We start from the raw sequence: 51,584 nt of genomic DNA, 5'->3' as shown, positions 1-51,584 counted from the left end.
TGGCTGTGACGACGGCCTTGACGGCATCGACGATCCGGTTCGGGTGATCCGAGGCCGCCAGCCGGCGCCGCCAGTAGGTCAACGTCGTGGAGTGAAACGCCGCGGCGGTAATCGGCAATCCGCACGCAGCTTTCCACCGCAGATCGAAGGTGACCGCATCGACGGTCTCGTTATCCGACAACCCATGAAGGGCCTGCAACGTGATCACCGACGCCATCACCTCAGCCGGCACACTGGGCCGCCCCCGCCGCGACGGGAACAGATCGGCGAACATCTCCTCAGGAAACAACTCGCTACGATGGGCCGCCAAGAACGCAAACACACTGTCGCCCTTCACAAGACGCCCAACAACCGACTCCGCATCCAACAACTCACGCTGATCATCCGCTCGACCCCGCACCCACCAATCATCGGCGAAAACCCCAAGACGACCACGCCCGCCACGCGGAATTAATTCAGCAGACTCCTAGGGGCCCAGCGGGGATTCGGTGCGTACCTTTTCGTCCCGGATCAGCCCGCGCAACAGCGCGGTGCTGAACTCGGCGGCGATTTCTTTGGCGGTGCGACGGCCGCTCGGGCGCAACCAGCGGTAGCTGCCCAGCGTCATGCCGATGTAGCCCAGCGCCACCACGTGCGAGTCGCACTGGTAGAACTCACCGCTGGCGATTCCGCGGTCAATCAGCCCGTGCACGTGCTGGTAGACCTGGGCTTCCTTCTCGCGGACCTCGGCGACCTGCTCGCTGGTGAACCATTCGGTGATGTAGGGCTGCTCCTGGAAGTACACCGCGGCCCGCTCCGGGTCGCTCGCGATGCCGGTAAGCAGCCGGATCGTGTACTGGTAGAGCGCCTCGCGGGCGGTCCAGGAGGGGTCGTCGTGGACCGCGGCCAGCGTGCCCTCGGCGGCCTGCCGGTAGATGTCGAACAGGATCAACGACTTGCTGGCGTAGTAGTGGTAGACCGTCGCCTTGTTCAGGCCGATGACGTCGGCGACGTCGTCCATCCGGGTGCCGTGGTAGCCACGGGCGGCGAACAGCTTGGTGGCCACGGCCAGCAGCTCCTCGCGGCGCGTCAACCCGTTGCGGGTAATGCCGTCGGATGACATGGTGTACTCACTATCGTCGCTGCCAGCGGGGCCGGAGGGGCTGCGCGCCGGCCCCGGTGTAGGCAAAATACCAATCAACTGGTTGGACAGTTTAAGGGCTCGGTCGATTTCGGGTCCCTGTCGCACCGGCGCGGATGCGACTAGACTTCGATAACTGACCCTGATGACTGACCGGTCGGAAGTGTAGAGGTGGGGCGATGGATCCGAGTCCGGATTATGACGGCAGCGACGAGATCGAATTCTTCATGCGCTACCTGACCTGGGGTCTGCGCGGCGTCCAGGACGGCAACGGCTACCCGCCGCCCGCCTACCCCCCGGTCTAGAGCGGCCCGCGAACCGACTTTTTCGCGTCCCGCGCAAATCGCGCCCACCCCGGTCGCGCGACCAGTTCCCGCCGTTGGTCTTTCACTTATTTCCTTGTGCTGCAACGATATCAGCGTGGAATCCGGCGGGCAGCCGAAGCTGGTTTGCGGCCGACCGTCCCGCTGGGCAACGCGGTTGCAATGCGCTGCCGGTTCGCCGACCCTAGCGTCGATTCATGGACCCCAGTCCGGATTACGACGCCAGCGACGAGATCGAGTTCTTCATGCGCTACCTCAGCTGGGGCCTGCGTGGGGTGGAAAACGGTCAGGGCTACCCCCCGCCGGCCTACCCGCCCACCTGAAGTGCCGCAGCCGATATGCAAAGTGCCCGCCTTCGAGCGACAAGTCCGACCCGGCCAGCGCCGGGTTGTCGCTCGGAAACCCGGAAACCCGGAAAACTCGGAAAACAAAGCGGATGTGGCAGCACCAATCAGCGACAGTCACCCGCGGTAGGCCACGTCGAGACGCTTCACCCCGTTGATCCAGCCGGAGCGTAGCCGCTGCGGCTCGGCGAGCTTGGCGATGTCGGGCAGTTGTTCGGCGATCTCGTCGAAGATCAACTTGATCTCCAGGCGGGCCAAATTGGCGCCGATGCAGTAGTGCGCCCCGTGGCCGCCGAAGCTCAGGTGCGGGTTGGGGTTGCGGCTGATGTCAAACCGAAACGGATTGTCGAAGACCTCCTCGTCGAAATTCGCCGAGCTGTAGAACAGGCCGACGCGCTGACCTTCCCGCACGGTGACACCACCCAGCTCGACGTCGGCCAGCGCGGTGCGCTGGAAGCAGTGCACGGGACTCGCCCAGCGGATAATCTCGTCGACCGCGGTGTCCGGTCGGTCCCGTTTGTACAGTTCCCACTGATCCGGGTTGTCGAGGAACGCGTTCATGCCGTGTGTCACGGCGTTGCGGGTCGTCTCGTTGCCGGCTACGGCCAGCAGGATGACGAAAAAGGCGAATTCCACGTCGTCCAGCGCATCGCCGTCGATGTCGGCCTCGATCAGCCGGGTGACGATGTCGTCGGCCGGGCACCGGCGCCGCTGATCGGCCATGTTGTACGCGTAGGCCATCAGCTCGGCGTTCGCCGCGGTGGGATCGCTGTCGAAGTCGGGATCGTCGGTGTTCATGATCGCGTTCGTCCACTCGAACAACATCGCGCGGTCGGCCTCCGGCACTCCGATCAGGTCGGCGATCGCCAGCAGCGGCAGTTTCATCGCGATGTCATCGACGAAGTTGCCGTCCTGCTTGTCCGCCGCGTCGCGCACGATGTCATGCGCCGCCGCGCCCAGCCTGTCTTCGAGCTGGGCGATCGCGCGCGGGGTGAACAGCCGCGACACCAACTTGCGCAGCCGGGTGTGCGCGGGCGCGTCGTGGTTGATCAGCAATGCCTTGGTCAGCTCCAGCTGCTCGGCGGTGACTCCGTCGGGCATGCGCATGACCGCGCCTTTGCGGTTGGTCGACCACAGATGGCTGTCGCGTGAAACGGCCTTGACGTCCTCATGGCGGCTGATCACCCAATAGCCACCGTCGTCGAAGATCGAATCGGGCTGCGCGTTCCACCAGACCGGCGCGGTGCGGCGCAGCTCGGCGAACTGGGTCACCGGCAGGCCGGCCAGCAGTACGTCGGGGTCGGTGAAATCGAAGTTCTCGCCGAACGGACACGTCGTTGTGCTCACCACACAGATCATACATATAACCGCAAGACGTATGACCGGCTGGACCGGAGACGTCGACTATCGTCGCGGTGTGCGGACCCGTGGATGGGGCGGCAGCGTTCCCGCCAGCGACGAGGAGGCGGTGGCCCGGATTCTGGCCGCCACCCGCCAGGCCATCGACGAGCGTGGCGACCAGATCACGCTGGCCGACGTCGCGCGCACGCTGAACGTGACGCGGCAGACGATCTACCACTACTTCGCCTCGACCGACGAGCTGCTGCAGGCGACCGCGCTGGCGGCGACGGCGGGTTTCATGGACCAGCTGGCGACCGCATTGCATGGCATGACCGACCCGGCGGCAGCCCTGATCGAGGGCATCTGCCTGACCTTGGAACGCTTGCCGAAAGATCCGCACATCGGCCTGCTGCTGCGGGTGTCGCGCACGGGCGCGTTCGCCGAACAGGTCACCGTCACCAACGAGACCGCGCGCGTGCTGGGGCGGTCGATCCTGGACCGCCTCGACGTCGACTGGTCGGCCTACCCGCCCGCCGCGATCGACGACATCCTGCAGATCGTGCTGCGCACCCTGCAGTCGTTCATCCTGTCGCCGCCGACCGGCGACGGGACCGAGTTGCGCCGACTACTTGCGGTCTGGATCGGCCCCGTCGTCGCGGCGCTACCGCGCGCCTAGACGCCAACCGGTGCGCCGAACGTGCTCTCATGGCGCCTTTGCCCCAAATCTCCGCCACCAGAGCACGTTCGGCGAGCGAGCGACCGGCGACCAAAGGACCCGCTAGAGCGCCTTGAGCTCCTCGGCGACCTCGGTCACCGACTTCTTCGCGTCGCCGAACAGCATGCTGGTGCCCTCGCCGTAGAACAGAGGGTTGTCGATGCCGGCGAAGCCGGAGTTCATCGACCGCTTGAGCACGATCACCGACTTGGCCTTGTCCACATTGAGAATCGGCATCCCGTAGATCGGGCTGGAGGCGTCGTTGCGGGCGGCCGGGTTGGTGACGTCGTTGGCGCCGATGACGATGGCGACATCGGTACGGGCGAACTCGTCGTTGATGTCATCCATGTCCTTCATGGCGTCGTAGTCCACCTCGGCCTCGGCCAGCAGCACGTTCATGTGCCCGGGCATCCGGCCGGCCACCGGATGAATCGCGTACTTCACCGTCACACCCTTGTCCTCGAGCAGCGACGCCATGTCCTTGACCGCGTGCTGGGCCTGCGCGACGGCCAGGCCGTAGCCCGGCACCACGATCACCTGGTTGGCGTAGGCCATCTGGATCGCCGCGTCGGCGGCCGAGGTGGCCTTGACGGTCTTGTCGCCGCTGTCGGCACCGCTGGGCGCCACGCCGCCACCGCCGAACCCGCCCGCGACGATCGCCGGGATGGACCGGTTCATCGCCTTGGCCATCAGGTTGGTCAGGATCGACCCGGACGCGCCGACGATCATGCCGGCCACGATCATCGCGGTGTTATTCAGCGCCAGTCCCGCCGCGGCGGCCGACAACCCGGTCATCGCGTTGAGCAGCGAGATGACCACCGGCATGTCGGCCCCGCCGATGGGCAGCACGACCATCAGGCCCAACACGCCGGCCGCGGCAAGCAGGCCGATCATCCACCACAGCGAGGCCCCGCCGGTACCCGGATGGGCGTGCACGCCGACGACCACCGCGGACACCACCGCCCCCACCAGCAACAGCAGGTTGATCGGCTGCTGGGCCCGGCCGAATCCGATCGGCCGTCCGGAGATGATCTCCTGCAGTTTGCCGAACGCAATGATCGATCCCCAGAACGAGATCGAACCGATGATCGCGGCGAACAACGAAGCCACCACGATGTGCACGGTCGGGGATTCGCCATGCTGGAAGGCCGAAAAGCCCTTGGTCTCCAGGAATTCCGCCAGCGCGATCAGCGCGACCGTGCCGCCACCCACGCCGTTGAAGAAGGCCACCAGCTGCGGCATGGCGGTCATCTTGGTCAGCCGGGCGGGCGGAACACCCAGGGCGACGCCGACCACCAGGCCGGCGACGATCAGCACCCACGACTCGTTGTGCCGGATCTTGATCAGCGTCGCCGTCACCGCCAGTGCCATACCCACCGCGGCGATCAGGTTTCCCCGCACCGCGGTCTTGGGGCCGGTCAGCCCCATCAGGCCGTAGATGAACAGCGCGAAAGAGATGATGTAGAGGCCGATCACCAAGTAGTTCATTTGGCGGCTGGCTCCTCTGTCTTGGCTTGCGGGGCAGCCTTCTTGCCTTTGAACATGCCCAGCATCCGGTCGGTGACGATGAAGCCGCCGATCACGTTGAGGGTGCCGAACACCACCGCGACGAACAGGATGATCTGCACCGCCAGCGACGGGTGCTCGACCTCACCGAACACCACCAGGGCGCCCAGCACCACGATGCCGTGGATCGCGTTGGTGCCCGACATCAGCGGCGTGTGCAGCGTGTTGGGCACCTTCGAGATCACGGCGAAGCCCACGAAACCGGACAGCACCAGAATCGCGAGGTTCGCAAAAAGTTCGTCGTACATGTCTACGTTCCTTCTCGAGTGACGCACGACTCCGCGATGACTTCGTCGTCGAAGTCCGGGGCCAGCTTGCCGTCCGTAATCAACAGGTCCAGCAGCGCGGTGATGTTCTTGCTGTAAAGCTCGCTGGCATGCTCGGGCATCGTCGCCGGCAGGTTCAGCGGCGAGGCGATCGTGACGTCGTGTTTGACGACCGTGCGCCCCGGCTCGGTGAGCTCGCAGTTGCCGCCGGTCTCCCCCGCGAGGTCGACCACCACGCTGCCGGGCTTCATCGCCTCCACCGCCGCGGCGGTCACCAGACGCGGCGCCGGCCGGCCGGGTACCAGCGCGGTGGTGATCACGACGTCGAAACCACCGATGGCCTTCTCCAGTGCCCGCTGCTGCTGCGCGCGTTCTTCCTCGGTGAGTTCGCGGGCATAACCGCCCTCACCCGACGCCGTGACGCCCAGGTCCAGCCATTGCGCCCCGACCGAACGCACCTGGTCGGCCACCTCGGGCCGCACGTCGTACCCGGTGGTGCGCGCACCGAGGCGTTTCGCCGTCGCCAGTGCCTGCAGCCCGGCCACACCCACGCCGAGAACCAGCACCGTGGCCGGCTTCACCGTGCCGGCCGCCGTCGTCAGCATCGGAAAGAACCGGGTCGACTCCGAGGCCGCCACCAGCACGGCCTTGTAGCCGGCCACATTGCCCTGCGAGGACAACGCGTCCATCGCCTGCGCTCGCGAGATGCGCGGGATGGCCTCCAACGCGAACGCCTGCACCCCGGCCGCCCGCAACGCGCCGATCGCGTTGTCGGCATTGCGTGGCGCCAGAAAACCGATCAGCGTCTGACCGCTGCGCAGCTTGCCGACCTCGTCGGCAGTGGGCGGCGCAACCTTGACGACGACGTCGGCGGACCAGGCGTCCCCGATGGTGGCGCCGGCCTCGGTGTAGAGGTGGTCGGGCAGCAGCGCCCGCTCGCCGGCCCCCGACTCGACCACCACGGCCACCCCGCTGTTGACCAGCGACGCCACCGCCTTCGGTACCAGCGCGACCCGCCGCTCATCGGTGCCGGACTCGGCGACCACGCCGATCTTGACGAGCTCTGTCTGCGCATCTGTCATGACGCGTACATCTACTTTCCTTGCTCAGCTGCCGTGGCCGAACCACGTTGAGTTGAACACCCTATCGGCCGTCACCAAAGCGGGATCTCTTGCCCGTGTTCGGATACCGGGCGGGGCCCGAAGTAGCGCCGCTGCGATTCGTCGATCGGCACGTCGTTGATGCTGGCCTCGCGGCGGGCCATCAGGCCGTTCGGGGCGAACTCCCACAGTTCGTTTCCGTAGCTGCGATACCACTGGCCGGCCGCGTCGTGGCATTCGTACTGGAAGCGCACGGCGATCCGGTTGTCGTGAAAGTCCCACAGGGATTTGCGCAGTGCGTAGTCGAGCTCGCGCTGCCACTTGCGGGTCAGAAACGCCACGATCTCGGCGCGGCCGACCACGTGTTCGTGGCGGTTGCGCCACTGCGAGTCCGGCGTATACGCCAGGCTCACCTTCTCGGGATCGCAGGTGTTCCAGGCGTCTTCGGCGGCCTGGACCTTCTGCAGCGCGGTTTCGTAGGTGAACGGCGGAAAGGGGGGACGGGCTTCGGCGTCGGTCATGGGTTCATCCTGCTCGATCACCGGCCCGGCGCACACGCCGGGCGGCGGGTGTTCACCCGCGGTTCAGCGGCGGCAGCGACGGCCTGACACCGGGCGTTGCGGCGGGTGTCCTATCGTGACGGGATGGACTTCGCGATGTCGGCCAAGGCCACCGACTACCACAAGCGGTTGTCCGACTTCATGACCGAGTTTGTCTTTCCGGCTGAGGCCGTCTACGACAACTACCGCCACGAGGCCGGCCCCGACGACCACACCGTTCCTCCTGTCGTCGAGGAACTCAAGATCAAGGCCAAAGAGCGTGGCCTGTGGAACCTGTTCCTGCCGGCCGAGTCCGGCCTGACCAACCTGGAATACGCCCCGTTGGCGGAGCTGACCGGCTGGAGCCTGGAGCTCGCGCCCGAAGCGGTCAACTGCGCGGCACCGGACACCGGCAACATGGAGACGCTGCACCTGTTCGCCACCGAGGAGCAGCGCAAGCAGTGGCTGGAACCGTTGCTGGCCGGCGAGATTCGCAGCGCGTTCTCGATGACCGAGCCGGCGGTGGCCAGCAGCGATGCCCGCAACATCCAAACGTCCATCGTGCGTGACGGCGCCGACTACGTGATCAACGGACGCAAGTGGTGGACCTCCGGAGCGTCGGACCCGCGCTGCAAGATCCTGATCGTGATGGGCCGCACCAATCCCGAGGCGGCCAGCCATCAACAGCAGTCGATGGTGCTGGTGCCCATCGACACCCCGGGCGTCACGGTGCTGCGCTCCACCACGGTGTTCGGCTACCAGGACCAGCCCGGGCACTGCGAGATCAGCTACGACAACGTTCGGGTACCGGTCACCAACCTGCTCGGCGAGGAGGGCGGCGGCTTCGCGATCGCCCAGGCCCGGCTCGGCCCCGGCCGTATCCACCACTGCATGCGCGCGCTCGGCGCGGCCGAACGCGCGCTCGCGCTGATGGTGCACCGGGCGAACAACCGGATCGCCTTCGGCCGCCCGCTGGCCGACCAGGGTCTGGTGCAACAGGCAGTTGCGAAGTCCCGCAACGAAATCGATCAGGCCAGGCTGCTGTGCGAAAAAGCGGCGTGGACCATCGATCAGCACGGCAACAGGGCGGCGCACCTGTTGGTCTCGCAGATCAAGGCGGTGGCACCGCAGGTCGCCTGCGACGTGATCGACCGCGCGATCCAGGTGCACGGCGCCGCCGGCGTCAGCGACGATACGGTGCTGGCCCGCATGTACAGCTGGCACCGCGCCATGCGGATCTTCGACGGCCCGGACGAGGTGCACATGCGCACCATCGCGCGCACCGAGATCGGCCGCGAACCCTCGGCCCTGGCCGCGGCGGTCACCGCAGAATGACCGAGGCGTTGCGAGAACTATCCGGCGCGTGGAACTTTCGCGACGTCGCCGACGGCACGCCGGCGATTCGTCCCGGTCGGCTGTTCCGGTCCGGTGAGCTGAGCCGGCTCGACGACAACGGGCGCGCGACGTTGCGCGAGTTGGGCATCACCGATGTCGCCGACCTGCGGGCCAGTCGCGAGGTGGCCCGCCGCGGTCCGGGACTGGTTCCCGACGGCGTCGAGATCCACCTGCTGCCCTTCCCCGACCTGGGCGACGAGGTGTCCGGTGATGACCCCGACGATTCGGCGCCGCACGAGACCGCCTTCCGCCGGCTGTTCGAAGGCGAGCCCGGCGAATCCGACGACGCGATCAACGCGACAGCCGTCCGGTACATGATCGACGAGTACGCAGAATTCCCCGTGCGCAACGGGGCCCGGCAAGCGGTGCATCGGGTCATCACCCTGCTGGCCGCCGGACGCCCGGTGCTCACGCACTGCTTTGCGGGCAAGGATCGCACCGGCTTCGTCATCGCCACCGTGTTGGAGACGATCGGCGTCGACCGTGACACCATCATCGCCGACTATCTGCGCAGCAACGCCGCGGTACCGCAACTGCGCGAGCACATCTACGACATGATCCAGCACCGGTCCGATGTCGAGCTCACCCCCGAAGTCCAGACGTTCACCGCGGCGCGGTTGTCCGACGGCGTGCTGGGGGTGCGCCCGGAGTACCTGGACGCCGCGCGCCGCACCATCGACGAGCAGTTCGGGTCGCTGCCGGCCTACCTGCGCAGCGCCGGGATCGCGCAGGCGGATGTGGACCGCCTGCGCGACGAGCTGCTCGGCTGAAAAGCGCCGGGGATCACCCCAGCTTGAAATCGGCCTTCTTCGCCGCGGACAGATCGGTGATGTCGTCCCAGTGCGCGGCGATGTCGTCCACGCTGGGCGGGGTGTCGAAGGTGACGCCGTCGGTCTGGAACAGCGCGAACCCGCTGCACCTTGCCGCCGCCGACCACGAAAACCGAAGCGCTGTTGGGGTTTTCCTCGGTGCACAGGTAGGTGACCACCGGCGCGACGTATTCGGGGGTGAGCTTTTCCAGCACTTCCTTGGGCAGGATGTCCTCGGTCATCCGGGTCGCGGCGATCGGGGCCACCGCGTTGGCGTGGATGTTGTACTTGGCGCCCTCGAGCGCGAGGCTGTTGATCAGCCCGACCAGCCCGAGCTTGGCCGCGCCGTAGTTGGTCTGCCCGAAGTTGCCGAACAATCCGCTCGTCGAGGTGGCGACCACCACCCGGCCGTAGCTTTGCTCCCGGAAGTGCGGCCACGCGGCCCGGATCACGTTGTACCCGCCATAAAGGTGCACCTTGAGGACGGCGTCCCAGTTCTCGTACGACATCTTGTGGAAGGTCCCGTCGCGCAGGATCCCCGCGTTGCTCACCACGCCGTGGATGGCACCGAACTCATCGAGCGCGGTCTTGATGATGTTCTCGGCACCCTCGGGCTCGGCGACGCTGTCATAGTTGGCGGCCGCGCGGCCGCCGGCGTCCTTGATCTCCTGGACCACCTGGTCAGCCATGTTGTGACCGGCGCCGGTGCCGTCGCGGGCTCCACCGAGGTCGTTGACGATGACGCTGGCACCCTCCTTGGCGAGGCTGAGCGCGTATTGGCGCCCCAGTCCCCCGCCGGCTCCAGTGACGACGATGACGCGATCCTGCACTCCGGGCATCGGGTTCCTCTCTGCATTGAGAATCGAAAAGTTCGCCGCGTCAGTGTGTCAGAACATCCGGCGGGCCATCTTGAAGGCCCGAGCCGTGTACGGCGGGTAGATGAAGCTGGACAGGTCGGGCCGGGTCGGCTTGGTCAGCACGGACTTGCGGTGGCTGAACTCCTCGAACCCGAACTTGCCGTGATAAGCACCCATCCCCGAGGCGCCCACCCCACCGAACGGCAGCTTGGCCGTGGACACCTGGAACGCGAGGTGGTTGACCAGCATGCCGCCGGCGGGTACCTCCCTGATCACCCGTTCGCGGGTCTCCCGTGTCTTGGTGAACAGGTACGCCGACAGCGGTTTGGGCCGCGAGTTGACGAATTGGATTGCCGCATCGAGGTTTTCGACGGTGATGATGGGCAGCACCGGGCCGAAGATCTCGTTGCGCATCAGCGGGCCGTTCGGGTCGGGGTCGAGCACGACGGCGGGCTGGATGCGCAGGCTGGACGGATCGCATTTGCCGCCGACGACGACCGTGCCGTCGGTGTCGGCGAGGTAGCCGCTGATCCGCTCGAACTGGCGCTGGTTGACGATGCGCAGTCCCTCCGGCCGGTCGGAGGTGAACTTCGTGACGGCCGCGCCGATCTTGCTCACCAACTCGTCGCGGATGCTGGCGTCGGCCAGCACGTAGTCGGGGGCCACACAGGTCTGGCCGGCGTTCAGCAGCTTCATCCAGGCGATCCGCTTGGCCGCGACTTCCACGTCGGCGTCGGCCGCGACGATCACCGGGCTCTTGCCGCCGAGTTCCAGCGTGCACGGGGTCAGGTGCGGTGCGGCGCCTTCGTAGACCTTGCGGCCGATCTCGGTGCCGCCGGTGAACAGCAGCCGGTCGAAGCCCTGCGCGATCAGCTCCTGGCTCACCGACCCGTCACCCTCCACCACCGCGATCGCGTCGCTGTCGAGGTAACGCGGCACCAGGTCGGCCATCACGTGCGCGGACGCCTCGGCGATCTCCGACGGCTTGAGCACCACGGCGTTTCCCGCCGCGATTGCGCCGACTGCGGGACCCAACGTCAGGTAGAAGGGGTAGTTCCAGGCGCCGATGATCAGCACGGTGCCGTAGGGCTCGTACTCGATCCAGCCGCGGCCGGGCAGCTGCGGCACCTCGAGCAGCTGATACCTACGCTTGGTCCATTTGCGGAGCTTCTTGGCCGCGTACTTCGCTTCGCCCGCGGTGGTCGCGATATCGGCGATGAACGCCTCGAACGGGCCGCGGTCGAGATCCTTGGCCAGGGCCGCGACGATCGCGTCCTCGTTCTCTTCCATCAGCTTGACCAGCTGCAGCAGCTGGCGCCGCCGCCACTCGATGTCGCGGGTGCGCCCGGTGGCGAAGGTCTGGCGCAGCCGGGCCACCGTGGCGGGGATGCCCGCGGACCGCGCCCCGGCCGTCGTCGCGGCCCCGTTGGTGGACTCGGATGTCTTCGGTGCAACCGATTCGGTAGTCATCGCTGTCTTCCCCTCTCGCACCTTCATGGTGTGTCCACGACGTTGTGTGGACAGTCACAGGCGATAACCGCGATCCTAACCATCCAGTCGGTTGGGCAGTACAGCAAGATCCGCCAGGCGAAGCCGGTCGCGGTAAAGACGCAGCGTCGGGCGGCAACGGCAGCGGGGAGGCTGGCCGGTCAGCCCTTGATCGCCGTCACAAAGCTGTTGGCGAACGGCCGATCCTCGGTATGCGCCTCCCGGCCCAGCCGGGTCGCCTCGTCGCGGGCATTGACCGTGCGGACGGCCCAGCCGTGCGCGGCGAACCAGTCCGCGCAGTCGGGCCGGCCGTCGTCGTCGAACCAGAGGTCGAACGGGTTGAACGAGGTGTCCAGGCCGCGCGCCTCGCGCTTGGCCCGCAGCTCCTGCCAGCGCTGCTCGGCCTCGCGCCGCTTGTCGCCGTCGACGCCGAAGTTCTCCACCGCCACCCGGCTGCCGGGGCCGCTCAACGCGTCGATCGAGGCGAACATGGCCTCCTGGGCCGTCGCCGGCAGAAACGGCAACAACCCCTCGGCCAGCCATGCCGTTGCTTGATTTGTGTCAAAACCGTTGTCCCGCAACGCTTGTGGCCAATCGTCGCGCAGGTCGACGGGCACCGGGCGCCGGTCGGCGCGTGGCGTGGCGCCGTGACCGGCCAGGGTCTCGCTCTTGTAAGCGAGCACCTTGGGCAGATCGATCTCGTAGACGGTCACGCCGGCCGGCCAGTCCAGCCGATAGGCCCGCGAATCCAACCCCGCCGCCAGCAGCACGACCTGCCGGATCCCGCAGGCCGCGGCCTCGGTGAAGTATGCGTCGAAAAAATGGGTGCGCACCGCCTGGTAGTCGACCATGTGGTTGGCGTCCGGGGACCCGTTCGCGGACCCGTCCGCGGATCCGTCTGCGGCGTTGTCGAGGTCGTCGTCCGGATCGCCGGCCCACCACGCCGAGACCTGCGCGCGCACGCCCTCGAGTTCGGGCGTGGACACCAGCAGCTCGGCGAATTCGTCACGGATCAGCGGGTGGTCGCTGGCGGTTTCGACCGCACGGGCCAGCGCGACCATCACTGCGGTCGCCCCGACGCTGGTGGCGATGTCCCAGGAGTCGTTCGCGGTGCGCGGCATTTACACCCGCTCCCCGACCACGAAGTCGGAGAAGGCATCCTTGTCGTCGTCCAGCTCGACGCTGTCCACCCGGCGGCCCAGGCGCTCCATCTCGTCGACCGAGTTCTGCGACGTGGCGCGCCAACCGTGCTCATTGAGCCAATCGGCGACTTCCGCCCGGTGCTCGTCGCGGTACATCAGCTCGCCGACGTCGACATGGTCCTGTTCGAAACCGATCTCCTGCGCCACCTTCTTGAACCGTTCCCGCATCAGCTCGCGCCGCTCTTCGGAGTGCGTGGGTGCGGTCTCCGCCGAGACGCGGCTGCCGCCGGGACTGAGCTCGGTGATCTGGGTGAACAGCTTGTCCTGCGCCTCCGCGGGCAGGTACATCAGCAGTCCCTCGGCCAGCCACGCGGTGCGCTGGGTGGGGTCGAAACCGGCGGCACGCAGCGCGGCCGGCCAGTCGTCACGCAGGTCGATCGCGACCTCGCGCCGATCGGCGGACGGCGTGGCACCGGCGGCGGCCAGCGTCGAGGATTTGTACTCCAGCACCTGGGGCTGGTCGATTTCGTACACCGTGGTGCCGGCCGGCCAGTCCAGCCGGTAGGCCCGCGAGTCCAGGCCCGAGGCGAGGATCACCACCTGCCGGATGCCGGTGGCGACGGCGTCGGCGAAATACGCGTCGAAGAAGTGGGTCCGCACCGCCTGGTAGCCGCGGATGTGCTGGATGCGGGCGGCGGACTCCTTGTCGAGGGCCTCGATCCGGGCCACCACCTCGGGGTCGAGCATGGCCTCCCACAACACCTCGGCGCCGGCGTTGTTGACCAGTAGCCGGGCGTAGGGGTCGCGGATCAGCGGGTCGGGCTGCTCGGTTTCCACGGCGCGGGCGGCGGCGACCATGACCGCGGTGCTGCCGACGCTCGTCTTGATGTCCCAGGTGTCGTCGTGGGTGCGCAGTGAACTCATCGCGTGCTCCGGTTGTTTGGGGTGGGTTCGGTCAATCGCCGAGACCGGCGCGCAGCAGCGTGCTGCGCACGGCGTCGTCGGTCAGGTCGTCGGGAACGGGGCGGCCGAGCCGGGCCATCTCCTCGCGGTTGTCGACGAGCGTCACCCGCCACCCGTGGCCGGCCAGCCACTCGGCCGCATCGGATCGGTCGGGTTCGTGGAAGGTCAGTGCCTGGACGTTGACGTCGAGGCCGAGCCGCTCCCGCATCCGCTGCCAGCGGCTGGTGTTGCTGCCGGAGTTCATCCCGAACACCTCGATGGCGACCCGGCTGCCCGGCGCGCTGAGCGCGGTGAACTTTTCGAATAGCCGGTCCTGCGCGTCGCTGGGCAGGTACGGCAGCAGGCCCTCGGCCAGCCACGCCGTCGGTTGGGTGCGATCGAAGCCGGCCGCCGCCAGCGCGGCCGGCCAGTCGTCGCGCAGGTCCACCGCGACCGTGCGGCGGGCGGCGGACGGCACCGCGCCGGCCGACTCGAGAATGCGGGTCTTGTATTCCAGCACCTTGGGCTGGTCCACCTCGTAGACCGTGGTCCCGGCCGGCCAGTCCAGCCGATAAGCCCGGGAGTCCAGCCCGGCGGCCAGGATCACCACCTGCCGCAATCCGGCGTCGACGGCGTCGCCGAAATACCGGTCGAAGAAGTGCGTCCGGACGGCCTGGTAGTCAATGCCGAGACGATGCGCTCGCTGTCCCTGCTCGTCGCCATCCAGCCAGCTCAGGTCCGGATCGGCCAGTCGCGCCCAGGCCGAGCCGGCCGAGGACACCAGCGTGAACGCGAACTCGTCGCGGATCAGCGGGTTCGGACCGCCGGTCTCAGCGGCACGCGCAGCGGCAACGCCCAGGGCGGTGGCACCGACCAGCTCGGTGATGTCCCACGAGTCTCCCGCTGTGCGTAATGAGCTTGGCGGCGGCTGCACCGAGGAATCGTCGAGATCAGTCATTTCGGGCCATGCTACCCGAATAAGTTAGTTAGCCTATACGCTTTGTGGGCGATCTCACTGCCCGCCGCGTCGGGTCAGCCGCCGGTGCTCCGCCCGGCGAACAGCGCACCTTGCAGCAGCTGGCCCAGCATGCCGGTGATGGCCTGCATCTCCTGATAGCTCTGCACGTAGCCCGCGTAGAAACCGGCCCCGCAGATCACCACCAACAGCGTCTCGACCAGCGCATTCGCGTCGATCGCGATGGCGAACTCACCCTGCTCGATGGCGTCGTTGACCACCCGGGTCAAAAATTCGCGGCAAATCCGGATCGCGTCGTTCTCGGCCTCGCTCAGTTCCGGGTGACGCTGTGACTCGAGAACCGAGCTGACCAGAAACGCCGAGGCCGCGGGGAGTTCGGAGTTCACCGCCACCGCCCCCGAGATGAAGCCGGTGAGCCGCGCCAGCAACGTCGTCTCCCGGTCGGCCTGGGCGATGCCGGCGGCGAACAATTGATCGGCGGTCTGACTGAGCACTTCCCGATACAGCACTCGTTTGCTGGGGAAGTAATGGTTGATGGCCGGCCGAGTGAGATCGGCGCGCACCGCGATGGCCTGGAAGGTCGCTCCCTCGTAGCCGCGTTCGCTGAACACCAGGCGGCCGGCGTGCAAGATCCTCTTGCGCGTCTCGTCAGCCTTCGCGGCGGGCGGACGGCCCGGCCGGCGCCTCGCCGTTGCTGGCACCGTTAGAGTGTGCCACCCGCACGATGCGGCATTAAAGCGTTTGGTGGAATGTGGCCAAACTTTCCCGCTTGGTAATCCTCGACTGCTTGGACCAATTCCGCGCGCGAGTTCATCACGAACGGCCCGTAGTGGAAAACGGGTTCGCGAATCGGTCGCCCACCCAGCAGCAGCACTTCCATGCCCGGCGACGACGGGTGAGTCTGGTCGGCTGACACCGTGATTCGGTCACCCGGTCCCAGCACTGCCAACTGGCCGTGGTGAATTGGGTGACCCACCGGGCCCACCGCCCCACTCCCGGACAGCACGTAGACCAAAGCATTGAAGTCGCGCCGCCACGGTATGTTCAGCTGGGCGCCACGGTGAATCGTGCTGTGCGCCAAGGTTATTGGCGTATGCGTGGCGCCCGGACCACGGTGTCCGTCGATCTCTCCGGCGATGATGCGCAGCAACGCCCCGCCGTCCTGGGAGGCCAACAGCGCGGCGTCCTCGCCCTCGATGGCCTGGTAGCGGGGCGCGGCAAACTTGTCTTTTTTGGGCAAATTCACCCAGAGCTGGATGCCGTGGAAGACGCCGCCACTTTCGACCAATTCGGCCGGCGGGGTCTCGATGTGCAAAATGCCCGAGCCTGCCGTCATCCACTGCGTCGCGCCGTCGGTGATCAGCCCGCCGCCGCCGTGCGAATCCTGGTGCGCAAACTTGCCGTCGATCATGTACGTGACGGTCTCGAAGCCACGGTGCGGATGCCAATCGGTCCCCCGCGGCTCGCCCGGCTCGTAGTCGACCTCGCCCATCTGGTCCATGTGCACGAACGGGTCCAGCGCCGCGGCGTCGACCCCGGCGAACGCCCGGACGACCGGGAATCCCTCGCCCTCGTAGCCACGCGGGCCGGTGGTGATCGAGCGGACCGGGCGCTCGGTTTCTTGCGGGCCGGCTGCACGTACCCGGGCCAACGTCAACGTGTCTGCGGTGATGGCAGGCATATCGACCCTCCTTCGTTGAGATGTACCCGATGTAACCGGACCGCAGTCCGTTTATTCCGGTCCGGCTTAGGATTGGCCGGTGGAGCCGACGGGGGAGCAGCGCCAGCCCGAAACACCGGGACGCTCGCGCCCGGCGGGGGCAGCGGGCCCACGAGTGGGGGCGGCGCTCCGAAACGCGGGCTACCTGCGCAAATGGTTGCTGCTGGGCGTCATGATCGGCGTGATCGCGGGCCTCGGCGCCGTCGCGTTCTATTTCGTCCTGAAGTACACCGGAGACTTCCTGCTCGGCTATCTGGCGGCCTACCGTGTCCCCACCCCCGCCGGCGAGGGCGGCGGTCCCGGATCCGCCGGTTTCGCCCGTCCGTGGGCGATTCCGCTGGTGACGACGGCCGGGGCGCTGGTCTCGGCGCTACTGGTGGCCAAGCTGGCGCCGGAGGCCACCGGGCACGGCACCGACGAGGCCATCGAGGCGGTGCACACCGATCCACGCGCCATCCGGTTCCGCGCCGTCGCAGTGAAGATGGTGGCCAGCGCGTTGACCATCGGCTCCGGCGGCTCGGGGGGTCGCGAGGGCCCGACGGCGCAGATTTCGGCCGGCTTCTGTTCGTTGCTGACGCGACGGCTGGGTCTGTCGGACGAGGACGGCCGGATCGCGGTCGCGCTCGGCATCGGCGCGGGGATCGGCGCGATTTTCGCCGCGCCGCTGGGCGGCGCCGTGTTGGCTGCGTCGATCATCTATCGAGACGACCTCGACTACCGCTGCCTGCTGCCCGGGTTCATCACCTCCGGCACGGCGTATGCGGTGCTCGGGGCGTTCCTGGGCTTCGACCCGCTGTTCGGTTACATCGACGCGGAGTACCGGTTCGAAAACCCATGGCCGCTGCTGTGGTTCGTGGTGCTCGGTCTGGTCGCCGCGGCGGTGGGCTACCTCTATGCCCGCACCTTTCAGGCCGCGGTCCGGCTGACCCGGCGCTTGCCCGGCGGCCCGGTGCTCAAGCCCGCGGCGGGCGGGCTGCTGGTCGGGCTGCTGGGTCTGCTGATCCCCGAGATCCTCGGCAGCGGCTACGGCTGGGCGCAACTGGCCGCCGACCGCACCGCGCTGCTGCACATCCCGCTTTGGATCGTCGTGGTGCTGCCGTTCGCCAAGATCGTCGCCACGTCGCTGTCGATCGGCACCGGTGGCTCCGGCGGTCTGTTCGGTCCCGGCATCGTGATCGGCGCATTCGTCGGCGCGGCCATCTGGCGCCTCGCCGAGGCGACCGCCCTGCCCGGCGTGCCCGACGGGCCGGGCATCTTCGTCGTGGTCGGGATGATGGCCTGCTTCGGCTGCGTGGCCCGCACCCCGCTGGCCATCATGATCATGGTGGCCGAAATGACCGGCTCGTTCTCGGTGGTACCCGGTGCGATCATCGCGGTCGGGATCGCGGCGATGCTGCTGTCGCGCACCGACGTCACGATCTACCGGGCGCAGCGGCTCAACCGTGAAACCGCCGAAGCCGAACGCGCACAGTCGGCTTCGGCGGAGTGACCGCTACCCCTTGCGGCGCGCGGTGTCGGCGGCGTCCTTTTCGGTCTTCTTGCCCTTATGCTGCAGCTGTCCGCCGGAGCTTTCCAGGTGCGCGCGGACGAACCACTGAAACTTTTCCAGCGGGCCGGCCTGCCCGATCAACAGGTCCTGGGTGACCGGGTCGAGTTCGTCGGTCTCGTCGATGGCTTGCCGGATGTCCTCGATCACCCCGGTGTACACCAGGTCCAGCGCGGCCAGATGGGCCTGGACGGTGTCGCGCCCGACGGAGTAGTCATCCCACGTGCGGTCCCGGATGATCGCCCCCGGCGTCCCCTCGGGCGAAGCGCCAAGGGCCGCAATGCGTTCGGCCACGTCGTCAGCGAAGCCGCGCACCGCCTCGACCTGCGGGTCGATCATCTCGTGCACGCCGATGAAGTTGGGGCCCACCACATTCCAGTGGATGTGCTTCAGCGTCAGGTGGAGGTCGTTGTAGGTGCTCAACTGCTTTTGCAGCAACTCGGTGAGTCGCGCGGCCTGCTTGTCACTCAAGCCCGGAATGGTGAACTGCGTCATCGATCGCTCCTGCGTTTCGTCTGCGTGTGAGTGGCCAGTGGTTTTCGACGAGTACCCGATGGCCGGATTGGAAAACACGTACTGTTCACAGCGCGTGGATTTGCTGTACCGGCAGCCGCGTACCCCGGCGCGGCTCGTAGGCCAGGCCGCTGGCTTCGAGCAAACGCACCACCCGATGGCGGTGCGGGCGCATCGGTTCGAGCAACTCGAGCATCAGCTCGTCGTCGCCCTGGCGGCCCGCCAAGGTCCAGCCGATCATCTTGGGGATGTGGTAGTCGCCGACGGACAGCGCGTCGGCGTCACCGAAGGCCCGCTGCGCTGTCTCGGCGGCCGTCCACGCGCCCACCCCGGGCAGCGACGTCAGCGCCGCGCGGGCCTGCTCCGCGGGCCGCGACACCAGCCGCTGCAGCGCCACCGCGCGGCGTGCACAGGCCACCACGGTCTGGGCGCGCCGCGGATCGACGTTGGCGCGATGAAATTCCCACGACGGTATGTGCCGCCACACGTCGGCCGGTGGCGGCACCCGCATGCCGACCGGGGCCGGTCCGGGTGCCGGGCTGCCGTATTTGGACACCAGCACCCGCCACGATTTGAACGCGTCGGCGCCGGGCACCCGCTGCTCGATGATCGCCGGAATGAGCGCCTCGAGCACCTGGCCGGTGCGGCCCAGCCGCAGATGGGGGACTCGCCGGTGTGCGGCCGCCACCGTCGGGTGGGTCGGGGTGAAGTCCGAGGCGTCGTCGTAGGCGCCCAGCAGCGCGGGCAGCCCCGCCACGAATTCCTCGGCCCCGTCACCCCACGCCTGGCAATGCACCGCGCCGGGAGCCGTGCGGTGCAGGTGTGCCGTGACGGGACCGCTGGGCAGCAGGCTCGTCCGCCAGATGGTGCCGTCACCCGGGAGGCGAAAACACGGGTCCCCGAAGCCGCGGCGCAGCGGCGCCAGGGTGTGCCCGAAGCTCACCGCCCCGGGGAAGGTCACCGTGCGTGCCCTGTTCACCACCAAACTCCGGATTCCTGCCTCGATTGACCCTGATTGACCGTCACTGCCTGCCACGACAGTATTGCGATGTGATGACGCCGTTCGACGCTCCCAATGCCGAGCTGGTCTGGATGTTCATCCAGAGCCTGACCGGAGGCGACGATCTCGACGAGGGCTTCGCACTACTCAGCGACGACTTCACGTGCTGGAGCCTGTTCACCCGCAGCACTCACGACAAACGGGCGCTGCGGCGTGCCGCCGAGCGCCGGGGGCAGGGGTTCTACCTCACGATCGACCTGTTGCGCTGCATCAACGAGGGCGACACGGTCGTCATCGAAGCCCACGCCGCGGGCACCACCACCGACGGCACGCGCTACGACACGCCGTTCGTGTGCATCTTCGAAACCCGCGACGGCGTCATCGTGTCGATGCGCGAGTACGGCGATACTCGCGCCCAGGCCAAGCTGTTCGCCGAGTGACCGCGCCGGCGCACTCGGCCGTGTTCACGCGCCGACGCTGATGTCGGCCTTGTTGGGGTAGAAGGCGACGTGCCCGGCGATCTCGGCGACCGCGGGGTACGGCTGCTCGTAGGTCCAGATCGCATCCTCGACGGTGTCACCGGCCGAGGTGGTCACGGCGTAGTAGCTGGCGTCACCCTTGAACGGGCAGTAGCTGACCGTCTCGGTGCGGGTGAGCCGGTCCTGTGCCACGTCGGCCAGGGGGATGTAGTACACCACCGGGATGGTGGCTTCCCGCAATTCCAGCGCCGCCGTGGTGTCCGCGACCAGATCGCCGTTGACACGGACCTGCACCCGCTTTTGGGCAGGGGTGATGGTGATCGGGTGCCCGGCATTGGGTTCCAGGACTTCCTTGTGGCTCATGCTGAGACCTCCTTCGTCCCTTACGGGCTCAGATGTTCGGTTGCAACGTCGCCACGCTCTCAAGGCTTCCCGACTCGGGGCGGTCCGAACGCGTAGCGGTGGTATTGGGCCATGTTCCGCAACGCCGGCGCCACCGCCATCGCCCGGCCCAGCCACCGCACCACCGGCGCGACCTTTCGAAGGTATCGCTGTCGAAGACCGATTCCCAGACCAACAACCGCAGACCGGGCACGGCGTCCACGATGTCGCCGGGCCCGTCGACGCCCCAGCGCAACGTCGAGCCGAAGCGCCGCACGCCGCTGTTGATCAGCTAGCGGTACACCCGGGCGTCCAGTCCGCATCCCACGTGCAGAACGACGGCCTCGTCGTGCCCGGCCAGAAACTGGCCGGCCCAGTGGTCGAAGTGCGCGGAGCGAACCGCGACCGACGGGGCCCGTCGCGCATCGATAGTGGTTGCGGCCCAATCGCATTCGATACGTTCGACGGCAGCCTTGGCGTACAGCGTCGCCAGCATCGTCTGCGGGGGCCCGGCGAGGTCGACGCGGATCCGGTCCATGGGGCCGAGCCTAGGCGGCTCAGGCCGCGGTTCGCGGGGTGCGCATGGCGGCCCAGAATCGGGCGGCTTCACGGATCGACTCCTCGACCGGCCGCGGTTGCCAGCCCAGCTCGCGGCGCGCCTTGCTGCAGTCGACTGGCGCCTCGGCGCGCATCATCCGCACCGACGCCAGGCTGAGTTGGGCGTCGGTGCCGGTGAGTTTCGCCTTGAGCGTGCCGGCCGCGGCCAGCGCGTAGAGCATCGGGACCGAGATCGCCCGCTGCGGCGGCGGGACCCCGGCCTCGTCGGCCGCGATCCGGATCGAATCGTTGAGCGCCATCATCTTTTCCGAGATCAGGTATCGCTCCCCGATGCGGCCGCGTTCGGCGGCCAGGATCATCGCCCGGGCTGCGTCGTCGACTCCGACGACTTCGAGCTGGATACCGTTCATCAGAAACGGCAGTTTGCCGAACACCGCGCCGGCGATGAAGGCGCCATGCGGCGTGCCGCCCCAGTCGCCGTCGCCGTAGGTGGTGGACACGCACATCGCGACGGCGGGCAGGCCCGCGTCCGCGACGTAGCGCATCACCAGGTTTTCGGCCTGCACGCGCGATTTCACGTAGGGCGTCAACCCGCGCGAGCCGATCACGTCGTCTTCGGTTGCGACGTGCCCGTGCCGTCGGCCCACCGTCGCGTAGGTGCTGGTGAAGACGAACTTGCGCAGGTCCGGCTGGTTGACGGCGACGTCGAGGACATTGCGCAGTCCCTCGACGTTGGTGCGAAACAGCGGCGCGGGATCGCGCAGCCAGGCGCGGGTGTCGACGACGCAGTAGTACACCTCGTCCACCCCGTCCATCGCGGCGCGCACCGCGGCGGTGTCGAAGACATCGCCTTCAAAGCGGGTCACGTCGAGGTCGTCGATGGAGCGCGTGTTGGCGCCCTTGCGGACCATCGCCCGTACCGTCGCACCGTCCGCGACGAGCTGGCGGGTGACGTGTGAGCCCAGAAAGCCGTTGGCGCCCAGAACAAGCTTTGGACCAGCCGCGTGGTTCGCGCTCACGCAGCGCCCCCGTACTGCTGCAGGAAGCGCGCGGCGTCCTCGTCGAGGGTGCCCAGTTCCTGCGCCTTGCGGCACCACTTCAACGAGGCCTGCACGAAGCGCAGCGGGTTGTAGATGTCTTCTTGCCGACGCCACAACCCGTCGCCGGCGTAGGTGATGATCGAGATGTTGGTCGCCGCGATGACGCTGCCGTCGCCGGGATCGCGCATCGGATTGTCGAGTTCCATGATGACGCGCCCGGTGGGTTCGTCGATGACCGACCACAACGAGGGGAACGCGACCATGTGGCTGCCCGGATAGGTGCTCATCGTGCGCCGGATCCAGTCGCGGACCTCGTCGCGGCCGTGCATGGTGCCCGCGGCGTGTTCGATGTACAAGACGTCGGGGGTGTAGTGCTCGACCCAGGCGTCCCAGTCTTTGGATTCGGCGGCCCGGGCGACGGTCTGTTCGAATTTCTCGAAGGCGTCAGCGAGTTCGCTGCGCGAGAACGGGCCGGCGCTCATCGCGCGGCCTGCGATTTCACTGTTGCGGCGCCGTTGCAGCTCATCGGCGGAGTGTAACCTGGCGTTCGTCGACCCCGGCTCAGGCCCGAGCCCTGCCCGGATACGGAGGACGAGAAGTGGTGGAGACCCAACAGGCAATTCTTGCCGGCGGCTGTTTCTGGGGCATGCAGGACCTGATTCGTAAACAGCCCGGGGTGGTTTCGACCCGCGTCGGTTACACCGGCGGCGACGTGCCCAACGCGACCTACCGCAACCACGGCACGCACGCCGAAGCCATCGAGATCAGTTACGACCCGTCGGTCACCGATTACCGCACCCTGCTCGAGTTCTTCTTCCAGATCCACGACCCGACAACGAAAAACCGGCAGGGCAACGATCGCGGCACCAGCTACCGCTCGGCGATCTTCTACGTCGACGACGAGCAAAAGCGCATCGCGCTGGACACCATCGCCGACGTCGACGCGTCCGGCCTCTGGCCCGGCAGGGTCGTCACCGAGGTCAGCCCCGCGAGCGACTTCTGGGAAGCCGAGCCGGAGCACCAGGACTATCTGCAGCGCTACCCCAACGGATACACCTGCCACTTCGTCCGACCGGGCTGGAAGCTGCCGCGCCGCGCGTCGGCCAGCCAGTAACCGGATTTAACGGCGCCGCACCGTAACCCGACCGCCGCCCTTCGGGACGAATGCGACCCCGCGGCAGTGCCACGGCTCGTCGGGCGCGTCAGTGACTTCAATGGTGAAGTGCCGCAACACCGTTCGCAGGACGATGTCCATCTCCACGTTCGCGAATACGGCGCCCACGCAGCGCCGGGTGCCGCCTCCGAACGGAACCCAGGACAAAGCGGCCGGTTTCGTGTCGATGAACCGCCAGGGATCGAAGCGTTCCGGATCGGGAAACAGGTCGGGGTTGTTGTGCAGTTGCGCGATGCCGACGATGATCGAGTAGCCGCGCGGGATCACCCAATCGCCAAGTCGGTAGGTCTCGGGGTAGACGTGCCGGCCGGCGAAGTCGATGACGGTTCGGGCTCGTTGCACCTCGAGGATGGTCGCCTGGCGTAGTTCGTTGTCGTCGCCGTCGGCCTCCTCGACCAGCGCCGCCAGCAGCTCCGGATGCCGGCTGATCCGCTCGAATGCCCACGCGAGCGTCGACGCGGTGGTTTCGTGGCCCGCGGCCAGCAGGGCCAGCAGCTCGTCGCCGATGTCCTTGTGCGACATCGCCGCACCGTCGTCGTAGCTGCTGCGCAACAGCAGCGCCAGCACGTCGTTGCGGTCGGCGAAATGGGGATCGGCCCGCTCGGCCGCGATCAATTTTTCGATGACGCCGTCGTATTGGTCGCGCCACTGATCCAGCCGGTGCCACGGGCTGAACCGTCCGTAGTCTCGTTTCGGCCTGGGCAGCGATGCCAGTCGCGAGCCCAGAGTCACCCAGGGCGGGATCAGCCGGCGCAACTCGTCGAGTTCGGCGCCGTCGGCCCCGAACACGGCCCGCAAAATCGCGTTCAGCGTGATCCGCATCATCGGGGCGAGGGTGGCCAACGACTGCCCCTCGGTCCAGTCTGCGGTTTCGCGCAGTGTCTCCTCTTCGAAGATGGTCTCGTAGTTCTTGATGCTCTTGCCGTGGAACGGCGGAGCCAGCAGCCGGCGCCGGCGCCGGTGCTCGTCGCCTTCCAGCGCGAACACCGAGCCGTAGCCGAAGAATCTGCTGAGGTTGGGCTGGATGTTGCCGAGCTCGTCCGGGCTGGTGGTGAAGATCTGCTTGGCCAGCTGCGGATCGCTGACCGCGATGACGCGCCCGAACATCGGCAGCCGCAGCGCGAACACGTTGCCGTAGCGGCGCGACAACCGTCGAATCATCGAGCGGCGTCCCAGCGCAAAGCCGAGGCCCTGCGCCAGTCGGGGCAGCGGGACGGTTGGCGGCAACGTGATCGCGGGGGCCGGTGCAGTGGTGGTGACTAGTTCGCTCATGGCGTCATCGCTCCCAACGTCTGCCCCGAAATCAGGGTGGTACTGCGGTGTACCAAGGTGCTGCACCGTACGGTACTCTGTAGTACCGAACCTGACAAGGGCCTGACACGTCCCGGCAGGGCCGCACCTGCGTGGAAAGGGCAGCCAACATGACGTCCGCCCGCACGGCCATAGCGGATGTCCGGGACGTCCGGGATCCCTTCCGGATGCGGCTGCTGGACGGCCTCGCCACGGCGATCAACGAACGCGGCTACCGCGCCAGCACGGTCGCCGACATCGTGCGTCATGCCCGCACCTCCAAGCGCACGTTCTACGACCACTTCGCCAGCAAAGAGGCCTGCTTCCTCGAGCTGCTGGCCAACGACCTCGAGACGCTCGGGGCACGCATCGCCGCCACCGTCGATCCGGAGGCCGACTGGCAGCACCAAATCCGTCAGGCCGTGCAGGCCTATGTCGCTCACATCGAGGGCCGCCCGGCCATCACCTTGAGCTGGATCCGGGAACTACCCGGACTGGGGGCCGCGGCCCGGCCGGTGCAGCGCAGCGGCATGCAGTCGCTGTCCGACCTGCTGATCGCGTTGAGCTCCGGTGCCGGATTCCAGCGCGCCAACCTTCCGCCGTTGACAGCACCGCTCGCCGTGATCATGATCGGCGGGCTGCGCGAGCTGACCGCGATCACCGTCGAAGACGGCCGGCCGGTCCGCGAGGTCATCGAGCCGGCCGTGGATGCCTGCATCGCGCTGCTGGGGCCGCGGCGGTAGCGGCGGATCGCCCGGGCGGCGTCTAGGCTCATCGCAAAAGCCTTACCCGGAAGGACTGCGATGCGGCTATCCACCCGAAACCAGCTCAAAGGGACCATCACCGAGGTCGACCTCGGCACCGTGATGGCGATCGTCAAGATTCGGCTCGACGGCGGAGATCAGGTCGTCACGTCCTCGATCACCAAGGACGCGGCCCAGGACCTCGGCCTGGCGGTCGGTCAGCCCGCGACGGTGTTCATCAAGTCCACGGAAGTCACCATCGGGGTCGAGTAGCGCCGCGGCATGACGTCGACCATGCGCGCCGAGCGCTTCTATGCAGAAACCAAAACCGTTGCCCTGGAAGACATTCCGATTCCCGAACCGGGTTCGGGTGAAGTCCTGGTCAAGGTGGCGTTCTGCGGCATCTGCCACTCGGACCTCAGCCTGATCAACGGGACCTTCCCCGCCCAGGTGCCGGTGGTGACACAGGGCCATGAAGCCTCCGGCACGATAGCGAAACTGGGCCCGGACGTCACCGGCTGGGCCGAGGGCGACCGGGTGGTGGTCGCCGCCGGCCGGCCCTGCCAGGCGTGCGCGAACTGCCGCCGCGGCGACACCGCCAACTGCCTGCGGATCCAGTTGATGGCGTTCGCCTACGACGGCGCCTGGGCCGAATACACCGTGACCCAGGCAGCCGGACTGACCCGCGTCCCGGACAACGTCTCGCTGGAGCAGGGCGCCATCCTGGCCGACGCCGTGTCCACGCCGTACGGGGCGGTGGTGCGCACGGGCAAGGTGGCGGTCGGGGAATCCGTCGGTGTCTGGGGTGTCGGCGGCGTCGGCACCCACATCGTGCAGCTCGCGCGGCTGATCGGCGCGGCACCGGTGATTGCCCTCGACATCAACCCCGCGGTGCGCGAGCGTGCCGTCGAACTGGGCGCGGACTACGCCTTCGACTCCCGCGACGACGACCTACGCGACAGGATCGCCGAGGCCAACGGCGGACGCAAGCTGGACGTGGCCTTCGACGCCGTCGGGTTGAAGGTGACCTTCGAGCAGGCGCTGGACTGCTTGCGGCCCGGCGGCCGGCTGGTGAGCGTGGGAATGAGCGCGGAATCCCCGACCATCGGGCCCACGGCCATGTTCGGGCTGGCGCACAAGCAAGTGCTTGGCCACCTTGGCTATCAGAACCTCGACATCGAGACCCTGGCCAAATTGGTTTCCCTTGGCCGCCTTAACCTTTCGCGCTCGATCAGCAAGGTTGTGGCCCTCGAGGACGTCGCGGCCGGGATCGAGATGCTCGAGCATGCTCAGGGCAACCCGATCCGCATCCTGGTCAAGCCCTGAGAAACGTCCGCAGCCGATCCAGCACCAGCTCGGGCCGCTGCGCGACGATCCAGTGCCCCACCCCGTCGACGAGTTCGACCTTGAAATCGCTGATGCGGTCGGCATATCCGTCCAGCAGCCGCGGCGTGATCACCGGATCGTCGGTACCGCTGAGCCAGCGCACCGGCACCTCGACGCGGTAGTCATTGTATTCTCCGCGCAGCCAGCTGCGCATCTCCGTGGTCTGAAAGCTGCGATACCACCGCGAGCCGGCTTCGGCGTGCCCCGGCTCGCGCATGCACTCGCTGTACAGCCGGATGCTGTCCTCGGGCAACGCGAAATCGCCGCCGACCCATGACCCCAGCATCCGCAGGAACCGCGAGTCCGGATGGCTGATCATGCGGGGCCCGATAACCGGTAGCAGCATCGGGACCTGATACCAGAACCGCCATAGGTCGCGCACCGCGGCCAGATCCAACTTCGCCCACGGCGCCACGGTGTTGAGTCCGAAAAAGCCGGACACCTTCTCGGGATGGCGCAGCATCATGATGAACGCCGCGGGCCCGCCCCAGTCATGCGCGACCAGTTTCACCGTGCCGACTCCCAAGTGGTCCAGCACACCGGCGAGATCTTCGGCCAGCTCCGATTTGAGATACCGCGACCGGGGCGCCGAGCTCCACCCGGCACCCCGCAGGTCCGGACACAGCACGCGGTAGCCGTCGGCGGCCAGCGGGCCGATCAGCTCGTGCCACTCCCACCAGTTCTCCGGGAAACCGTGCACCAACATGACGGCCGGCCCGTCGGCCGGACCGGCGTCGGCGACGTGGATGGTGACGCCGTCGCCAAGTGCTACGTAACGGTGCTCGACGGCGACCGACCCGGGCAGCGCGGGCATAGTGACCATGCCTCGAGAAGGTAGCCCTCACCCGCCCGCGCAACAAGGCGGTGCTGCTGTTAGCTGTCAGTCGTTGGCTTGGCGCTTTTCCTTTTCGGCGTCCGCCAGCTCCTCGAGTCGATTCGCCTGCGACCGCTTCTCCGCGGCTTCGCTGCGCTTCTCCCGAGCCTCGCCGAGTTGTGCGTCGGCCACCTTCGACACGGCCTTTTCGGTGGCCCGCGTCCTGGTCTCCACTTGGCGCCGCGCCGACTCGGCCGCCTTCTTGCGGTCGGCCGCGACCTGATCGGCCTGACGTTTGGCGGCGGCACTTTGCTTTTGGGCGCCGTCGACGGCCGCACGCTTGCGATCCTGCTCCGTCGCGCGTGCCTGCTGGATCTCTTGCTCGGCCGCCGCTTCGGCTTCCTGGCGCTCCTCCACCGCGTTGTCGTGAGCCGCCTTCAGCTTCGCGTCGGCCTTTTCGATCCGGCTGGCGGCCTTCGCGTCCAGCACGGCGGCCTTGCCCAGCGTCTCGGAACGCCGGGCCAGCGCCGCGCCGCGCTCGGCGAGATCGGCATCGCGCAGCGCGTTGCCGACGGCCGCATCCAGCGTGCCCAGGGACCGCTCGTAGGCCAGCCGCGCCGGGGCTTCCGTGCTGATCCGCGTGAAAACGCGGTCCTCGATCAACTGCAGCGGGAACCGGGCTACCTGATAGTGGAAGCGCAGAACTGCGAACGGGACGTCGGTCAATTTCATCGAGTGCTCCTCTGTCTGGCTTCGGTTTCAGCTGTCGGATTCGGCTTGGCGGCGTAGGCGTTCGGCGGCGAGCTTCTCGTTCGCGGCCACCTGTACGTCACTGTGGTGCTCCGCGGCGGCGTCGGTGACTTCGGCTGCCGCAGCATGCTTTTCGGCGCGCTTCTCGGCCTCGGCCTGCTGTATTTCGCGCTCGGCGTCGACCTTGGCCTGCGCCTGTTGCGCGGCCGCACTTTGCTGGGCGGCCTGGTCGGCGGCCCGCTTCTGCGCCGCCCGTTGCGCCTCGATCGAACCCTCGACCGCCGACGCCTGCGCATTGGCGGCCAGGCGTTGTTGAGCGCCTTCGACTTTCGCTTCGGCTTCTTGTGCCCGGGCCTGCTCGGCCTGCTGCTCGGCGACGGCATCGATGGCGTTGGCTTCGCGGCGTTCCTGTGCGTGGGTTTGCTCGAGTTGACCTTCCGCGGTCAGCGAGTCGTTACCGGTCACGGCGCCGACGACCTCTTTCACCTTGCCCTTCACCGAGTCGAGCAGCCCCTTGCGCGCCTGGCCGGACTTACCTTGGTCAGCCATGAAATCTCCTTAGCCCGGACATCCCGGGTTTGTGGGTACACATCCAGCTTTTCCACAGCGCCAGTGGGTCAACCTGTCGGCGACCTCGACCACCCGAGTGGGCGGTGTCTGAGCCGTGGCGAGTGTAGGGTTCCCACTTACCGTCGGACGAATCGAACGATTTGCGCTAGTCCAGAAATCGCTGGACGTACGGCGCGAACCGCTCCCGGATCGCCGCCTCGTCCAGCCCGAACATCGCGAAGGACGTCTTTACGCTGCCCAGCCGGCCACGCCGGTGACCGGCCAGGTACTCGGCGACGGCCTTGCCCGTCTCATCGGTGAACGGTTCGCCCGCCAGGGCAAAAACCCGCTGGGCAACCCCGATTTCGTCGGATATGAACTCGTCGAAACGGATGTCGATGGAGCGATCCGGCCCGATGGTGTCGCGGTCGCGGACCAGCGCGGTCAGCATCTGGTCGAGCCGGTCGATCCAGGACGCGGCGATCTGCCGCACCGGCACCGGGGTGCGGTGCATACGGGCGGAGTAGGTGATCATCGAGATCATCGACAATGCCACCGGGACCGGATCACGATGGGTGAACACCACGATGCTGTCGCCGAACACCCGGTCCAGCACCCGCACCTGTTCGAGATGCTGCGGCGACTTGAGTAGCCAGCGCCGTCCGCCGCGCAGGTACTGCATCGCCCTGAGTTGCGTGGTGAGGTATTGGTAGTGCGGCGTCTGGTCGTGGGTCTGGTAATAGTCACGCCAGCGGGGCACCTCGGCCAGGGTTTCCAGCAGCATGGTCGACACGTCGTTGGCCAGCAGCTGAATCTCCTCGTGCACGTGATCGGTGGTCATCTCGTGCATCAGCGCGAAATGCGGCATCACCGTGTTGATCACCCCGACCGCCACGTCCATCCGGGTGCGGCGCGGATCCGGTTCGCTACCAACCTCGTTCGGCATGGGAAACGGTTCGACACTTTCCCAGTACGGCATGGTGCGAAACGTCGGCGGCGCCGCCAGCAAGTTGTGCAGATGCGTCGTGCCGGTGCGAGGAAGGCCGGCGATCACCACGGGCGCACGCAGTTCGATGTGGTTGATCTCGGGGTGCCGCTTGAGCAGGTCGGCCAACAGCAACCGGTTCTTGAGCACTTGTAACAGCTGCCCGTAGAAGTTCACCCGGCCCGCGTCGTGCAGGCCGTCGATCTCGCGCAGCGCGGCCAGGAAGACCTCGAGACGTTCGCGGTAGTCCTCAGGACCGAAGTCGTGCAATCCGGTCTCGGCGCTGGCCTGGGCGTGCAGCGCATCGGCGGTTAGTGGGCACTGGGCGGCCATCGTGGCCATCATGTCGAGAATCTGCTGGCCCGCCGCGCTGAATCGCGGCCGGGTGAGGTCGTCGAGACGAACTGGGCGAGCGGCATCGGTCACGGGCACTTATGTTACCCTGAGTTTCGTAATGGTTGTGGATTTTGGCCGGCCCCGTGACCCGCGCATCGATGCCGCGGTGCTGCGCGCCACCGTCGAGCTGCTCGCCGAAACCGGGTACGCCGGGCTGCTGGTGTCCGCGATCGCCGCGCGGGCCGGCACCAGCAAACCCGCCATCTACCGGCGCTGGCCCAGCAAGGCCCACCTGGTGCACGAGGCGGTGTTCCCGATCGGCACCGCGACAGAGGTCCCCAACACCGGCTCACTGGCCACCGATATGCGCGAAATGGTCTGTCGCACAAAGCAATTCCTGACGACACCCGCTGCGCGTGCGGCGCTGCCCGGACTGATCGGCGAGATGGCCGCCGATCCCACCCTGCACACGGCGCTGCTGGAGCGGTTCACCGGCATCCTGGCCGGCGGGCTCGCCGCGTGGCTGCACGCCGCCGCGGCTCGCGGTGAGGTCCGGCCGGACCTGACGGCCGGCGAATTAGCGGAGGCACTCGCCGGCATCACCCTGGTCAGCCTGCTCACCCGGCCCGATGCAGTCGACGCCGGGGACGCCTGGATCGACCGCACCACCACGTTGCTCCTGAAAGGAATCAGCACATGACGCACGAATCGACGGCCGCCTGGCAGGAACTGCTCGCCACTCTGGGGGGTCTCGATCGCTCCTTCCTCGACGGTGACCGGGCAGTCACCGACGACCGCCACGTCGCCGACGGTTATCGCATGCTGGCCACCACGCTGGGCGTGGCGTTCGACACCTACTTGTTCCCCGAACCCGGCCGGCCGCAGTTCGTCGCCGTGAATACGCCGTTCCGGCGCGACCGGCGGTGGGGCGGCGACAACACCGACGCGTATTACTTCATCTGCCCGGTCGACCCGGGACGCCGCTACCGCATCAGCGGCAACAAGGGCGACAGCGTGTACTTCTCGGTGACCGCCTACAACGAACCGTCACCCGGAGCCTGGTCGGACCGCATCGTCGCCATCATCCGCGACACCGATCTCGACGTCGACGCCGACGGCAACTTCTCCTTCGAATTTCCCGCCACACCCGATGCCGCGGTACTGATGACCCGCGACTATCAGGCGCACCCACAGGCCGGCCGCCCGGTCGACTGGCGCATCGAGGCGCTCGACGAGCCGGACCCGATCCGGCACGGCGACACCGAGACCGCGGTGCGGCTGCGCGCCGCGGCGGCCTGGATGCGGACGATGTTCGCGATCGTGCCGCTGGCGGTCGGCACGCGGGTGCCCGACGAACACGGTCTGGGCCACGAAACCGCCCACGCCGCAAACGAATTCGCTGACCCCTATCAGGTGCCCGACGCGAACTTCGGCTGGTCGGCACGCGACGCCTGCTATGCCTACGGCAGCTTCGTGCTCGACGACGACGAAGCGCTGGTGATCACGCATCGCCCGCCGCCGTGCCGGTTCTGGAACCTGGTGATCTGGAATCAGTTCATGGCCAGCTACGGCGATCCGGAGAGCCCCGCCACCCGCTCGTCGCTGAACAACCACAGCGCGGTGGCCAACACCGACGGGTCGGTCACCGTGGTGCTGTCTCGCGAGATCACCGCTCACCCGAATTCGTTGACGACACTGGGCTATCCGCGGGGCAACCTGGCGTTCCGCTGGTTCTTGTCCGACGACGTGCCGGACCGCCCCGAGGCGAAGCTGGTCAAGGTCGCCGACGCGCCGAGTTCCCCGAGCTAGGTCTGGCGGACCAACTCGATGGCCCGGCCCAGCGTCTCCAGTTTGGCTGCCAGCGTGTCGCCCGCTGGATAGAGCCGCACGGTGGTGATTCCGGCGTCGCGCCACACCGCGAGGCGGGCGCGGACCATTTCCTCGGTCCCGATCAAGGTGGTGCCCAGCACCATGTCGTCGGTCACCAGTTGCGCGGCGCCATCGCGGTCGCCGCTGCGCCACCGCTCGCGCACCGCGGCCGCAACGTCGGCCCAGCCCTGTCGGCTATAGGCCTGGTTGTAGAAGTTCGTGCGCGACGAGCCCATGCCGCCCAGACTGAACGCGAGTTCCTTCTTGCGGGCCGCGACCATGGCGCGCAAGGCGTCCTCGTCGGCGGCGAACGCGACCTCGGCACCCTGGCAGACGTCGAGGTCCGCGCGGGTGCGGCCGGCCGACGCGAGTCCCGCATCGAGGTGCGCGAAGTACGCCGCGCCGGCGCCCTCCGGAACGAAGCTGGTACCCAGCCATCCGTCGGCGATCTTGCCGGTCAGCCGCAGCATCGCCGGGGACAGCGTCGCCAGATAGATCGGTATGTCGTGCTGGGCGGCGTTGGACACTCGCATCGGCACCGCCTCGCCGGGGCGGGGAATCTGAAACTCTCTGCCCGAATACGAGACTTTGCCGCCGGCGAACACCTGCCGCACGATGTCGACGGTTTCGGCGGTGCGAGCCAGCGGTCGGCGAAACGACACGCCATGCAGGCCCTCGATCACCTGCGGTCCCGAGGCACCCAGGCCCAACAAGAAACGCCCGTGCGACAGGTTGGACAGCGTCATCGCGGTCTGTGCCACCAGCACCGGTGACCGGGTGCCAACCTGCAGGATGCCGGAGCCGAGCAGCATCTTCGTGGTGCGCGCGGCGAGGTAGCCCAACGCCGATGGCGCGTCGGCACCCCACGCCTCGGCGACCCAACACACGTCGAGTCCGAGTTTTTCAGCCTCGACCGCCAGCGTCACGGTTTCGGCGACTTTCTCGCTGTCACCGGACAACTCGATCGTCGTCGCGGTACGCATCAGCGCACCCCTTGCTCGGCCAGCCTCTTGATCGCCGCCAGCGTCTTGCCGACCGCGGCTTCGAACTCCCGCATCCGGACGAAGACGATCTTTTCCTCTTTGTCCGGCATCGAGTCGATCGCCACGGACAGCCCCGAGCGGCCCGGACCCATCTGCATCCAATAGCTCAGGTTGGTGCCGCCGTCGCGGGGCGTCAGCCGGAACCGCCAGATCGACGACGGATGCTTGACATCCCCTACGGCCCAGGCGAATTCCTTCTGGTGTTCGCAGGCCACGATCTGCGAGGTGGTGCTCCATTCGCCGAATGCGTCGTGTTGGCTGTGACCGACGAAGCGCGCCCCCAGCCTCGGGCGGTCGGCTCCGTCGGCCCATTCCACGGCTTGCAGCTCGCTACTAAAGGTCGGCATCAGTTTGATGTCGCAGATCAGATTCCAGACCCGGGCCGGATCGGCGTCAATCCACGTCGAGGCTTCTACCGTCGGCTTGTCCGCATAACGTGCACCGGTCCATTCCACGGTCTCCATTGTTGCCTACCCGGCAGGAGACTCAGGCCGCGACGGGCTGCCGATCCGCCGACTCGCCGGTCTTGAGCTTCGGCAGCAGCGACACCAACGCACCGCGGTCGGGCAGGGTCAGCCTCACGATCTTGCGCACCACGGTAGCGAACTGCCGCGGCAGCGGGCCGCTGTTGTACGGAATGCCGTAGCGCTCGCAGATCTCCTGCACTTCCGGGGCGATCTCCGCATAACGGCGCGCCGGCATGTCCGGGAAGAGGTGGTGCTCGATCTGGTGGGACAGATTGCCGGACAGCAGGTGAAAGATCTTGCCGCCGGTCAGATTTGCCGAACCCAGCACCTGCCGGAAGTACCACTGCCCGCGCGACTCGTCCTTGGTCTCCTCGACCGTGAATTCCTGGGTGCCGTCGGGAAAGTGGCCGCAGAAGATGATCATGTACGACCACACGTTGCGCATCAGGTTGGCGGTGAGGTTGCCGGTGAACACGAACGGCGCGAACGGCCCGGCCAGCAGCGGGAACGCAACATAGTCCTTGAGCGTCTGGCGCCGAGTCTTCTTCCAGATCGCGCGCAGCACGTCGCGCTTGTCGCGCAGCCTGATCTCGCGGGAGCGGATCTTTTCGCTCTCCAGTTCGTGCAGCGCGACCCCGTATTGGAACAGCACCATCAACAGGAAGGCGTATAGCGGGTTGCCCAGGTAGTAGGGGTGCCATTTCTGATCGGGGCTCATTCGCAGGATGCCATAACCGATGTCGCGGTCCATGCCCACGATGTTGGTGTGGGTGTGGTGCATGTAGTTGTGCGAGTGCCGCCACTGGTCGGCCGGGCAGGCCGTGTCCCATTCGAATTCGCGGCCGCAGATAGTGGGGTCGCGCATCCAGTCGTACTGTCCGTGCATGATGTTGTGGCCGATTTCCATGTTGTCCAGGATTTTCGACACGCCCAACATCGCGGTGCCCAGCAGCCAGGCGGGCGGCAGGAATAACAGTGCGCGTCCCCCGACCTCCAGTGCCCGCTGCGTCTTGATGACCCGGCGGATGTAGTCGGCATCGACCTCGCCGAGGTCGGACATCACCCGGTCTCGGATGGCGTCGAGTTCAGCGCCCAACGCCTCGGCCTGCTCGAGGGTCAAGGTGATCATGTTGTCTTGCATGGCAATTCCTCCCATGTGGGTTGAGTCTCAGAGGGAAAGGTCGACGTCGCCGACGGGCACCGATACGCAGATCTGGATGTCCTCGTCGGGCGCGGTCGAGACGGCGCCGCTGGTCAGGCTGCGCACCGTGCCGCCGACCTTCCGGCGTGTGCAGGTGTGGCAGATGCCCATCCGGCATCCGTTCTCCGGGGTCAGGCCCGCCGATTCGGCCTGCTCCAACAGCGATCGTCCGTCATCGACGACGTCAATACCGCTGCCCGCGAAGGTGATTCGGCCTCCGGACGAATTTGCGGGCGCGGTGAGGGCCGGTGGCACGAAGCTTTCGGCGTACACATTCTGGCAGTGTTCGCGCACGGCCTCGATCAAAGTGTTTGGGCCGCAGACGAATACGGCGTCAGGGCTGGGCATCGCGGCGTCCAGGTGCGTGGGCCCGAAGCGGCCGTCGAGGTCGCCGCGTCCCGAGCGGGTGTAGCCGTGCAGCACCCGCACGCCGGGCATCGCGTGCAGCTCGTCGCGGTAGCAGGCCTCCGCGGGTGTGCGCGCATAGTGGATGAACGCGATCTCGCCCCCCTGGCTTTGCAAGTGGCGTTCGGCGACCAGGGTGCGCAACATCGCCATGACCGGCGTGATGCCGCTACCACCGGAAACCAGCAGTATTCGGCGCGGTCTTTCGGGCGAGCCGGGCGCCGGCAGCACGAAGTCGCCGCCGACCCCGGCCAGACCGACCACCATGCCGCGACGGGCTTGCTCGTAGAGGTAATTGGAGACCAGTCCCTCCGCTGCGCCGGTCCCGTGACGGGCGACGGTCAGCTCGAGCTCGGCGCTGCCCTCGACGTTGGCCGGGGAGTAGCACCGCGTGTGCCAGCGACCGTCTATTTCGACGGCGACGTTGACAAACTGGCCCGCCTTGACCGAATGCTTGGTGGTAAAGCTGTCGTTGGGAGCGATGGTGAGCGTGACGCTGCGCGGCGTGCTGCGGCGCACGTCGACGACCTTGCCGCGGGCTTCGCCCTGTGTCCAGATTGGGTCCACCAGCTCGGTGTAGCGGTCCACGCCATGTGGGCCGGTGAGCAGGTCGACCAGGTCGGAACCGAGAATGCGGTCCCGAAAAGTCTTGGCGAAGCTCCGACGTGGCGTCTGACTTCTTTGAGTGAACATATGTACACCGTCCGTCCGGACAGCGCAGCTAGTCAAGTGTTTCCGCAGCTCTGTGGTAGGCTTCACATAGTGAACGGTCGTACTCCTAGCTCACGGTCACACCGGTCTGGTCGGGAACGCACCCGGGAAACCCCGTCACGCGAAGAGCGCAAGGAAGCCACCCGGCGCGCCATCATCGCCGCGGCGCTCAAGCTGCTGCAGGACCGCAGCTTTTCGGCGCTGAGCCTGCGCGAGGTCACCCGCGAGGTCGGCATCGTGCCCGCAGCGTTCTACCGGCACTTCGAGTCGATGGAGGCCCTGGGCCTGGTCCTGATCGACGAGTCGTTTCGCAGCCTGCGCGACACTCTTCGCGATGCGCGCGCCGGCAAACTGGACCCCAACCGGGTCATCGAATCGTCCGTCGAAATCCTGATCGCCAGCGTCGCCGACCGGCGGGAACACTGGCGGCTGATCGGGCGGGAACGCAACAGCGGGCTGAGCGTGCTGCGCTACGCGATCCGCACCGAGATCCGGCTGATCACCTCCGAGCTGGCCACCGACCTGGCCCGGTTCCCGCGGCTGCACGAGTGGAGCACCGAGGACCTCAACGTGCTGGCAACGCTGTTCGTCAACGCGATGATCGTCATCGCCGAAGCCATCGAGGACACTCAGACGGCCGAAGGAATCGAGGACATCCGCCGGCTGGCCGTCAAACAGCTGCGCATGATCGCCGGCGGCATCGCGGGGTGGCAGAGCACCCCCTGACCGCTAGCGCGGGTCCCGCCACATCGCCCACAGCGGCGGCCCACCACCCGGCAGCGGGATCTCCTCCATCACGCTGAACCCGAAACGCTGGTAGTACGGCACGTTTTCGGGCTTGGTCGACTCGAGATAGGCCGGGCAGTACTCGGCGTCGCAGCGGTCCAGTCGTGACCGCATCAGCGCCTGCCCGTAGCCCTGACCGCGAACCGACGGATCGCTGCCGATCGCGGCCAGATACCAGTGCGGCTCTTCGGGATGTTTACGCTTCATCGTTTCCTGGATGGCTCGGGCCGTCCCCGAGCGCAGCCCGAACACCCGCAGAAAGGCCGGCATCATCGCGAACTCCGCCGAGCGCGATTCCCGCCACTGATTCGGGGGGTCCCACAGGGCGGCCGCGCCGATACCACCGCCGCCAGGACCGGCGCCGGTGCCCGGGTCGGCTCCGGGATGGGCCACCTCGACGCCGCCGTGCGGCAGGTGATGGTGGCGGGTCATCGCCGCGAACATCCGGGTCAGGTGTGCCGCCCGCAACCTGGTGTCGGGAAAGATCCACATCATCACCGGGTCGTCGAAGAAGGCTCGGGACATGGTGACCGACAGCGCGTGCAGGTCGGCCTTGCGCGCCGGACGTGCCTGGGCAGCCATGACGTCAGGCTAGTGCCTGTCCCCTCGAATGCATACGGAAACGCGTCGCGCGTGCCGACGGGTACCTTGGTTGCGTGGCGCGTCTCTCACGTCGGACATTCGGTCAGCTGGCGGCCGGCGCGGGCTTGCTGGGCGCCGGAGGCGCGGCCGGGTGTGACCGGGTGAACGAGCGTCGCGGAGCACCGGCCAGTCCGCCGCCGATCACGAAGGGCGTGGGAATTGTGTTGTCCCACGAGCAATTTCGAACCGATCAGTTGGTGGAGCAAGCCCAGGCCGCCGAACGGGCCCGGTTCCAATACGTTTGGGCTTCCGACCACCTGCAGCCATGGCAGGACAACGAAGGCCACTCCATGTTCCCGTGGCTGACCCTGGCGCTGGTGGGCAGCAGCACCAGCCACATCTCCTTCGGCACCGGCGTGACCTGTCCGACCTACCGCAATCACCCGACGACGGTGGCCCAAGCGTTTGCGTCACTGGCGATCCTGAGCCCGGGGCGGGTGTTTTTGGGGCTGGGCACTGGCGAACGGCTCAACGAGCAGGCCGCCACCAACATGTACGGCAAGTACGCCGAACGCCACGACCGGCTGGTCGAGGCGATCTCACTGATTCGTCAGCTGTGGAGTGGAGAGCGAATTTCGTTCGCGGGCCGCTATTTTCAGACCAACGCGCTGAAAATCTATGACCTGCCGTCGACGCTGCCGCCGATCTTCGTGGCAGCCGCCGGCCCCAAAAGTGCACGGCTGGCAGGACAGTACGGCGACGGTTGGATCACGCAGGCCCGCGCCCTGACCAACCTCAAGCTGCTGGGCGCGCTCAACGACGGCGCCCGCGCCGCCGGACGCGATCCCGCAACCCTGGGCAAGCGCGCCGAACTGTTCGCGTTCGTGGGCGAGCCCGACGAAGCCGCTCGCGCGGCGAAATTGTGGCGCTTCACCGCCGGTGCGGTCGACCAGCCCAATCCGGTCGAGATTCAGCGGGCGGCCGAAGCCAACCCCATCGACAAGGTGCTCGCCAATTGGACCGTCGGCACCGACCCGGCCACCCACATCACCGCCGTGCAGTGGGTGCTCGACGGCGGCGCGGTGCCCTTCCTGCACTTCCCGCAGGGTGACCCCATTGCCGCCATCAACTTCTACCGCGACTACGTGCTGCCCAAGCTGCACTAACGCGTTGCCGTCGGACCGCGTTGCGCGGTCCGTGTTTACGATGAGGGAACTCAACGATGCCGGTGCGACGATGCGCCGGGGATTGGTCGGCCACGGTGTGGGATTTCGAAACGGACCCGAAGTATCAGGCGAAGCTGGACTGGGTCGAAAAGTTCATGGTCGACGAGCTGGAACCGCTCGATCTCGTCCCGCTCGATCCGTACGACAAGCAGAACGCCGAGATGATGAGCATCCTGCGGCCGTTGCAGCAGCAGGTGAAGGACCAGGGGTTGTGGGCCGCGCATTTGCGACCCGAGCTGGGCGGGCAGGGCTTCGGGCAGGTCAAGCTCGCGCTGCTCAACGAGATCCTCGGGCGTTCCCGCTGGGCACCGTCGGTGTTCGGCTGCCAGGCCCCCGACTCCGGCAACGCCGAGATTTTGGCGATGTTCGGCACCGAGGAGCAGAAAGCCCGCTACCTGCAGCCGCTGCTCGACGGTGAGATCACCTCGTGCTACTCGATGACCGAGCCGCAGGGCGGTTCGGATCCGGGGGCCTTCATCACGGCCGCGACGCGCGACGGCTCAGCATCCGGGGACTGGGTCATCAACGGGGAGAAGTGGTTCTCCACCAACGCCAAGCACGCGTCGTTCTTCATCGTCATGGCCGTCACCAATCCCGAGGCCCGCACCCACGAAAAGATGTCGTTGTTCATCGTCCCCGCCGAGACGCCCGGCATCGAGATCATTCGCAATGTCGGCGTCGGCGCGGAATCATCCAAGCGCGCCAGCCACGGCTACGTGCGCTACACCGACGTCCGGGTGCCCGCCGATCATGTGCTCGGCGGTGAGGGCCAGGCATTCCTGATCGCGCAGACCCGCCTCGGCGGCGGCCGCATCCATCACGCCATGCGCACAATCGCGTTGGCGCGCAGCGCTTTCGACATGATGTGCGAACGGGCGGTATCACGTAAGACCCGGCATGGCCGGCTGTCGGACTTCCAGATGACCCAGGAGAAGATTGCCGACAGCTGGATCCAGATCGAGCAGTTCCGGCTGCTGGTGCTGCGCACCGCATGGTTGATCGACAAGCATCACGACTACCAGAAGGTGCGCCGGGACATCGCCGCGGTGAAAGTCGCGATGCCCCAGGTGCTACACGATGTCGCGCAACGAGCCCTGCATCTGCACGGAGCGCTCGGGGTCTCCGACGAAATGCCGTTCGTGAAAATGTTGGTGGCCGCCGAATCGCTGGGCATCGCCGACGGCGCCACCGAGCTGCACAAGATGACGGTGGCCCGCCGCACGCTGCGCGAATATCAGCCCGTGACAACCCCTTTCCCGTCGGCGCACCTGCCGACGCGGCGCGCGGAGGCGCAAGCCCGGCTGGCCGAACGACTCGAGCACGCCATCGCCGAGTTCTGACGCGTTCGCGCGAGTTCTGACGCGTTCGCCCGCGACACTTAAACCTCAGCGACGACACGCCGCGGACACTCGCAATGCTTTAAGTCTCGCGGCCGGTCTCGCGGCCGGGCAGTCAGGAAACGTAGCGGACGATGCTTTCGGCCACACAGGCCGGCTTCGGCGATCCCTCGACCTCGACAGTGGTGGACACCGTCGCTTGCACGGTGCCGTTGCCCAGGTCTTCGACGCCGACCAGCGAGCTCTGCGCGCGCACCCGGGAACCGACCGGCACCGGAGCCGGAAACCGAACCTTGTTGAGACCGTAGTTGATTGCCAACTTGATGCCCTCGACGGTGTACATCTCGTGCTGCAGACGGGGCAGCAGCGCCAAGGTCATGAAGCCGTGGGCAATGGTCTTGCCGAACGGGCCGGCGGCCGCGCGCTCCGGGTCGACGTGGATCCACTGATGATCCCCGGTCGCGTCGGCGAACAGGTTGACGTCTTCCTGCGTGATCGTCACCCAGTCGCTCGTGCCGATGGTTTCGCCCGCGGCGGCGGCAAGGTCGGCGACTGACTCGAAGGTGCGCATGCTTTCTCCTCTGTTCGCGGGTAAGCATAGAACTCGTGAGGCTGCTGTTGATTGCCGATACCCACGTTCCCAAGCGGGCCCGCGATTTGCCCGCCCGGGTGTGGGAGGAAGTCGCCGAGGCCGACGTCGTCATCCATGCCGGCGACTGGATATCCCTGGACCTGCTCGACAAGCTGGAATCCCGGGCCGCCCGGCTGGTCGGCTGCTGGGGCAACAACGACGGCCCGGAGCTGCGCGCCCGGTTACCCGAACGCGCGGACGTCACGCTCGCGGGGGTGCGGTTCACCGTCGTCCACGAAACCGGCGCCGCGGGCGGCCGCGAAGCCCGGATGTCGCGGCTCTACCCGGACAGCGACGTGTTGGTCTTCGGCCATAGCCACATCCCGTGGGACACCACCACCCAGACGGGGCTGCGGCTGCTCAATCCCGGTTCGCCGACGGACCGGCGGCGCCAGCCGTTCTGCACCTACCTGACGGCCGGTGTCGAAGACGGCGCCGTGACCGACGTCATGCTGCATCGCCTCGGGACGTAGCCCAGCTAAAGGCGCTACACAGCCCGCACACATATATAGCTCGTAAACAGAGGTATATATGCACGCCCTGACGTCCCGCACCGACCTGGTCGCCGACGTGTTCGCTGTCGTCGGCCGATTCCGCCGCCAGCTGCGCGGATCGGCGGACATCGCCAGGGCGGGCCTCGATTCGGCGCGGTTCAGTCAAGCTCAATCGGAGCTGCTCTGGCTGGTGGGGCGGCGACCGGGCATCTCGGTGCGCGCGGCGGCCAGCGAACTCGGGCTCGCTCCCAACACCGCGTCGACCATGGTCTCCAAGCTGGTGGCCGGCGGATCGCTGATCCGGACCGTCGACGCGACGGACCGTCGCGCCCGCCAACTACGACTCGCGAGGCCCGCTCAGCGGGTCGTCGACGCATCCCGCGCCGCCCGGCGCGCGCTGCTGTCGGAGGTGCTCGACGAGCTCGACGACGACCAGATCGAGGCTCTGACAAAAGGGTTGACGGTCCTTGACACGGTGGCCCGCCGACTACAGGAGAGACGATGACGAAATTACCGATGGCAGTCGACGCCCGGCACCTGAGCTTTCGCTACGGCCAGTTCACTGCGGTGGATGACGTGACGCTGCAGGTCCGCCCGGGTGAGACGCTGGGCCTGCTCGGCCCGAACGGTGCCGGCAAGACCACCCTGGTGCGGATGCTCACCACGCTGACGCCGGTCCAGCAGGGCGAGTTGCGCATCTTCGACCTGGACTCACGACGTCAGACCATCGACATCCGAAGCAATATCGGCTATGTGCCGCAGCAACTTTCGGTTGAGCCCGCGCTGACCGGCCAGCAGAACGTGACATGGTTCGCCCGGCTGTACGGGGTTGCGCGCGCCGAGCGCGCCGACCGCGTCGAACAGGCGCTGGCAGCCATGGAGCTCCTCGACGTGGCCGACCGGACGGCGGGGACCTACTCCGGCGGCATGGTGCGCCGCCTGGAAGTGGCTCAGGCGCTGGTCAATCGGCCGTCGCTGCTGGTGCTCGACGAGCCGACCGTCGGCCTGGATCCGATCGCCCGCGACGGGGTCTGGAATCAGGTGCGCAGCATGCAGGCGCAGTTCGCCATGACCGTGCTGTTGACCACGCACTACATGGAGGAAGCCGACGCCTTGTGCGATCGGGTCGCGCTGATGCATCGCGGCGTGTTGCGCGCCGTGGGCACCCCAGCCGAGCTGAAGGCTCAGGTATCCAGGGGGGCACCGGCCGCCACGCTCGAGGACGTCTTCCGTCATTACGCATCCTCGGATCTCCGAGGCGATTCACCGGCCCCCCCGGAGCAGGCCGAATTTCGCCGAATCCGTTCCAGCAGAAAGGTTGCCAGTCATGCCGGTTGAGCAGAGCCATGCGATCCCGGCCGCGACCCTGGTGCGCGCGCCGCGCGGACGGCAACGGGTCAACGCCATGTTCGGCCGCGTCGGCGCATTCGCAATCGTCGAGCTGCAGAAGCTGCGGCACGACCGCGCCGAGCTGATCACCCGCATGGTGCAACCCGCGCTGTGGCTGCTGATCTTCGGCACCACCTTCAGCAAACTGCACGTCATCGACACCGGATCCGTGTCGTACTTGGCGTTTTTGGCGCCGGGCATTATCGCCCAGTCGGCCTTGTTCATCTCGATCTTCTATGGCATCCAGATCATTTGGGATCGAGACGCCGGGGTGCTGGCCAAGCTGATGGTGACGCCGGCCCCGGCCTCGGCGCTGATCACCGGCAAGGCGTTCGCCGCGGGTGTGCGTTCGGTCGCCCAGGTCGTCGGGGTGCTAGCGCTGGCCTATCTGATGCGTGTCGGCCTGACCGTCAACCCGCTGCGCATCCTGGCGGCCATGGTGATCGTGATGCTCGGCGCGGGGTTCTTCGCGTGTCTGTCGATGACGCTGGCTGGGCTGGTGCGCAATCGCGACCGGCTGATGGGTATCGGTCAGGCCATCACGATGCCATTGTTCTTCGCGTCGAACGCGCTGTATCCGGTCGATGTGATGCCCGCCTGGCTGCGTGCGCTGAACACCGTCAACCCGCTGAGCTACGAGGTCAATGCGCTGCGCGCGGTGCTGATCGGCACCCCGATGAATCCCCTCGACGTCGTCGTGTTGGCGGCCGCGGCGGTGATCGGAATCACCACGGCATCAACGCTTTTGCGTCGCCTGGTCGCCTGAACGGGACGTCCGGCAATAGCCGATATCCCCTCCCGACGCAAGACCTCCGCACGGTTTCGAGCGCCGATCGTGACCCGACCGTGACGATTTCCGCCCGACTCTCAATCGTTAGCCAACCGCGACCTACCGCCCCGGCCGCGACGACCGTGCCCGGCCCACCCGCCGTGTTTGACTCCGGGAGAACAGATTCCACCGCATCTCGCGGCAGATGAAAGTTGGGATGGGTAAGAGCTATGACATTCGTTGAGAAGTTGCGTGGCGCTGCGTCAACCATGCCGCGCCGGCTGGCTATCGCGGTTGTAGGCGCTGCCCTGTTGTCCGGTCTGGTCGCCGTTGTGGGCGGCTCGGCGACTGCGGGGGCGTTCTCCAAGCCGGGTCTTCCAGTGGAGACCCTGCAGATTCCATCACCGTCGATGGGTCGCAACATCAAGGTGCAATTCCAGGGTGGCGGGCCGCACGCGGTCTACCTACTCGACGGTCTGCGGGCACAGGACGACTTCAACGGCTGGGACATCAACACCCCGGCCTTCGAGGAGTTCTACCAGTCCGGCCTGTCGGTGGTGATGCCCGTCGGCGGCCAGTCCAGCTTCTACACCAACTGGTATCAGCCGTCGGCGAGCAACGGCCAGACCTACACCTACAAGTGGGAGACGTTCCTGACTCAGGAGATGCCGCTGTGGTTGCAGGCCAACAAGCAGGTCTCGCCGCTGGGCAACGCCGCGGTCGGCCTGTCGATGTCGGGCGGCTCGGCGCTGATTTTGGCCGCCTATTACCCGCAGCAGTTCCCCTACGCGGCCTCACTGTCCGGTTTCCTCAACCCGTCCGAGGGCTGGTGGCCGACGCTGATCGGCCTGGCGATGAGCGACTCGGGTGGCTACAGCGCCAACAGCATGTGGGGCCCGTCGACCGACCCGGCCTGGAAACGTAACGACCCGATGCTGCAGATTCCGCGGCTGGTCGCCAACAACACCCGCGTCTGGGTCTACTGCGGTAACGGCACCCCGAGCGACCTCGGCGGCGACAACATGCCGGCGAAGTTCCTCGAAGGCCTGACGTTGCGCACCAACCAGCAGTTCCAGAACACCTACATCGCCTCGGGCGGACGCAACGGCGTGTTCAACTTCCCGGCCAACGGGACCCACTCGTGGCCCTACTGGAACCAGCAGCTGATGGCGATGAAGCCGGACATCCTGCAGGTGCTGAACACGGGCGCGGCTCCCGCGGCCTGACACCCGGAACGAGCATCGGCAGCAGCGCACCGGTCAAGCGCTGCTGCCGATGCTTTCTTTTCGGCGCCGGCACTAGTCGAGGACGGCCTGCCGGTCCAAGTGCAGATACGTGACGGCGGTGAACGCTCAAATCACCCCGCTACTAGCTCAATTGCGTGCGGACCGAACCGATCTGTCGATGCCAATCGCGTTGCTGCTTACGTGGCCGTCGGAGTCAGTACTGCTTGACCACCGCGCGTGGCGCTGTGCGCCATGTTCTACTTCCGTCGGCCTGCTGACCGGGCGGTTCGAGGAGCAATACTGCCTGTCCGTCGAGCAGCACCGGACGCACCCAGTCGCCCAGTTCGATCACTTCGCCGCTGCGGGGCTGGCGGTGCATCGCGTCGCGAGCGAGGTCGATGGGTGTCATGGCGAAAACCGTCTCGACGGTGGCTTGGTCGGGCAGTTTGCGGATGCCGGGCAAAGTGATGAACAGCCCGTCGTTGCCGGACAGGTGCAATCCGACCGCGGCGAGTGCGCCGGTCATGCCCTCGCGGGTGCCGCCGTGTCCGGACAGATGCACGCCGAGCGCCGCCCCGAGCTCAGGGGCTTCGTTGGGATGCAACACTTCTTGCTTGGCGCGGCGACCGAATTCGATCAGTCGTGGCGCGGCATCGGAAAGTTCGCTTGCAACGATGACGGCAAGGCCGGGGTCGGCATCGGGAGGGCATACCCGTTCCAAGAATTGTCCGGCGAGTTCGATGATCGCGGTTCGCACCGCGTGCGGATCGCCATCGGGGCTCCGCCACGCAAGGCATGCGCTCGAGTTGTGAGAAGTGTACGCGATGCGGTCGTCGACGAGCAGCTGGTGGCGGGTGGCGCCCGCGGGGGAGCCGAGGCCCGCGGCCTGCAGCTCGTGGAGCAGAGCCCGGGCTCGCCGACCCGTGCCCGGCGTATAGGGGTTGTCGGTGTCGTCGATGCCGACGAGCAGATCCACACCGGCCAGGGCGGTGCCGCCGGTCATGGGTTGATCACCAGGTCGGTGACATCGCGTACCCACCGATCACGGCCGATCTTTGCACCGGTGAGCTTGAGAGTGTTGCGTTTGGTGAAGCCGAGGATGGTCTGATCGTCGAGCTGGCTGGCCGCCAGGGTCTGGGCCGGGTCGCGGCCTTCCACCCGCACCGCGATGACGCCGGTCGCGCCCGCGGCATCGAGGATCGATTGCACGCTGGGCCCCTTCTGGACCTGTGCGCCGTGTGATTGCGCCGTCGTGACCTCCCGCTGAGGGAGCTGCTGCAGCTGCGAAATGGTGAATCGTTGCAGCACTTGGTGATTCTCCTGCACAAACAGTTGACCCTCGGTCTCTGACGCGCCGCAGGCGGCGAGCCCGGTGCCCATGGCCAGAACCGCAATCGCCCGAAACCATCGTCTATTGCTGCGAATTAGCGGATCCTGTCCTGTGAATACGCCGTAGATGCGGATCAGTGTAAATCTTGAAGATTTATGATTGCCGCGTGACCGTGATCCAGCGACCGGCGGACCGGCTGAGTGTCGTCCGGGAGGTGGCGTTCCCGCTGCTGGCGGTCGCCGTCGTCGTAGCCTCTACGGATCTCCGGATTCCGTTGGGTCTGCCGGGACATCGTGGATTGATCTGGGTGACCATGTTGGTGGCGGTTGCGCTGGTGACAGAGCGGCGTGAGACGGTGTTGGCGGTCGGTGCGGCGTCATCGATCGCGGCGTTGCCAATGCATGGGTTGAGCGATCCGTTGTGGAGCAGTCGTTATGTGGCCGGCGCCGTGTTGCTGTATGCCGTGGCGTCCCTCCCCGTGGTGTGGGTGCACCGATGGTTGCTGGTGGTGGCGGCCGCGCCCATTAATCTTGTCGCGCTTGCCAGTTCAATGCTTTCGTGGCGCTCCGCAGGCAGCCTGTCAGCCTGGGCATCGAACGAGATGCTGGAGAAGGCCGGCTGGCATCTAATTTTCGGGTTCGTCGCCGGCCTGCTCGCCTGGCTGGTCGCGGGTTGTGTAAGTCGGCGGCTGCCGGTTCGGGTCGCCGAATTCTTTGCCGGAAGCCGATACAGAAAGCGGCCGTTATGACGCTGCGTGTTATTCCCGAGGGGCTGGTCGCGGCAAGCGCGGCGGTCGACGCGATCACCGCTCAATTGGCGGCGGCGCATGCAGCCGCGGCCCCGGTGGTCTCGGTGGTGGTTCCGCCAGCGGCCGATCCGGTTTCACTGGCGGCCGCGGCGGTGTTCAGCGAACGCGGCAGTCAGCATTCAGCCGCGGCGGCCAAGGGTGTTGAAGTCTTGGGGCGGGCCGGGTTGGGGGTGAGTCTCGCCGGCGTCAACTATGTCGCCGGCGATGCGGCAGCCGCGTCGACATATCTGGGCGCAAGCTGACGATGACCGCGCCGGTGTGGATGGCCCTTCCGCCAGAAGTGCACTCGACACTGCTGAGCAGCGGCCCGGGGCCGGGCCCGTTGTTGGCGGCCGCAGCGACATGGACGTCATTGAGCACCCAATACGATTCGGCGGCAACGGAATTGACAGCCGTGTTGAGCGGGTCGGTGCAGATCTGGGATGGCCCGACCGCCGACAGGTACGTCGCCGCCCACATGCCATATCTGGCGTGGCTACAGCTGGCAGGCGCGTTGAGCGCCGAGGCGGCCGCCCAACATCACGGGGTAGCTAGCGCGTACACCGCCGCACTGGCTGCGATGCCGACGCTGCCGGAACTGGCCGCCAATCATGCGGCCCACGCGGCTTTGGTGGCCACGAATTTCTTTGGCGTCAACACCATTCCGATCGCGCTCAACGAGGCCGACTACGCGCGGATGTGGACTCAGGCGGCCACCACCATGACCACCTACCAGGCGACGACCGAAGCGGTGCAGTTCAGCAGCGCCGCCGGCGCGGGCACCGGCGGCAAGGCGGGCAGCGGTTCGGGAACAGGGGCCGGGACCGGTACCGGAGGCGGAAAGGGGACCGGCGCCGGCGGTGGGACCGGAGCGGGTGGCGGCGGCGGTACGGGGTCCTTCCAGCTGCCCACTCCCGAGGAGATCTGGGAAATGCTGTTCGGGCCCGACGGTGAGCAGATTCCCGGTCAGGGCCAGTCCAACTGGAGCCCATTGCAGTATTTGGAGAACCTGTCGAACTTTTTCAGCGGCAATACTCAGGCCATATCCTGGCTCGAGCAGAACCTCTCGGGTCTGCTCAATCCGTCCCAGTTCCCGGCGCTGATCACCTATTTCATCGAGTGGCAGCTCTATCGCGTCGTCAACTGGACCCTCCGGACGCTGCGCTTTCTTCTTCAGGAGCTGCCGCTGCTGCTGCAGGTCGGCTTGAGCCTGTCCATCACAGGCCTGGCAGGCCTGGCCGGTCTGGCGGGGTTGACCGGGATGGCCGCACCGGCAAGCGGCCCCGCTCCTGCTGCACTTCCGCAGCCCGCCGGGGTCGGCGTGCAAGCCCCGGTGGTGTCGCCCGCTCCCGCGGCGGCGCCCATGTCCCCGACCAGTCCGGTGGCGCCGGCGACATCGGTGGCGTCGACCCCGGCGCCAGTGGCCTCCGCGATGGCGCCGCCAGCGACTCCGCCCATACCCCCGGCCCCGGTCACCGGAGCCGAGGGCTTCGGCTACATGGTGGGCGTGCTCGGCCTCGGAATGGAATCGAAGGCGCAAACCCAGACCAGAAGCGGGGTACGTGCCACACGGCCCGCAGCATCGCCGACCGGCCTAGTTGCGTCGCAGCAGGCGCAGAGGCCCTCCCGCAGGCGTCCGCGATCGGTCGTAGACCCCGGATACCGCTACGAATTCATCGAAGCCGATGAAGGCTGTGATGCGGTTGCATCAGCATCGCCGAGTCGGTGTCTGCCCTCGGACTCCGGGGGCTCGACACAAGGCTTCACTGGGACGCTACCCAAGCCCGAGGTGCGTGCGGCGGGCCTGAACCCGTTGTCCGGCAAGGAATCCGGCGACGGCGCCGGTATGCCGATGCTGCCACAGAGCTGGGACGGTCGGTAGATTCTGGACCCCGCTGTCGTGCTAACCGAGATGTGCCGACAATACCCAGACCGTTCACGGACTTGCGGGGGATGCCCACATCGCGGACGTCAGTACGCCCAAGACTTGAACGCCGTCCAAGCCCTGATGGGGAACGCAGGACGCACTAGTCGAGGACGGCCCGCCGGTCCAGGTGCAGATACGTGCTAGTGGTGGTCGCCGCCCCGAGCATGAAGCTGGACAGCAGCAGAAAGTAATCCAGCTAATCCAGGCTTGATCGGACTCGGCCCGCTAGGCGAACCGGATTTGCGTTACTACTATGAGCCACAACAGGGTTCGACAGATCGCCAATAGGACGCCCGTCGCTCGAGACGTAGCCACCGTTCGCACCGAACCATCGGCACCGACTGACACCCGATCTAACGAAAGTCCCGGCCAAACCGGGGCCCCGCTTTCACCTGTCCCATTGACAAATGGTTTCTACATGTCAGTTGTTGGCCAGCGCAACAACGGTGACCAAAGACCCCCACCATGGTGGCGTTGCGCCCTTATTCTCGGCCCGACCGTGGCGGCAGGCTCGACATGTCGGGATGCTGCCAAATCGGCATTGAGCAGGTAAGGGACAAAGTGCAGACGGTCACGGGGAAATTCGTCAGGCGCCTGGGCTTGGAGGCCTGGTCGCTGCTGTTGTTTACCCGGTCCGGGGGCCTGCGTTTGGTTCCACCCTCGCGAATGTTGTCCGTGGCACGGGCGCTGGCGCGGTACGGCCTACTGGGCTCAGCGACCGCTATCACCGCGGCTCGAGACCCCGACCGACCTGCGTTGATCGATGAGCGTGGTGCGCTGAGTTTCAGCGACCTGGACAAGCGGACGAACGCCTTGGCCAACGAATGGCGGCAACGCGGACTTGGCCCCGGCGCCCGTGTGGCCGTGCTGGCCGATAATCACAGGGGCCTCCTCGAAACGGTGTATGCCACCGGCAAGTGCGGCGCCACGATCTTGCTGCTCAACACGGGCTTCGGCGGCATGCAACTGGCCGAGATGGTGTCCCGCGAGGGCGTCGATCTACTCGTCTACGACGAGGCGTACGGCGCCGCCGTCGACGGTCTCCGGCCGAGGCTGGGACGGTTTCGGGCATGGGCGGAATCGCACGGTCCCGACACCCTCGAGTCGCTAATTGAGCATGGTGATCCCGGTCCGCCGCCGTCATCCGGTGGTCGCCCCAGAATCGTCATTTCGACCAGCGGCACTACCGGTGTTCCCAAGGGCGCCGCCCGATCCGAGCCTCACTCGCTGATACCTATCGGCGGCCTACTCGGCAAGGTGCCGTTCCGCGGCCGGGAAGTCACCGAATGCTGTGTGCCGCTATGTCATTCAATGGGCTTCAGTCATGCGATGTATGCCATGGTGCTCGGCTCGACTCTGGTGCTACGTCGCCACTTCGATCCTCAGCAAGCCCTGGCCAGCGTCGCCACGCACCGCGCCAGCGCCATGATCGTCGTCCCCACGATGCTGCAGCGCATCCTCGACGTGGGCCCCCAAGCCCTCGCCGCACACGATTTGTCGACGTTGCGCATCGTGTTCGTCGGCGGATCTCAGCTCAGCGGCGCGCTGGCCCTCCGCGCGATCGAGGCACTCGGACCCGTGGTCTACAACATGTACGGAACCACCGAGGTCGCCTACGCCACCATCGCCACACCCACCGACCTGGTGGTGGCACCCGGAAGCGTTGGTGCCGTAGTGCCCGGGTCTGTCGTCAAGATCTTCACTGACGATCGACACGAGGCTGCCCCCGGCACATCCGGACGGATCTTCGTCGGCAACGGAATGACCTTCGAGGGGTACACCGGCGGCGGTACCAAGGAGTCCATCCAGGACCTGATGTCAACCGGCGACATCGGGCATTTCGACGAAGCCGGCCGGCTGTTCATCGACGGGCGCGAAGACGAGATGATCACGTCTGGGGGCGAAAACGTGTACCCGAGTGAGGTCGAGGAAGCGCTCGCGCATCATCCCGCAATCCTCGACGCCGCGGTGGTCGGCGTCGAGGATCAAGACTTCGGGCAGCGCCTGCGTGCCTATATCGTGCTACGACCGGGAACGTCGCTGACCGAGCGCGACGTTAAAGAGTACATACGAAACCGCTTGGCTCGGTTCAAGATCCCCCGCGATGTGTTCTTCGTCGACGCACTACCCCGCAATACGGGCGGGAAGGTGCTCAAACGCTTGCTCAACAACCAACCAACCAAAAGTACGGCAGGTGTGACGTGCCCCGACCCGTCGCGCTGATCACCGGACCCACCTCGGGTCTCGGTGAAGGCTTCGCTCGACGCTACGCCGCCGATGGCTATGACCTCGTGCTGGTGGCACCCGAGGCCGACGAACTACAGCGGGTGGCCGACAAATTGCACCAGGCCCACGGCGTCGCCGGTGACGTCCTGGTGGCCGACCTGGCCGACCCGGAGGGTCGGGCGGCGGTAGCTCGCCGGCTGGCCGACGGTGTGCAGGTGCTGGTTAACAACGCTGGTATTGGTATTGCTGGCGAGTTTTGGACCATCGACCCGGCCCTGCTGCAGACCCAGCTGGACGTCAACGTCACCGCGGTGATGCACCTGACCCGCGCCGCCCTGCCCGCCATGCTGCGGGCCGGGGCTGGCACAGTAATCAACATTGGCAGCATCGCTGGTCTGTTGCCCGAGCGTGGCTCGACCTATTCGGCGTCCAAAGCTTGGGTGGTGTCATTTTCCGAAGGACTTTCCAGCGGATTGGCCGGCACCGGTGTCAGCGTCCACGCGCTGTGCCCCGGCTATATGCACACCAATTTTCATCGACGAGCCGGAATCACGATGTCATCAATGCCATCGTTCATGTGGCTGAACATCGACGACGTCGTCGACCAATGCCTGTCCCAGGCGACGAAAGGCACTGTGGTAATCGTTCCGGGCCTGCAGTACAAGGTGCTTACCACCGGCGGCAGAATGTTGCCGCGCGCCATCACCCGAAGGCTCACCAAAATATGTGGTCAGGGCCAGGGCCGCACGTAAACCGCGCCGTAAGAGCCGATTCAGCCTGGAACTATAACAGCGCCCAGTGGTTCGGCACCGATTGCACAAATGGTCACCGTGCCACGCGGCAGTTCGCAGGTGTCGGCGTCGTCTGAAAACTGACCCCGTGTCGACGCCCGAATTTTGACCCCCTTCGACCGATTCTCGGCTTCTAGCCGAGAGGAGAAGGGAGTTGTTGGCTGTGGAGGATTGGGCTGAGATCGGCAGATTGCATCGAG

The 51,584-nt window shown here is 66.9% G+C and carries 57 protein-coding genes and 2 pseudogenes; 26 read left to right on the top strand and 33 right to left on the bottom strand.

The window, feature by feature from the left end; all coding sequences use genetic code 11:
• Window positions 1–400, bottom strand: a 400-nt coding sequence (locus tag AWC25_RS25505; protein WP_142279058.1) for a transposase, incomplete at its 3' end; no start/stop codon positions are given.
• A 66-nt stretch (window positions 401–466) separates the two neighbouring features.
• Entirely contained in the window at window positions 467–1,102 is a 636-nt protein-coding gene (locus AWC25_RS25500; protein WP_069402181.1) for a TetR/AcrR family transcriptional regulator, read from the bottom strand.
• 197 nt (window positions 1,103–1,299) lie between these two features.
• Here AWC25_RS25500 and AWC25_RS26735 point away from each other — a divergent pair, with 197 nt between their 5' ends.
• The gene (locus tag AWC25_RS26735) at window positions 1,300–1,425 is read left to right on the top strand and encodes a hypothetical protein (protein WP_101528391.1); all 126 of its coding nucleotides are present in this window, start codon (window positions 1,300–1,302) and stop codon (window positions 1,423–1,425) included.
• A 215-nt stretch (window positions 1,426–1,640) separates the two neighbouring features.
• Entirely contained in the window at window positions 1,641–1,766 is a 126-nt protein-coding gene (locus AWC25_RS26730) for a hypothetical protein (protein ID WP_101528390.1), read from the top strand.
• A gap of 138 nt (window positions 1,767–1,904) precedes the next feature.
• Here the strand turns inward: AWC25_RS26730 and AWC25_RS25495 are convergent, their stop codons facing one another.
• A complete protein-coding gene (locus tag AWC25_RS25495; RefSeq protein ID WP_069402182.1) occupies window positions 1,905–3,146 on the bottom strand; it encodes a cytochrome P450 in 1,242 nt (413 codons plus the stop codon).
• Window positions 3,147–3,204: 58 nt separating this feature from the next.
• Here AWC25_RS25495 and AWC25_RS25490 point away from each other — a divergent pair, with 58 nt between their 5' ends.
• Complete coding sequence (locus tag AWC25_RS25490) at window positions 3,205–3,804, top strand: TetR/AcrR family transcriptional regulator (protein ID WP_069402227.1); 600 nt, start codon at window positions 3,205–3,207, stop codon at window positions 3,802–3,804.
• 102 nt (window positions 3,805–3,906) lie between these two features.
• Here AWC25_RS25490 and AWC25_RS25485 read toward each other — a convergent pair whose 3' ends face one another.
• The 4 genes from AWC25_RS25485 to AWC25_RS25470 all read right to left on the bottom strand — a co-directional run bounded on the left by AWC25_RS25485 (window position 3,907) and on the right by AWC25_RS25470 (window position 7,296).
• Entirely contained in the window at window positions 3,907–5,331 is a 1,425-nt protein-coding gene (locus tag AWC25_RS25485; protein ID WP_069402183.1) for an NAD(P)(+) transhydrogenase (Re/Si-specific) subunit beta, read from the bottom strand.
• On the bottom strand, window positions 5,328–5,657 hold the full coding sequence (locus AWC25_RS25480; protein WP_069402184.1) for an NAD(P) transhydrogenase subunit alpha part 2: 330 nt from the start codon (window positions 5,655–5,657) through the stop codon (window positions 5,328–5,330). Before AWC25_RS25480 ends, AWC25_RS25485 begins: the two co-directional genes overlap by 4 nt.
• A 2-nt stretch (window positions 5,658–5,659) precedes the next feature.
• Entirely contained in the window at window positions 5,660–6,757 is a 1,098-nt protein-coding gene (locus tag AWC25_RS25475; protein ID WP_069402185.1) for a Re/Si-specific NAD(P)(+) transhydrogenase subunit alpha, read from the bottom strand.
• Between the two features lie 71 nt (window positions 6,758–6,828).
• The gene (locus tag AWC25_RS25470; RefSeq protein WP_069402228.1) at window positions 6,829–7,296 is read right to left on the bottom strand and encodes a nuclear transport factor 2 family protein; all 468 of its coding nucleotides are present in this window, start codon (window positions 7,294–7,296) and stop codon (window positions 6,829–6,831) included.
• A 135-nt stretch (window positions 7,297–7,431) separates the two neighbouring features.
• Here AWC25_RS25470 and AWC25_RS25465 point away from each other — a divergent pair, with 135 nt between their 5' ends.
• Window positions 7,432–8,649: an acyl-CoA dehydrogenase family protein gene (locus AWC25_RS25465; RefSeq protein WP_085168146.1), complete on the top strand. Its 1,218-nt coding sequence runs from the start codon at window positions 7,432–7,434 to the stop codon at window positions 8,647–8,649.
• Entirely contained in the window at window positions 8,646–9,479 is an 834-nt protein-coding gene (locus AWC25_RS25460) for a tyrosine-protein phosphatase (protein WP_069402186.1), read from the top strand. The genes AWC25_RS25465 and AWC25_RS25460 overlap by 4 nt, the downstream gene beginning before the upstream one ends.
• 13 nt (window positions 9,480–9,492) lie before the next feature.
• Here AWC25_RS25460 and AWC25_RS25455 read toward each other — a convergent pair.
• The 7 genes and pseudogenes from AWC25_RS25455 to AWC25_RS25425 all read right to left on the bottom strand — a co-directional run bounded on the left by AWC25_RS25455 (window position 9,493) and on the right by AWC25_RS25425 (window position 16,604).
• Window positions 9,493–10,357 (bottom strand): annotated as a pseudogene (locus AWC25_RS25455) (SDR family oxidoreductase).
• Window positions 10,358–10,405: 48 nt separating this feature from the next.
• The gene (locus AWC25_RS25450; RefSeq protein WP_069402230.1) at window positions 10,406–11,845 is read right to left on the bottom strand and encodes an aldehyde dehydrogenase family protein; all 1,440 of its coding nucleotides are present in this window, start codon (window positions 11,843–11,845) and stop codon (window positions 10,406–10,408) included.
• Window positions 11,846–12,024: 179 nt separating this feature from the next.
• Window positions 12,025–12,984, bottom strand: coding sequence for an SAM-dependent methyltransferase (locus tag AWC25_RS25445; RefSeq protein WP_085168140.1), 960 nt, complete (start codon window positions 12,982–12,984; stop codon window positions 12,025–12,027).
• Window positions 12,985–13,929, bottom strand: a complete 945-nt coding sequence (locus tag AWC25_RS25440) for a class I SAM-dependent methyltransferase (protein WP_069402189.1) — start codon at window positions 13,927–13,929, stop codon at window positions 12,985–12,987. It abuts the gene before it with no gap.
• A gap of 31 nt (window positions 13,930–13,960) precedes the next feature.
• The gene (locus AWC25_RS25435; RefSeq protein ID WP_085168138.1) at window positions 13,961–14,905 is read right to left on the bottom strand and encodes a class I SAM-dependent methyltransferase; all 945 of its coding nucleotides are present in this window, start codon (window positions 14,903–14,905) and stop codon (window positions 13,961–13,963) included.
• Between the two features lie 74 nt (window positions 14,906–14,979).
• The gene (locus AWC25_RS25430) at window positions 14,980–15,624 is read right to left on the bottom strand and encodes a TetR/AcrR family transcriptional regulator (protein ID WP_085168136.1); all 645 of its coding nucleotides are present in this window, start codon (window positions 15,622–15,624) and stop codon (window positions 14,980–14,982) included.
• Between the two features lie 2 nt (window positions 15,625–15,626).
• Window positions 15,627–16,604, bottom strand: coding sequence for a pirin family protein (locus tag AWC25_RS25425; RefSeq protein WP_085168134.1), 978 nt, complete (start codon window positions 16,602–16,604; stop codon window positions 15,627–15,629).
• A gap of 79 nt (window positions 16,605–16,683) precedes the next feature.
• Between AWC25_RS25425 and AWC25_RS25420 the strand changes: the two genes are divergently transcribed.
• Window positions 16,684–18,132: a chloride channel protein gene (locus tag AWC25_RS25420; RefSeq protein WP_085168132.1), complete on the top strand. Its 1,449-nt coding sequence runs from the start codon at window positions 16,684–16,686 to the stop codon at window positions 18,130–18,132.
• Between the two features lie 3 nt (window positions 18,133–18,135).
• Here AWC25_RS25420 and AWC25_RS25415 read toward each other — a convergent pair whose 3' ends face one another.
• Together AWC25_RS25415 and AWC25_RS25410 are read right to left on the bottom strand one after the other, a co-directional pair.
• A complete protein-coding gene (locus AWC25_RS25415; RefSeq protein WP_085168130.1) occupies window positions 18,136–18,684 on the bottom strand; it encodes a Dps family protein in 549 nt (182 codons plus the stop codon).
• 85 nt (window positions 18,685–18,769) lie between these two features.
• Window positions 18,770–19,684 carry a DNA-3-methyladenine glycosylase family protein gene (locus AWC25_RS25410; protein WP_085168128.1) on the bottom strand — a complete coding sequence of 305 codons (915 nt, stop codon included), beginning with the start codon at window positions 19,682–19,684 and terminating at the stop codon, window positions 18,770–18,772.
• Window positions 19,685–19,755: 71 nt separating this feature from the next.
• Between AWC25_RS25410 and AWC25_RS25405 the strand changes: the two genes are divergently transcribed.
• Window positions 19,756–20,142 carry a nuclear transport factor 2 family protein gene (locus tag AWC25_RS25405; protein WP_069402194.1) on the top strand — a complete coding sequence of 129 codons (387 nt, stop codon included), beginning with the start codon at window positions 19,756–19,758 and terminating at the stop codon, window positions 20,140–20,142.
• Window positions 20,143–20,166: 24 nt separating this feature from the next.
• On the opposite strand, the gene AWC25_RS25400 is transcribed toward AWC25_RS25405, so the two are convergent.
• From AWC25_RS25400 to AWC25_RS25385, 4 genes and pseudogenes are all read right to left on the bottom strand, one after another.
• Entirely contained in the window at window positions 20,167–20,544 is a 378-nt protein-coding gene (locus AWC25_RS25400; protein ID WP_085168126.1) for a DUF427 domain-containing protein, read from the bottom strand.
• A 59-nt stretch (window positions 20,545–20,603) separates the two neighbouring features.
• Window positions 20,604–21,100: pseudogene (locus AWC25_RS25395) on the bottom strand (class I SAM-dependent methyltransferase).
• Window positions 21,101–21,119: 19 nt separating this feature from the next.
• Window positions 21,120–22,139, bottom strand: coding sequence for an NAD-dependent epimerase/dehydratase family protein (locus AWC25_RS25390; RefSeq protein ID WP_069402198.1), 1,020 nt, complete (start codon window positions 22,137–22,139; stop codon window positions 21,120–21,122).
• Complete coding sequence (locus AWC25_RS25385) at window positions 22,136–22,642, bottom strand: nuclear transport factor 2 family protein (RefSeq protein ID WP_069402199.1); 507 nt, start codon at window positions 22,640–22,642, stop codon at window positions 22,136–22,138. Before AWC25_RS25385 ends, AWC25_RS25390 begins: the two co-directional genes overlap by 4 nt.
• A 116-nt stretch (window positions 22,643–22,758) precedes the next feature.
• Between AWC25_RS25385 and msrA the strand changes: the two genes are divergently transcribed.
• Window positions 22,759–23,274 carry a peptide-methionine (S)-S-oxide reductase MsrA gene (gene msrA, locus AWC25_RS25380; protein WP_142279055.1) on the top strand — a complete coding sequence of 172 codons (516 nt, stop codon included), beginning with the start codon at window positions 22,759–22,761 and terminating at the stop codon, window positions 23,272–23,274.
• A gap of 6 nt (window positions 23,275–23,280) precedes the next feature.
• Here msrA and AWC25_RS25375 read toward each other — a convergent pair whose 3' ends face one another.
• Window positions 23,281–24,606, bottom strand: coding sequence for a cytochrome P450 (locus AWC25_RS25375; RefSeq protein WP_085168124.1), 1,326 nt, complete (start codon window positions 24,604–24,606; stop codon window positions 23,281–23,283).
• Window positions 24,607–24,755: 149 nt separating this feature from the next.
• On the opposite strand from AWC25_RS25375, the gene AWC25_RS25370 reads away from it, so the two are divergent.
• From AWC25_RS25370 to AWC25_RS25360, 3 genes are read left to right on the top strand one after another with little or no spacing between them, the layout of a single operon-like run.
• Window positions 24,756–25,367 (top strand): TetR/AcrR family transcriptional regulator, encoded by a 612-nt coding sequence (locus AWC25_RS25370; RefSeq protein ID WP_069402201.1) that lies wholly within the window; start codon window positions 24,756–24,758, stop codon window positions 25,365–25,367.
• A gap of 60 nt (window positions 25,368–25,427) precedes the next feature.
• The gene (locus tag AWC25_RS25365) at window positions 25,428–25,640 is read left to right on the top strand and encodes a TOBE domain-containing protein (protein WP_069402202.1); all 213 of its coding nucleotides are present in this window, start codon (window positions 25,428–25,430) and stop codon (window positions 25,638–25,640) included.
• Window positions 25,641–25,649: 9 nt separating this feature from the next.
• The gene (locus AWC25_RS25360; RefSeq protein WP_085168122.1) at window positions 25,650–26,693 is read left to right on the top strand and encodes a zinc-binding dehydrogenase; all 1,044 of its coding nucleotides are present in this window, start codon (window positions 25,650–25,652) and stop codon (window positions 26,691–26,693) included.
• Here the strand turns inward: AWC25_RS25360 and AWC25_RS25355 are convergent.
• From AWC25_RS25355 to AWC25_RS25340, 4 genes are all read right to left on the bottom strand, one after another.
• Window positions 26,683–27,576, bottom strand: coding sequence for an alpha/beta fold hydrolase (locus AWC25_RS25355; protein ID WP_069402204.1), 894 nt, complete (start codon window positions 27,574–27,576; stop codon window positions 26,683–26,685). The two genes, AWC25_RS25360 and AWC25_RS25355, sit on opposite strands and share 11 nt — an antisense overlap.
• A gap of 57 nt (window positions 27,577–27,633) precedes the next feature.
• Window positions 27,634–28,299: an IF2 family translation initiation factor gene (locus AWC25_RS25350; protein WP_085168120.1), complete on the bottom strand. Its 666-nt coding sequence runs from the start codon at window positions 28,297–28,299 to the stop codon at window positions 27,634–27,636.
• Between the two features lie 27 nt (window positions 28,300–28,326).
• The gene (locus AWC25_RS25345; RefSeq protein ID WP_085168117.1) at window positions 28,327–28,866 is read right to left on the bottom strand and encodes a CsbD family protein; all 540 of its coding nucleotides are present in this window, start codon (window positions 28,864–28,866) and stop codon (window positions 28,327–28,329) included.
• Between the two features lie 166 nt (window positions 28,867–29,032).
• Window positions 29,033–30,277, bottom strand: coding sequence for a sulfotransferase family protein (locus AWC25_RS25340; RefSeq protein ID WP_085168114.1), 1,245 nt, complete (start codon window positions 30,275–30,277; stop codon window positions 29,033–29,035).
• Between the two features lie 28 nt (window positions 30,278–30,305).
• Between AWC25_RS25340 and AWC25_RS25335 the strand changes: the two genes are divergently transcribed.
• Window positions 30,306–30,887, top strand: coding sequence for a TetR/AcrR family transcriptional regulator (locus AWC25_RS25335; RefSeq protein ID WP_069402208.1), 582 nt, complete (start codon window positions 30,306–30,308; stop codon window positions 30,885–30,887).
• Window positions 30,884–31,996, top strand: a complete 1,113-nt coding sequence (locus tag AWC25_RS25330; protein ID WP_085168112.1) for a DUF1214 domain-containing protein — start codon at window positions 30,884–30,886, stop codon at window positions 31,994–31,996. Before AWC25_RS25335 ends, AWC25_RS25330 begins: the two co-directional genes overlap by 4 nt.
• Here the strand turns inward: AWC25_RS25330 and AWC25_RS25325 are convergent.
• Genes AWC25_RS25325 through AWC25_RS25310 form a run of 4 tightly spaced genes read right to left on the bottom strand, consistent with a single transcriptional unit; the run spans window position 31,993 to window position 35,865 of the window.
• Window positions 31,993–33,039 (bottom strand): LLM class flavin-dependent oxidoreductase, encoded by a 1,047-nt coding sequence (locus tag AWC25_RS25325; protein WP_085168110.1) that lies wholly within the window; start codon window positions 33,037–33,039, stop codon window positions 31,993–31,995. The two genes, AWC25_RS25330 and AWC25_RS25325, sit on opposite strands and share 4 nt — an antisense overlap.
• Window positions 33,039–33,563, bottom strand: a complete 525-nt coding sequence (locus tag AWC25_RS25320; protein WP_198166713.1) for an SRPBCC family protein — start codon at window positions 33,561–33,563, stop codon at window positions 33,039–33,041. The genes AWC25_RS25325 and AWC25_RS25320 overlap by 1 nt, the downstream gene beginning before the upstream one ends.
• A gap of 22 nt (window positions 33,564–33,585) precedes the next feature.
• Entirely contained in the window at window positions 33,586–34,707 is a 1,122-nt protein-coding gene (locus AWC25_RS25315; protein ID WP_085168142.1) for a fatty acid desaturase family protein, read from the bottom strand.
• Between the two features lie 27 nt (window positions 34,708–34,734).
• Complete coding sequence (locus AWC25_RS25310) at window positions 34,735–35,865, bottom strand: ferredoxin reductase (RefSeq protein WP_085168108.1); 1,131 nt, start codon at window positions 35,863–35,865, stop codon at window positions 34,735–34,737.
• Between the two features lie 69 nt (window positions 35,866–35,934).
• Between AWC25_RS25310 and AWC25_RS25305 the strand changes: the two genes are divergently transcribed.
• Window positions 35,935–36,609: a TetR family transcriptional regulator gene (locus tag AWC25_RS25305; protein ID WP_085168107.1), complete on the top strand. Its 675-nt coding sequence runs from the start codon at window positions 35,935–35,937 to the stop codon at window positions 36,607–36,609.
• A 3-nt stretch (window positions 36,610–36,612) separates the two neighbouring features.
• On the opposite strand, the gene AWC25_RS25300 is transcribed toward AWC25_RS25305, so the two are convergent.
• On the bottom strand, window positions 36,613–37,251 hold the full coding sequence (locus tag AWC25_RS25300) for a GNAT family N-acetyltransferase (protein WP_069402213.1): 639 nt from the start codon (window positions 37,249–37,251) through the stop codon (window positions 36,613–36,615).
• 74 nt (window positions 37,252–37,325) lie between these two features.
• Here AWC25_RS25300 and AWC25_RS25295 point away from each other — a divergent pair, with 74 nt between their 5' ends.
• Entirely contained in the window at window positions 37,326–38,417 is a 1,092-nt protein-coding gene (locus AWC25_RS25295) for a F420-dependent hydroxymycolic acid dehydrogenase (RefSeq protein ID WP_085168106.1), read from the top strand.
• Window positions 38,418–38,512: 95 nt separating this feature from the next.
• Window positions 38,513–39,817, top strand: coding sequence for an acyl-CoA dehydrogenase family protein (locus AWC25_RS25290; RefSeq protein ID WP_198166715.1), 1,305 nt, complete (start codon window positions 38,513–38,515; stop codon window positions 39,815–39,817).
• A 112-nt stretch (window positions 39,818–39,929) separates the two neighbouring features.
• Here the strand turns inward: AWC25_RS25290 and AWC25_RS25285 are convergent, their stop codons facing one another.
• Window positions 39,930–40,385 (bottom strand): MaoC family dehydratase, encoded by a 456-nt coding sequence (locus AWC25_RS25285; RefSeq protein ID WP_069402216.1) that lies wholly within the window; start codon window positions 40,383–40,385, stop codon window positions 39,930–39,932.
• Between the two features lie 35 nt (window positions 40,386–40,420).
• On the opposite strand from AWC25_RS25285, the gene AWC25_RS25280 reads away from it, so the two are divergent.
• The 5 genes from AWC25_RS25280 to ag85C all read left to right on the top strand — a co-directional run bounded on the left by AWC25_RS25280 (window position 40,421) and on the right by ag85C (window position 44,323).
• A complete protein-coding gene (locus tag AWC25_RS25280; RefSeq protein WP_085168105.1) occupies window positions 40,421–40,918 on the top strand; it encodes a metallophosphoesterase family protein in 498 nt (165 codons plus the stop codon).
• A gap of 58 nt (window positions 40,919–40,976) precedes the next feature.
• Entirely contained in the window at window positions 40,977–41,444 is a 468-nt protein-coding gene (locus AWC25_RS25275) for a MarR family winged helix-turn-helix transcriptional regulator (protein WP_085168103.1), read from the top strand.
• A complete protein-coding gene (locus AWC25_RS25270) occupies window positions 41,441–42,277 on the top strand; it encodes an ATP-binding cassette domain-containing protein (RefSeq protein ID WP_069402218.1) in 837 nt (278 codons plus the stop codon). Before AWC25_RS25275 ends, AWC25_RS25270 begins: the two co-directional genes overlap by 4 nt.
• Entirely contained in the window at window positions 42,267–43,094 is an 828-nt protein-coding gene (locus tag AWC25_RS25265) for an ABC transporter permease (protein ID WP_069402219.1), read from the top strand. Before AWC25_RS25270 ends, AWC25_RS25265 begins: the two co-directional genes overlap by 11 nt.
• 233 nt (window positions 43,095–43,327) lie before the next feature.
• Window positions 43,328–44,323 carry a diacylglycerol acyltransferase/mycolyltransferase Ag85C gene (ag85C, locus tag AWC25_RS25260; RefSeq protein ID WP_069402220.1) on the top strand — a complete coding sequence of 332 codons (996 nt, stop codon included), beginning with the start codon at window positions 43,328–43,330 and terminating at the stop codon, window positions 44,321–44,323.
• 214 nt (window positions 44,324–44,537) lie between these two features.
• On the opposite strand, the gene AWC25_RS25255 is transcribed toward ag85C, so the two are convergent.
• Both AWC25_RS25255 and AWC25_RS25250 read right to left on the bottom strand, forming a co-directional pair.
• The gene (locus AWC25_RS25255) at window positions 44,538–45,326 is read right to left on the bottom strand and encodes a hypothetical protein (protein ID WP_069402221.1); all 789 of its coding nucleotides are present in this window, start codon (window positions 45,324–45,326) and stop codon (window positions 44,538–44,540) included.
• Window positions 45,323–45,703 (bottom strand): hypothetical protein, encoded by a 381-nt coding sequence (locus tag AWC25_RS25250; protein ID WP_069402222.1) that lies wholly within the window; start codon window positions 45,701–45,703, stop codon window positions 45,323–45,325. The genes AWC25_RS25255 and AWC25_RS25250 overlap by 4 nt, the downstream gene beginning before the upstream one ends.
• A gap of 116 nt (window positions 45,704–45,819) precedes the next feature.
• Here AWC25_RS25250 and AWC25_RS25245 point away from each other — a divergent pair, with 116 nt between their 5' ends.
• The 5 genes from AWC25_RS25245 to AWC25_RS25225 all read left to right on the top strand — a co-directional run bounded on the left by AWC25_RS25245 (window position 45,820) and on the right by AWC25_RS25225 (window position 51,345).
• Entirely contained in the window at window positions 45,820–46,401 is a 582-nt protein-coding gene (locus AWC25_RS25245) for a hypothetical protein (RefSeq protein ID WP_069402223.1), read from the top strand.
• Window positions 46,398–46,703 carry a PE family protein gene (locus AWC25_RS25240; protein WP_069402224.1) on the top strand — a complete coding sequence of 102 codons (306 nt, stop codon included), beginning with the start codon at window positions 46,398–46,400 and terminating at the stop codon, window positions 46,701–46,703. The genes AWC25_RS25245 and AWC25_RS25240 overlap by 4 nt, the downstream gene beginning before the upstream one ends.
• A gap of 2 nt (window positions 46,704–46,705) precedes the next feature.
• Window positions 46,706–48,322: a PPE domain-containing protein gene (locus AWC25_RS25235; RefSeq protein ID WP_198166714.1), complete on the top strand. Its 1,617-nt coding sequence runs from the start codon at window positions 46,706–46,708 to the stop codon at window positions 48,320–48,322.
• 711 nt (window positions 48,323–49,033) lie between these two features.
• Window positions 49,034–50,590, top strand: coding sequence for an AMP-binding protein (locus AWC25_RS25230; RefSeq protein ID WP_244899610.1), 1,557 nt, complete (start codon window positions 49,034–49,036; stop codon window positions 50,588–50,590).
• Window positions 50,569–51,345, top strand: a complete 777-nt coding sequence (locus tag AWC25_RS25225; protein WP_069402226.1) for an SDR family NAD(P)-dependent oxidoreductase — start codon at window positions 50,569–50,571, stop codon at window positions 51,343–51,345. The genes AWC25_RS25230 and AWC25_RS25225 overlap by 22 nt, the downstream gene beginning before the upstream one ends.
• Window positions 51,346–51,584 lie beyond the last annotated feature (239 nt).

Origin of the sequence: Mycobacterium sherrisii (assembly GCF_002102355.1) — a bacterium.
GTDB lineage: Bacteria > Actinomycetota > Actinomycetes > Mycobacteriales > Mycobacteriaceae > Mycobacterium > Mycobacterium sherrisii.
The sequence above is the reverse complement of the archived record's forward strand: the minus strand, read 5'-3'. Positions and strand labels throughout refer to the sequence as shown.

Bases quoted from the DNA above. Each gene is read 5' to 3' on its own strand.
- AWC25_RS25500 (WP_069402181.1), bottom strand. From the start codon at position 1,102: ATGTCATCCGACGGCATTACCCGCAACGGGTTGACGCGCCGCGAGGAG.
- AWC25_RS26735 (WP_101528391.1), top strand. From the start codon at position 1,300: ATGGATCCGAGTCCGGATTATGACGGCAGCGACGAGATCGAATTCTTC.
- AWC25_RS26730 (WP_101528390.1), top strand. From the start codon at position 1,641: ATGGACCCCAGTCCGGATTACGACGCCAGCGACGAGATCGAGTTCTTC.
- AWC25_RS25495 (WP_069402182.1), bottom strand. From the start codon at position 3,146: ATGATCTGTGTGGTGAGCACAACGACGTGTCCGTTCGGCGAGAACTTC.
- AWC25_RS25485 (WP_069402183.1), bottom strand. From the start codon at position 5,331: ATGAACTACTTGGTGATCGGCCTCTACATCATCTCTTTCGCGCTGTTC.
- AWC25_RS25480 (WP_069402184.1), bottom strand. From the start codon at position 5,657: ATGTACGACGAACTTTTTGCGAACCTCGCGATTCTGGTGCTGTCCGGT.
- AWC25_RS25475 (WP_069402185.1), bottom strand. From the start codon at position 6,757: ATGACAGATGCGCAGACAGAGCTCGTCAAGATCGGCGTGGTCGCCGAG.
- AWC25_RS25470 (WP_069402228.1), bottom strand. From the start codon at position 7,296: ATGACCGACGCCGAAGCCCGTCCCCCCTTTCCGCCGTTCACCTACGAA.
- AWC25_RS25465 (WP_085168146.1), top strand. From the start codon at position 7,432: ATGTCGGCCAAGGCCACCGACTACCACAAGCGGTTGTCCGACTTCATG.
- AWC25_RS25460 (WP_069402186.1), top strand. From the start codon at position 8,646: ATGACCGAGGCGTTGCGAGAACTATCCGGCGCGTGGAACTTTCGCGAC.
- AWC25_RS25450 (WP_069402230.1), bottom strand. From the start codon at position 11,845: ATGACTACCGAATCGGTTGCACCGAAGACATCCGAGTCCACCAACGGG.
- AWC25_RS25445 (WP_085168140.1), bottom strand. From the start codon at position 12,984: ATGCCGCGCACCGCGAACGACTCCTGGGACATCGCCACCAGCGTCGGG.
- AWC25_RS25440 (WP_069402189.1), bottom strand. From the start codon at position 13,929: ATGAGTTCACTGCGCACCCACGACGACACCTGGGACATCAAGACGAGC.
- AWC25_RS25435 (WP_085168138.1), bottom strand. From the start codon at position 14,905: ATGACTGATCTCGACGATTCCTCGGTGCAGCCGCCGCCAAGCTCATTA.
- AWC25_RS25425 (WP_085168134.1), bottom strand. From the start codon at position 16,604: ATGCCTGCCATCACCGCAGACACGTTGACGTTGGCCCGGGTACGTGCA.
- AWC25_RS25415 (WP_085168130.1), bottom strand. From the start codon at position 18,684: ATGACGCAGTTCACCATTCCGGGCTTGAGTGACAAGCAGGCCGCGCGA.
- AWC25_RS25405 (WP_069402194.1), top strand. From the start codon at position 19,756: ATGACGCCGTTCGACGCTCCCAATGCCGAGCTGGTCTGGATGTTCATC.
- AWC25_RS25400 (WP_085168126.1), bottom strand. From the start codon at position 20,544: ATGAGCCACAAGGAAGTCCTGGAACCCAATGCCGGGCACCCGATCACC.
- AWC25_RS25385 (WP_069402199.1), bottom strand. From the start codon at position 22,642: ATGAGCGCCGGCCCGTTCTCGCGCAGCGAACTCGCTGACGCCTTCGAG.
- AWC25_RS25375 (WP_085168124.1), bottom strand. From the start codon at position 24,606: ATGAGCGAACTAGTCACCACCACTGCACCGGCCCCCGCGATCACGTTG.
- AWC25_RS25370 (WP_069402201.1), top strand. From the start codon at position 24,756: ATGACGTCCGCCCGCACGGCCATAGCGGATGTCCGGGACGTCCGGGAT.
- AWC25_RS25365 (WP_069402202.1), top strand. From the start codon at position 25,428: ATGCGGCTATCCACCCGAAACCAGCTCAAAGGGACCATCACCGAGGTC.
- AWC25_RS25360 (WP_085168122.1), top strand. From the start codon at position 25,650: ATGACGTCGACCATGCGCGCCGAGCGCTTCTATGCAGAAACCAAAACC.
- AWC25_RS25355 (WP_069402204.1), bottom strand. From the start codon at position 27,576: ATGGTCACTATGCCCGCGCTGCCCGGGTCGGTCGCCGTCGAGCACCGT.
- AWC25_RS25350 (WP_085168120.1), bottom strand. From the start codon at position 28,299: ATGAAATTGACCGACGTCCCGTTCGCAGTTCTGCGCTTCCACTATCAG.
- AWC25_RS25345 (WP_085168117.1), bottom strand. From the start codon at position 28,866: ATGGCTGACCAAGGTAAGTCCGGCCAGGCGCGCAAGGGGCTGCTCGAC.
- AWC25_RS25335 (WP_069402208.1), top strand. From the start codon at position 30,306: ATGGTTGTGGATTTTGGCCGGCCCCGTGACCCGCGCATCGATGCCGCG.
- AWC25_RS25330 (WP_085168112.1), top strand. From the start codon at position 30,884: ATGACGCACGAATCGACGGCCGCCTGGCAGGAACTGCTCGCCACTCTG.
- AWC25_RS25325 (WP_085168110.1), bottom strand. From the start codon at position 33,039: ATGCGTACCGCGACGACGATCGAGTTGTCCGGTGACAGCGAGAAAGTC.
- AWC25_RS25320 (WP_198166713.1), bottom strand. From the start codon at position 33,563: ATGGAGACCGTGGAATGGACCGGTGCACGTTATGCGGACAAGCCGACG.
- AWC25_RS25315 (WP_085168142.1), bottom strand. From the start codon at position 34,707: ATGCAAGACAACATGATCACCTTGACCCTCGAGCAGGCCGAGGCGTTG.
- AWC25_RS25310 (WP_085168108.1), bottom strand. From the start codon at position 35,865: ATGTTCACTCAAAGAAGTCAGACGCCACGTCGGAGCTTCGCCAAGACT.
- AWC25_RS25300 (WP_069402213.1), bottom strand. From the start codon at position 37,251: ATGGCTGCCCAGGCACGTCCGGCGCGCAAGGCCGACCTGCACGCGCTG.
- AWC25_RS25285 (WP_069402216.1), bottom strand. From the start codon at position 40,385: ATGCGCACCTTCGAGTCAGTCGCCGACCTTGCCGCCGCCGCGGGCGAA.
- AWC25_RS25275 (WP_085168103.1), top strand. From the start codon at position 40,977: ATGCACGCCCTGACGTCCCGCACCGACCTGGTCGCCGACGTGTTCGCT.
- AWC25_RS25270 (WP_069402218.1), top strand. From the start codon at position 41,441: ATGACGAAATTACCGATGGCAGTCGACGCCCGGCACCTGAGCTTTCGC.
- AWC25_RS25265 (WP_069402219.1), top strand. From the start codon at position 42,267: ATGCCGGTTGAGCAGAGCCATGCGATCCCGGCCGCGACCCTGGTGCGC.
- ag85C (WP_069402220.1), top strand. From the start codon at position 43,328: ATGACATTCGTTGAGAAGTTGCGTGGCGCTGCGTCAACCATGCCGCGC.
- AWC25_RS25255 (WP_069402221.1), bottom strand. From the start codon at position 45,326: ATGACCGGCGGCACCGCCCTGGCCGGTGTGGATCTGCTCGTCGGCATC.
- AWC25_RS25250 (WP_069402222.1), bottom strand. From the start codon at position 45,703: ATGGGCACCGGGCTCGCCGCCTGCGGCGCGTCAGAGACCGAGGGTCAA.
- AWC25_RS25240 (WP_069402224.1), top strand. From the start codon at position 46,398: ATGACGCTGCGTGTTATTCCCGAGGGGCTGGTCGCGGCAAGCGCGGCG.
- AWC25_RS25235 (WP_198166714.1), top strand. From the start codon at position 46,706: ATGACCGCGCCGGTGTGGATGGCCCTTCCGCCAGAAGTGCACTCGACA.
- AWC25_RS25230 (WP_244899610.1), top strand. From the start codon at position 49,034: ATGTTGTCCGTGGCACGGGCGCTGGCGCGGTACGGCCTACTGGGCTCA.